Annotated in this window: 52 protein-coding genes and 4 pseudogenes (2 of these 56 cut by a window edge); 22 read left to right on the top strand and 34 right to left on the bottom strand. The window is 60.5% G+C overall.

The window, feature by feature from the left end:
- Positions 1-220: the 5' portion of a DMT family transporter gene (locus tag ACM5SV_RS12615; RefSeq protein WP_017997542.1), read on the bottom strand. It extends 827 nt beyond the left edge of the window; the window shows 220 of its 1047 coding nt (coding positions 1-220); its start codon is at positions 218-220; the stop codon falls past the left edge of the window.
- A 91-nt stretch (positions 221-311) separates the two neighbouring features.
- Between ACM5SV_RS12615 and ACM5SV_RS12610 the strand changes: the two genes are divergently transcribed.
- Positions 312-926 carry a CGNR zinc finger domain-containing protein gene (locus ACM5SV_RS12610; RefSeq protein WP_017997541.1) on the top strand — a complete coding sequence of 205 codons (615 nt, stop codon included), beginning with the start codon at positions 312-314 and terminating at the stop codon, positions 924-926.
- A gap of 205 nt (positions 927-1131) precedes the next feature.
- Here ACM5SV_RS12610 and ACM5SV_RS12605 read toward each other — a convergent pair whose 3' ends face one another.
- Positions 1132-1629, bottom strand: a complete 498-nt coding sequence (locus ACM5SV_RS12605; protein WP_003554738.1) for a DUF4142 domain-containing protein — start codon at positions 1627-1629, stop codon at positions 1132-1134.
- Positions 1630-1788: 159 nt separating this feature from the next.
- On the opposite strand from ACM5SV_RS12605, the gene ACM5SV_RS12600 reads away from it, so the two are divergent.
- The 3 genes and pseudogenes from ACM5SV_RS12600 to ACM5SV_RS12590 all read left to right on the top strand — a co-directional run bounded on the left by ACM5SV_RS12600 (position 1789) and on the right by ACM5SV_RS12590 (position 3421).
- Entirely contained in the window at positions 1789-2157 is a 369-nt protein-coding gene (locus ACM5SV_RS12600) for a hypothetical protein (protein ID WP_003554736.1), read from the top strand.
- Positions 2158-2445: 288 nt separating this feature from the next.
- Positions 2446-2697, top strand: a pseudogene (locus ACM5SV_RS12595) (DUF892 family protein); the annotation flags it as partial.
- A gap of 217 nt (positions 2698-2914) precedes the next feature.
- Entirely contained in the window at positions 2915-3421 is a 507-nt protein-coding gene (locus tag ACM5SV_RS12590) for a ferritin-like domain-containing protein (protein WP_003554734.1), read from the top strand.
- 66 nt (positions 3422-3487) lie between these two features.
- Here ACM5SV_RS12590 and ACM5SV_RS12585 read toward each other — a convergent pair whose 3' ends face one another.
- From ACM5SV_RS12585 to ACM5SV_RS12555, 7 genes are all read right to left on the bottom strand, one after another.
- Positions 3488-4354: an SDR family oxidoreductase gene (locus ACM5SV_RS12585; protein ID WP_026157748.1), complete on the bottom strand. Its 867-nt coding sequence runs from the start codon at positions 4352-4354 to the stop codon at positions 3488-3490.
- 156 nt (positions 4355-4510) lie between these two features.
- Complete coding sequence (locus ACM5SV_RS12580; RefSeq protein ID WP_017997538.1) at positions 4511-6802, bottom strand: glycosyltransferase family 4 protein; 2292 nt, start codon at positions 6800-6802, stop codon at positions 4511-4513.
- Complete coding sequence (locus tag ACM5SV_RS12575) at positions 6799-10038, bottom strand: glycosyltransferase (RefSeq protein ID WP_026157747.1); 3240 nt, start codon at positions 10036-10038, stop codon at positions 6799-6801. Before ACM5SV_RS12575 ends, ACM5SV_RS12580 begins: the two co-directional genes overlap by 4 nt.
- Entirely contained in the window at positions 10031-12382 is a 2352-nt protein-coding gene (gene glf / locus ACM5SV_RS12570; protein ID WP_222052211.1) for a UDP-galactopyranose mutase, read from the bottom strand. The genes ACM5SV_RS12575 and glf overlap by 8 nt, the downstream gene beginning before the upstream one ends.
- Before the next feature lie 65 nt (positions 12383-12447).
- On the bottom strand, positions 12448-13614 hold the full coding sequence (locus ACM5SV_RS12565; protein ID WP_222052210.1) for a glycosyltransferase: 1167 nt from the start codon (positions 13612-13614) through the stop codon (positions 12448-12450).
- Positions 13615-13844: 230 nt separating this feature from the next.
- Positions 13845-15422 carry a PQQ-dependent sugar dehydrogenase gene (locus ACM5SV_RS12560; protein ID WP_222005583.1) on the bottom strand — a complete coding sequence of 526 codons (1578 nt, stop codon included), beginning with the start codon at positions 15420-15422 and terminating at the stop codon, positions 13845-13847.
- Positions 15422-15859, bottom strand: a complete 438-nt coding sequence (locus ACM5SV_RS12555) for a DUF2231 domain-containing protein (RefSeq protein WP_003554719.1) — start codon at positions 15857-15859, stop codon at positions 15422-15424. Before ACM5SV_RS12555 ends, ACM5SV_RS12560 begins: the two co-directional genes overlap by 1 nt.
- A 517-nt stretch (positions 15860-16376) precedes the next feature.
- On the opposite strand from ACM5SV_RS12555, the gene ACM5SV_RS12550 reads away from it, so the two are divergent.
- The 4 genes from ACM5SV_RS12550 (at position 16377) to ACM5SV_RS12535 (ending at position 22484) form a co-directional block, all read left to right on the top strand.
- A complete protein-coding gene (locus tag ACM5SV_RS12550) occupies positions 16377-17135 on the top strand; it encodes an ImuA family protein (RefSeq protein ID WP_003554717.1) in 759 nt (252 codons plus the stop codon).
- Positions 17056-18567, top strand: coding sequence for a Y-family DNA polymerase (locus ACM5SV_RS12545; protein ID WP_012760336.1), 1512 nt, complete (start codon positions 17056-17058; stop codon positions 18565-18567). Before ACM5SV_RS12550 ends, ACM5SV_RS12545 begins: the two co-directional genes overlap by 80 nt.
- On the top strand, positions 18564-21863 hold the full coding sequence (locus tag ACM5SV_RS12540; protein ID WP_003554713.1) for an error-prone DNA polymerase: 3300 nt from the start codon (positions 18564-18566) through the stop codon (positions 21861-21863). The genes ACM5SV_RS12545 and ACM5SV_RS12540 overlap by 4 nt, the downstream gene beginning before the upstream one ends.
- Before the next feature lie 69 nt (positions 21864-21932).
- Positions 21933-22484, top strand: coding sequence for an NAD(P)/FAD-dependent oxidoreductase (locus ACM5SV_RS12535; RefSeq protein WP_244432312.1), 552 nt, complete (start codon positions 21933-21935; stop codon positions 22482-22484).
- Between the two features lie 927 nt (positions 22485-23411).
- Here the strand turns inward: ACM5SV_RS12535 and ACM5SV_RS12530 are convergent.
- A complete protein-coding gene (locus ACM5SV_RS12530; protein ID WP_222005582.1) occupies positions 23412-24377 on the bottom strand; it encodes a TIGR03885 family FMN-dependent LLM class oxidoreductase in 966 nt (321 codons plus the stop codon).
- Between the two features lie 135 nt (positions 24378-24512).
- On the opposite strand from ACM5SV_RS12530, the pseudogene ACM5SV_RS12525 reads away from it, so the two are divergent.
- The 3 genes and pseudogenes from ACM5SV_RS12525 to ACM5SV_RS12515 all read left to right on the top strand — a co-directional run.
- A pseudogene (locus ACM5SV_RS12525) lies at positions 24513-24752 on the top strand (restriction endonuclease); the annotation flags it as partial.
- Positions 24753-25324: 572 nt separating this feature from the next.
- Positions 25325-25489, top strand: a complete 165-nt coding sequence (locus tag ACM5SV_RS12520; protein ID WP_003554706.1) for a hypothetical protein — start codon at positions 25325-25327, stop codon at positions 25487-25489.
- 293 nt (positions 25490-25782) lie between these two features.
- Complete coding sequence (locus ACM5SV_RS12515; protein ID WP_017993235.1) at positions 25783-26502, top strand: Crp/Fnr family transcriptional regulator; 720 nt, start codon at positions 25783-25785, stop codon at positions 26500-26502.
- A 1-nt stretch (position 26503) separates the two neighbouring features.
- On the opposite strand, the gene ACM5SV_RS12510 is transcribed toward ACM5SV_RS12515, so the two are convergent.
- A complete protein-coding gene (locus ACM5SV_RS12510) occupies positions 26504-26743 on the bottom strand; it encodes a DUF6894 family protein (RefSeq protein ID WP_003554701.1) in 240 nt (79 codons plus the stop codon).
- 495 nt (positions 26744-27238) lie between these two features.
- Here ACM5SV_RS12510 and ACM5SV_RS12505 point away from each other — a divergent pair, with 495 nt between their 5' ends.
- Positions 27239-27565: a hypothetical protein gene (locus tag ACM5SV_RS12505; protein WP_244432311.1), complete on the top strand. Its 327-nt coding sequence runs from the start codon at positions 27239-27241 to the stop codon at positions 27563-27565.
- Positions 27566-27933: 368 nt separating this feature from the next.
- Here the strand turns inward: ACM5SV_RS12505 and ACM5SV_RS12500 are convergent, their stop codons facing one another.
- The 4 genes from ACM5SV_RS12500 to ACM5SV_RS12485 form a co-directional block, all read right to left on the bottom strand.
- Positions 27934-29028, bottom strand: a complete 1095-nt coding sequence (locus ACM5SV_RS12500) for a sialidase family protein (protein ID WP_222005531.1) — start codon at positions 29026-29028, stop codon at positions 27934-27936.
- A 15-nt stretch (positions 29029-29043) separates the two neighbouring features.
- Entirely contained in the window at positions 29044-29346 is a 303-nt protein-coding gene (locus ACM5SV_RS12495; RefSeq protein WP_003554697.1) for a hypothetical protein, read from the bottom strand.
- A 610-nt stretch (positions 29347-29956) separates the two neighbouring features.
- Positions 29957-30274, bottom strand: a complete 318-nt coding sequence (locus tag ACM5SV_RS12490; RefSeq protein WP_244432310.1) for a hypothetical protein — start codon at positions 30272-30274, stop codon at positions 29957-29959.
- Positions 30275-30302: 28 nt separating this feature from the next.
- On the bottom strand, positions 30303-30803 hold the full coding sequence (locus ACM5SV_RS12485; RefSeq protein ID WP_222005530.1) for a ferritin-like domain-containing protein: 501 nt from the start codon (positions 30801-30803) through the stop codon (positions 30303-30305).
- Positions 30804-31263: 460 nt separating this feature from the next.
- On the opposite strand from ACM5SV_RS12485, the gene ACM5SV_RS12480 reads away from it, so the two are divergent.
- Positions 31264-31785, top strand: coding sequence for a sigma-70 family RNA polymerase sigma factor (locus tag ACM5SV_RS12480; protein ID WP_003554691.1), 522 nt, complete (start codon positions 31264-31266; stop codon positions 31783-31785).
- 207 nt (positions 31786-31992) lie between these two features.
- Positions 31993-32793, top strand: coding sequence for an SDR family NAD(P)-dependent oxidoreductase (locus ACM5SV_RS12475; protein WP_221971854.1), 801 nt, complete (start codon positions 31993-31995; stop codon positions 32791-32793).
- 30 nt (positions 32794-32823) lie between these two features.
- Here the strand turns inward: ACM5SV_RS12475 and ACM5SV_RS12470 are convergent, their stop codons facing one another.
- Together ACM5SV_RS12470 and ACM5SV_RS12465 are read right to left on the bottom strand one after the other, a co-directional pair.
- Positions 32824-32946: a hypothetical protein gene (locus ACM5SV_RS12470; RefSeq protein ID WP_017997519.1), complete on the bottom strand. Its 123-nt coding sequence runs from the start codon at positions 32944-32946 to the stop codon at positions 32824-32826.
- A gap of 123 nt (positions 32947-33069) precedes the next feature.
- Positions 33070-34170, bottom strand: a complete 1101-nt coding sequence (locus ACM5SV_RS12465; RefSeq protein ID WP_222005529.1) for a flavodoxin family protein — start codon at positions 34168-34170, stop codon at positions 33070-33072.
- Positions 34171-34343: 173 nt separating this feature from the next.
- Between ACM5SV_RS12465 and ACM5SV_RS12460 the strand changes: the two genes are divergently transcribed.
- Positions 34344-35741 carry a cytochrome P450 gene (locus tag ACM5SV_RS12460; RefSeq protein WP_222005528.1) on the top strand — a complete coding sequence of 466 codons (1398 nt, stop codon included), beginning with the start codon at positions 34344-34346 and terminating at the stop codon, positions 35739-35741.
- A 42-nt stretch (positions 35742-35783) separates the two neighbouring features.
- Here ACM5SV_RS12460 and ACM5SV_RS12455 read toward each other — a convergent pair whose 3' ends face one another.
- From ACM5SV_RS12455 to ACM5SV_RS12420, 8 genes are read right to left on the bottom strand one after another with little or no spacing between them, the layout of a single operon-like run.
- Complete coding sequence (locus tag ACM5SV_RS12455; RefSeq protein WP_003554680.1) at positions 35784-36545, bottom strand: TIGR04290 family methyltransferase; 762 nt, start codon at positions 36543-36545, stop codon at positions 35784-35786.
- Between the two features lie 33 nt (positions 36546-36578).
- The gene (locus ACM5SV_RS12450; protein ID WP_222005527.1) at positions 36579-37634 is read right to left on the bottom strand and encodes a UDP-glucuronic acid decarboxylase family protein; all 1056 of its coding nucleotides are present in this window, start codon (positions 37632-37634) and stop codon (positions 36579-36581) included.
- A complete protein-coding gene (locus ACM5SV_RS12445; protein WP_222005526.1) occupies positions 37634-38764 on the bottom strand; it encodes a CgeB family protein in 1131 nt (376 codons plus the stop codon). The genes ACM5SV_RS12450 and ACM5SV_RS12445 overlap by 1 nt, the downstream gene beginning before the upstream one ends.
- Complete coding sequence (locus tag ACM5SV_RS12440) at positions 38761-39849, bottom strand: CgeB family protein (protein WP_222005525.1); 1089 nt, start codon at positions 39847-39849, stop codon at positions 38761-38763. The genes ACM5SV_RS12445 and ACM5SV_RS12440 overlap by 4 nt, the downstream gene beginning before the upstream one ends.
- On the bottom strand, positions 39846-40976 hold the full coding sequence (locus ACM5SV_RS12435) for a CgeB family protein (RefSeq protein WP_419425261.1): 1131 nt from the start codon (positions 40974-40976) through the stop codon (positions 39846-39848). Before ACM5SV_RS12435 ends, ACM5SV_RS12440 begins: the two co-directional genes overlap by 4 nt.
- Positions 40973-42052 (bottom strand): glycosyltransferase family 4 protein, encoded by a 1080-nt coding sequence (locus ACM5SV_RS12430; RefSeq protein ID WP_222005523.1) that lies wholly within the window; start codon positions 42050-42052, stop codon positions 40973-40975. Before ACM5SV_RS12430 ends, ACM5SV_RS12435 begins: the two co-directional genes overlap by 4 nt.
- Before the next feature lie 23 nt (positions 42053-42075).
- The gene (locus ACM5SV_RS12425) at positions 42076-44118 is read right to left on the bottom strand and encodes an NAD-dependent epimerase/dehydratase family protein (RefSeq protein WP_128406514.1); all 2043 of its coding nucleotides are present in this window, start codon (positions 44116-44118) and stop codon (positions 42076-42078) included.
- Positions 44115-45221, bottom strand: a complete 1107-nt coding sequence (locus ACM5SV_RS12420; protein WP_128406515.1) for an NAD-dependent epimerase/dehydratase family protein — start codon at positions 45219-45221, stop codon at positions 44115-44117. Before ACM5SV_RS12420 ends, ACM5SV_RS12425 begins: the two co-directional genes overlap by 4 nt.
- A 232-nt stretch (positions 45222-45453) precedes the next feature.
- Here ACM5SV_RS12420 and ACM5SV_RS12415 point away from each other — a divergent pair, with 232 nt between their 5' ends.
- From ACM5SV_RS12415 to ACM5SV_RS12400, 4 genes and pseudogenes are all read left to right on the top strand, one after another.
- On the top strand, positions 45454-46440 hold the full coding sequence (locus tag ACM5SV_RS12415; RefSeq protein WP_128406517.1) for an MDR/zinc-dependent alcohol dehydrogenase-like family protein: 987 nt from the start codon (positions 45454-45456) through the stop codon (positions 46438-46440).
- Positions 46434-47462 (top strand): Gfo/Idh/MocA family protein, encoded by a 1029-nt coding sequence (locus ACM5SV_RS12410; protein WP_003554661.1) that lies wholly within the window; start codon positions 46434-46436, stop codon positions 47460-47462. The genes ACM5SV_RS12415 and ACM5SV_RS12410 overlap by 7 nt, the downstream gene beginning before the upstream one ends.
- A 449-nt stretch (positions 47463-47911) precedes the next feature.
- Positions 47912-48466, top strand: coding sequence for a DUF1003 domain-containing protein (locus ACM5SV_RS12405; protein ID WP_003554657.1), 555 nt, complete (start codon positions 47912-47914; stop codon positions 48464-48466).
- Between the two features lie 263 nt (positions 48467-48729).
- Positions 48730-49099: pseudogene (locus ACM5SV_RS12400) on the top strand (formate dehydrogenase); the annotation flags it as partial.
- Positions 49100-49116: 17 nt separating this feature from the next.
- Here ACM5SV_RS12400 and ACM5SV_RS12395 read toward each other — a convergent pair.
- The 5 genes and pseudogenes from ACM5SV_RS12395 to ACM5SV_RS12375 all read right to left on the bottom strand — a co-directional run.
- A pseudogene (locus ACM5SV_RS12395) lies at positions 49117-49349 on the bottom strand (alkylated DNA repair protein); the annotation flags it as partial.
- 140 nt (positions 49350-49489) lie between these two features.
- Positions 49490-51292, bottom strand: a complete 1803-nt coding sequence (locus tag ACM5SV_RS12390; protein ID WP_222005521.1) for a thiamine pyrophosphate-binding protein — start codon at positions 51290-51292, stop codon at positions 49490-49492.
- Between the two features lie 123 nt (positions 51293-51415).
- Entirely contained in the window at positions 51416-51586 is a 171-nt protein-coding gene (locus tag ACM5SV_RS12385) for a hypothetical protein (protein ID WP_003554653.1), read from the bottom strand.
- Complete coding sequence (locus tag ACM5SV_RS12380; RefSeq protein ID WP_003554651.1) at positions 51586-51738, bottom strand: hypothetical protein; 153 nt, start codon at positions 51736-51738, stop codon at positions 51586-51588. Before ACM5SV_RS12380 ends, ACM5SV_RS12385 begins: the two co-directional genes overlap by 1 nt.
- Before the next feature lie 59 nt (positions 51739-51797).
- Positions 51798-52217, bottom strand: a complete 420-nt coding sequence (locus tag ACM5SV_RS12375; RefSeq protein WP_003554649.1) for a response regulator — start codon at positions 52215-52217, stop codon at positions 51798-51800.
- 684 nt (positions 52218-52901) lie between these two features.
- Here ACM5SV_RS12375 and ACM5SV_RS12370 point away from each other — a divergent pair.
- Positions 52902-53621: a Crp/Fnr family transcriptional regulator gene (locus tag ACM5SV_RS12370; RefSeq protein WP_003554647.1), complete on the top strand. Its 720-nt coding sequence runs from the start codon at positions 52902-52904 to the stop codon at positions 53619-53621.
- A 33-nt stretch (positions 53622-53654) separates the two neighbouring features.
- Here ACM5SV_RS12370 and ACM5SV_RS12365 read toward each other — a convergent pair whose 3' ends face one another.
- Complete coding sequence (locus tag ACM5SV_RS12365; protein WP_003554645.1) at positions 53655-53882, bottom strand: hypothetical protein; 228 nt, start codon at positions 53880-53882, stop codon at positions 53655-53657.
- A 95-nt stretch (positions 53883-53977) separates the two neighbouring features.
- Positions 53978-54349 (bottom strand): hypothetical protein, encoded by a 372-nt coding sequence (locus ACM5SV_RS12360; RefSeq protein WP_017997499.1) that lies wholly within the window; start codon positions 54347-54349, stop codon positions 53978-53980.
- Positions 54350-54602: 253 nt separating this feature from the next.
- On the opposite strand from ACM5SV_RS12360, the gene ACM5SV_RS12355 reads away from it, so the two are divergent.
- Together ACM5SV_RS12355 and ACM5SV_RS12350 are read left to right on the top strand one after the other, a co-directional pair.
- A complete protein-coding gene (locus ACM5SV_RS12355; protein ID WP_222005520.1) occupies positions 54603-54902 on the top strand; it encodes a hypothetical protein in 300 nt (99 codons plus the stop codon).
- 26 nt (positions 54903-54928) lie between these two features.
- A complete protein-coding gene (locus tag ACM5SV_RS12350) occupies positions 54929-55204 on the top strand; it encodes a hypothetical protein (protein WP_419425260.1) in 276 nt (91 codons plus the stop codon).
- Between the two features lie 79 nt (positions 55205-55283).
- Here the strand turns inward: ACM5SV_RS12350 and ACM5SV_RS12345 are convergent, their stop codons facing one another.
- Positions 55284-55544, bottom strand: coding sequence for a hypothetical protein (locus ACM5SV_RS12345; protein WP_003554637.1), 261 nt, complete (start codon positions 55542-55544; stop codon positions 55284-55286).
- Between the two features lie 127 nt (positions 55545-55671).
- Positions 55672-55984, bottom strand: partial view of a DUF4142 domain-containing protein gene (locus ACM5SV_RS12340; protein WP_012760316.1) — the 3' portion only. Its footprint extends 215 nt past the window's final position; 313 of the gene's 528 nt are visible here — the last part of the coding sequence; its start codon lies beyond the right edge, outside the window; it ends in the stop codon at positions 55672-55674.

Below are 55984 nucleotides of genomic sequence, written 5' to 3'. Positions count from 1 at the left end.
CGACGGCGAAGCGAAAGCCGTCTTGCACCTTGAAGCTAGCAGCCTCGCCTTTGGCCAGCGTATAGAGAAGAAGCAAAATGCCGGCCGCGGTGAAACGGGTGCCGGCGAACAGGAGCGGCGGAACGGCCTCGATGCCCGCCTTCGTTCCGATCCAGGTGCTCCCCCAGATTATGCACAGCATGAGAAAACGCAGGTGATTTTTGTTGACGTCGGCGAGCATGAGGGGCTCCGATCATTGTAACGAGTAAAATTAATTTATCTCGTTACAACCCGCTCTTGTTCAAATCGTTCCGCGGAACGATATTCACGTCATGGACACGCAAAAGACGATCGATGACATCAGCCTTCTTGGCGGTCATCCGGCACTCGACTTCGTCAACACGGTCGATAGTCGCGGTGGACGTTGGGGGCCGGATTTCCTGAATAGCTACGACGACCTCGTGGCGTGGGCCCATCGTCTCGATGTGATCGACGACAAGGAACGCGACGCCTTGCTGGTCACGGCTAACAGATCCGGGTCGGACGCCGAAAAAGAACTCGGCCAAGCAAAGGCCCTGCGTGAGGCCCTATGCCGACTGTTCCTGTCCGAGTTTGATGAAAGCCAAATTAGTTCGAATGATCTCAAGCTTGTCGCCGACATGGCCAGACGTGGCCTGTCGCAACAAACATTGGGCCAGGTTGGAGGCACCATAGAATGGCGTCGCTCGGACGCCAAGGACTTGGATGCGATCAGCAATCGTATCGCCCTGTTGGCTGCCGGGTTGCTGACGTCGCGAGACGAACGCCGTCCTGTGCGCGCGTGCCAAGGTCGAAATTGCGGCTGGCTTTTCCTGGACCAGTCTCGCGGCGGTCACAGGCGATGGTGCTCGGATAAAACCTGCGGATCAAATGCAAGAGTGCGAAAGTTCCGGCTGAGGTCTACTTAACGAGGATAGCACAACGCACGCCGCGCACATGGGCGTGTCCAAAGGAAGCCCGCGTCGTTGCTAACCACGCGCTATGTCGCAGCGTTCCCGGCCCCTCCAAAGCGGGCCGGGCGTGGCTTCAGCCTTCGCAATGGTCGCGGCAGTGGCGTTGTTCTGACAATGGCAGGACGGGACTGAACAACCGGCGGCCAGATCGCTCCCGCCGTCATTTCGAGGTGAGGCCGCGGATCCGCGTCAAATGCATTCGAAGGTCCGGCAGGATCTTTGCAGCCGTCCGCTTGAGTTGCCCGTCCGGCCCCTGCTTTGAATAGCTGTCGAAGAGGCTCACGGCTTCTTCGTGGGCGGTCACTTGAGTGGAAAGATAGGCCTGATCGAGATTGGCGGCGTCGCTTTGCCGGAGGGCATCCAGTTTCGCAGTGTACTCTGCGTTGAGATCGGCGGGCAGTTCGATGCCGTCGTGTTTCGCGGCATCATTCAGAACAGGCCCGGCCTTGCCGTGATCCCTGATCATGTCATGCGCGAACTGTTTGGCGTCATCAGCCTTTCCGCTCGCGATCTCGATCTTCGCGGCCTCGATCTCGAACATGTTGGACATGGCGGCCTTCGCCGCGAAGTCGGTTGCGTGCTGCTTGGCAGCGTCGTCTGCTGCCGTGGCGGAAAATCCAGTCAAGTAGACCAGAAGAGAGGCGAGAACGATTCTCATCGATGACTCCATTACAGGAATTGCCGTCTCAACCTCAGCGCACGGCAAATGTTCCGGAGATGTTTGCCGAGCCGCGATCAGCGCTGCCCTTCGGCGAAAAGTTTTGGAACTTCCGCATCGGGCCGCGGTTTGGTGCGGTTCACCCTAGGGAGTTTTATGATGACGAATTCGAACCACCAGTCGCAGCGCCAGCCCGAGCAGGTGACCGAGAGCGCGACAGACGCGAGACAGGGGCGATACGGCAAGCCTGTGCTTACGGTACTCGTCAGTGGTCTCGTGCTGGCGATGGCTGCCTGGGGGGCGGCCGAGATCTGGGGAGAAAGCATCGACACCGACACGAAATCCACGGCATCGACGGCCCCCGATCCAATCAACGCCCAGCCTCACGGCGCCGGAACGTTCGACAACAACCCGGCTGGCGGCGGTAGCCGGCCGCCCGAAGCTACCGATCGCGATCCTACGCCTCAAGGCAACGGCGGTGGTCCGACCATGGTGACGACACCCAGTGGCACTGAGAAGATTCGCTAGTGCAAAGGCCCTTTGACGCATGCCGGCGGAGTAGAGCTATCCTCCGGTGACCCGACCCGACTAGGAAGAAATGCGATGGCACGAATGATGACGAACCGCGAGCGCACGACTGAGCGCAGCTTTGTAGCCACATCCTGTCTGGCGCGAGGACGAGCGGGTGGGTCGACCTGGTAGGCGCTCCGATCGAGACCGACACGAAGGATACCGGCACGAAGGCTAAAGACGCGCCGATGATAGACAGCCCGCGCATGCTCAAAAGGTGGGGCCGGTGTCGATATGAGGTGCGGCTCGATGGGCCATACAATAGCCGTCGGCGAAATCCTGAAGACCTCTTTCGCGAACTTCGCTGCGAGAATTTCGAAGTGGCGGCTTACAAGTCGCTGTTGACTGTCGCCGAAGCCGGCGGCCACGGCGCAGCAACTGGCGCCCTTGAGGCGAACCTTGCTGAAGAGAAGGCGACGGCACGGTGGCTTGATGAAAATATTGTCTCCGTGACAACCAAGTTCCTTTCGTCGCGAAGCTGGCGAGAAAGCCAAGGTCTGTGGGAACAACGATCTTCCCGCGTGGTTAACTATCAGCGGATCGGCCCGGCGTCTCTTGGAGTCGGACTGTCTAGCAGTATCGCTGATCGGCCTCTCTTCCTTGGCCGGAAAGAGACGGCGCTCCGGCAACGGAGCGCCGATGCATCTCGGAGAGGAACGATCATAACCACGCGGCGTTTACCCCCGCGCAAGCCCATGCCACAGGAGGTTTAAACATGGCGACCAACACCACCAAAACCCTTGATGACCTTTTCCTTGATACACTCAAGGACATCTATTTCGCGGAAAAGCAGATCCTGAAGGCGCTGCCGAAAATGGCCCGCGCCGCCCAGTCCGAGGAAGGCAAGGCAGGTTTCCTGCAGCACCGCGACGAAACTCAGGCGCAGATCGAACGCCTGGATCAGGTATTCGAGCTTCTCGGCAAGCCGGCACGTGGCAAGACCTGTGAAGCAATCCAGGGCATCATCGCCGAGGGTGAAGAGATCATGGAAGAGTTCAAGGGGTCGCCGGCTCTTGATGCCGGTCTCATCTCTTCGGCTCAGGCCGTCGAACACTACGAGATCGCCCGTTATGGCACCCTCATCGCTTGGGCAAACCAGCTCGGCCTCAAGGATGCCGTTCCGCTGCTTCAGGCAAACCTTGCCGAGGAAGTAGCGACCGACAAGAAGTTGACCCAGCTCGCACAGGCCTCTGCAAACGCCAAGGGCAAGAGGGCGGCCTAGGCAGCTCGACGATGATGCAAAAAGGCCGTCATCGCTGGCGGCCTTTTCCTATCTCTGCCGCCGTGATCAGATCATGATTTCCCCGCCGGTCACCGGGATGACGGCTCCGGTCATGTAGCTGCCGAGATCCGAAGCGAGAAGTACGTAGGCGCCGGCAAGTTCCGCGGGCTGTCCAGCCCGCCCGATAAGGGTATTTTCTCCAAATTTCGCAGCTTTTTTGGCCGGCATCGTCGACGGAATGAGCGGCGTCCAGATGGGGCCGGGCGCGACCGCGTTGACGCGAATGCCTCGTTCACCGAGCATCTCGGCAAGTCCCGCCGTGAAGTTGGAAATAGCCCCTTTCGTTGAGGCGTAAGCTAGCAGCTGGGGTGACGGCTGGCGCGACTGGATGGACGTGGTGTTGATGATGGCACTGCCGCGCGCCATGTGTGGGATTGCCGCCTTCGCGAGAAAGAACGGTGCATAGATGTTTGTGCGAAAGGTCTCGTCCCACTCTTCGGCATCGATATCGGCGATGTCGGCATAGGTGCGCTGAAAGGCGGCATTGTTCACCAAGATGTCGATACCGCCCAACTCATCGACGGTCCGCTGCACGAGCATCTTGCAGTGATCCTCGGACTTGATGTCGCCGGGGATTACAACAGCTTTGCGGCCTGCGTGCTTCACCCATTTCGCGGTATCATTGGCGTCCTCGTCCTCGCTTAAATACGAGATGACCACATCGGCGCCCTCCCGAGCAAAGGCGATCGCCACGGCTTTGCCAATGCCCGAATCCGCACCCGTAATAAGAGCAGTTTTGCCTTCGAGCTTTCCGTTTCCCCTGTAGGATTTCTCACCATGGTCTGGCACAGGCCGCATGGCCGCTGTCTGGCCCGGTGGCTCCTGTTGTTGCGCAGGATAGGGCGGCGTCGGGCGGCGCGTGTCGTCGGTCATCGTCATGATCTCCTTGATGGTTGCGAGAGGCAAACATCCCGAAGCGGTAAGGGTTCCCGGCAACTTTTCTTTGAGCCGCGATCGAGGAGTGTCGTGTTCACAGAAATGATGGCGGCCTGGCGCGCTTCGATCTTGCATGCCGGCCGCTAGACGCGTTCAGGTGTCACTAGCTTTCGCGCCGCCAATAGGATGCTGCGCAAAGCTTGCGAACTCATTTGCTCGTTTGCGTATCGCAGCAACCAAGGGAGCAAATGGCGCCCGTCCTCCCGGGGCGACATCGGCGGAGAGGAGGCCGTTCGCGCAAGGCCGATTGTCATCCCAGCCAGGATGATTGACGATCGGATAAAGGCACAAACCTTCCAACGGCACGCCCGAGCGGATCGCGTCCAGAGCTTGGTCGGCAACATAGTCAAACCAGGATGCGCGACGGTCATCCTCGATGCCGGTTTCGGCAATAAGCATCGGCTTGCCGTAGCGCGCGAACGTTTCGACCAGAATTCGGCTGAGGGGCTTATAAAGCGGATGACCAACGTCGATCGGTCGACCGCCGTGAATCCACTGGTTATTGGAATAATAATTCACACCGAGGATATCAAGATAGCGTTCGCCGCCTCCGATCTGTGGCCACATCCTTCCGCCAATCAAGTCCCAGGCCTGGAACTGCGATTGGCGATGTCCTTCGGCGGTATGCGCATCGTGGGGACGCGACGGGTCCGCGACGACATTGATCACCGGCTCGCAGTGGACGAAGCGGGCCCGGGCATCCACGGAGATGATGGCATCCATCGCCGCGATGGCGGCGCGTGCCATCTGCACCTTGAGTTCGAATCCACGCCCATTGGCAAATGGGTTCAAATAGCCGACGTCACCACCGCCCCATGAGAAAAACGAGATCTCGTTGACAGGGCAATAAAACGGAATGCCGTCGCTCTCCTCGCGGACCAACTCGGCGCAAGCACGTGCGAACCGCGCGAAGCGATCGACGAAGCGCGGCGACCAGATGTCGAGATCGTCGGGCCAGCCATAATGCAGGAGATCCCAGACAACTTGGGTCTTCGTTAGCTTGGCCGCCTGGAGCATCGGACGGATGCTCGACCAGTCGTATCGGCCATTTTTTTCAATCAGGTGCCATCGGAAGCCATCGCGAACAGTGGTGAGTCCGAAGCCTTGAAGTTGGCGATAGTCCGTCTCGGCATGGCGATCATGACCAGTCGCGGCAATCAAGTCGAGTCGATTGCCCTGCGTCTGACCGTTTCTTGGCCGGAGCCGATGGCTCGAACATTCGAAACCGCCTTGCAGGAATGATTGGAACAGACCTGTAGGACGCGCTGCCTTTCGCTCTCGATGGACATCCGCCAGAAGTCGCTCCCACCGCGGCAGCACTGCCTCGACGGAGTAGTCCATCTCGACCTTCCGTCGCAGGGCGGTGCCGAGTGCGTGACGGCGCGCGGGAGACTCGATAAGCGCGATGATATTGTTCGCGACTATGCCTGGACTGCGATGGGGCACGAAGACACCGGACAGCCCGTCATCGATCTGCTGCATGGCACCGTTGTCAGGCGTCGCAATCACCGGGAGGGAGGCTGCCCCGGCCTCGGCGATAACATGCGGCATGCCTTCGCCGGATGACAGCCAAACGAATATATCGAATGCGGCAAGCAGGGGCGGGATATCACTCCGGTCGCCTAGAAACTGAAGCGTACCATCGAGCCCGTGCCGGGTGGTCAGGGCTTTGAGCTGCACGGCATATTCCGGCTGGAAGGCATCCGGCCCTCCGACAATAACGAACCGTGCACTTTTCGTGGTGGCATGAACCAGCGCGGCGGCCTCGATAAAATCCTCGACGTTCTTTTTGGGATCAAGCCGGCCGACCCAACCGATGAGGACCTCATCTGTCGCGATCCCGAGACCCGCTCGTGCCCGCTCGCGATGTGCCGGATCGAAGGCCGAGAGATCGATCATCGAGGGGATTTCCAGGGCATGACGGTCGCGCCCGGGCATTCGTGACGCGGCCGCATCACGGATCGTGCGGCACACGCCCACATAACGCGCCGTCAGATGTTTGGGGCCGGCCAAGGCCTCTGAGACCAGCCCGCCATGTTCAATGAGGGGCGGGCGAAGATGCAGTCGCTCCAATGCCGGATAGATGTCCGCTACGTTCTGACAGGAAACGACAATGTCGTAACCCGAGATTTTACCGGCGAGATATTTTACCGTATCCTCGAAGGACAATTCGTAGGGCGTCGTATCGACATCGATCCCCAGCCCTCGAAGCTGCCGGTGTGTTTGCTCTGGCATGCCGGGTTTCCGGAAGCAGGCCACGACGTCGAGGCGATAGCGACGGCGGTCGAGATTCTTGGCAAGCAGCCGGACTTCCGTCTCCTCGCCCCCGACGACCAGCCAGGCGAAAACGAAAAGGATCCGCAGAGGCGATGGTTCAACCGTCATTCGCCGACCTTGAATATAACCTGGAGGAATTCCGGCCGGTTCTCGATCAGATCGACGAGGAAAGCAGGCGCTTCGTCGATGGGCACGATGTGAGTGATCATGTGCTCGCGGATCGCCGCACCTTCCGTCTTCAAGAGGTCGAGCGTTACGCCTGCAAGCCTTCGACGGTCCCACCGTGGGGCGAGCCCGCGGGGGACGCGGTTGATTTGCGCGCAGCGGATGTTCAGGCCGTTGTGATGGAATTCTTCCCCCAGCCGCAATGAGCTGGCCCCGTTCTGGTAAAAGGCAAGATCGATCACGGTGCCCTGTGGGCGCAAGGCCTTGAGCGCCGTGTGCAGGCTACCCGCATGAGCGCGCGTCTGGAACGCTACATCCGCGCCGCGTCCCATGGTGCCGTCGTGCCAGCGCGCCTTGGCATGCTGCCACGCTTGATCCTCGGCCATCGCCATCAATCCCATCGCCTCCGCCTTGCCGCGGCGAAATTCGGAGGGATCTGTGATCACGATGTCCGATGCGCCGAGCGAACGGGCAAAAAGCGCCGTCATCAAACCCACGGTACCCGCGCCGAGGACGATTACCGTTCGCCCGCAAACGCCCGCGCCGAGTGCGGGCACGGTTGCGCCAAATGCTTCCGCGTCGGCATGGAGGATGCCGTTGGCAGCGATCGGTCCCATCTGCGCGACAAAGACGCCGAGCAGCGGATCGAGGTCCGGCGGCAGCATGACAAGAAGATCGTGTGAGGGGTCGGCAGTGTGCCCAGTCTTGTGCGCGTAGCTTGCCGCGAGCAACTCGCCATCGGCAAAGCCGCGCGCGCGCGTTTGCGAAACGCGTGCGACCTCCATGTACCCGAGGAAAGGCACTGGATAGTTAAGGTCCGGCTCGTTTTCGATGAAGACGCCGCGTTCGCCATCAAAGCGCGCGCGGAAATAGGGGTTGGTGTTCTTCAAGAACGTCAGCTCCGTCCCGGCGGAAAGACCGGTATAGAGTGTGTCGAGCCGCACATGTCCATCGGCGGGCGGGCCTTCCTCGTATTCCAAGAAATAGGCTCGGCCCGGCGCCTCGATGCCGAGCGAGCGGATTTTGCGGTGCCCAGGCCGCGGTTCTTGAGACATCTCGGCACGTGGTTGCGCCAGCAAGGGCGATAGCTCGCTCCGCTTTAGAGCCGGGGCGTCGAGGTGTATCGGCTCCCCGCTGCGTGCCGAAGATACGACGGCCACCGCAAGCCGGTGGGTGGCTAGAGCATCACCATACGGGCAGCGAATGCGGTTTTCACCACCCCGGACGGCGTCGATGAAATCGCGGTCTTCGCGCCATACCGGATCGCCATCGGCGCTTCGCACTGGGCGTCCTCTTCCAACATCCACCATGATGTCGCGATCGGTCAATTCGATCGCCAGTCGGTCGGCGAAGATGTGCAAGCCGACGCGGTGGCTCCAGCCGAGAAGGCAGCTCGCGGCGATATTGGCGACCACGCCCGTTTCGAAGGTCAGGCTAGCTGTCGTGACCGTCGGCACATCGAGGCCGGGAAACTCCACCCTTTCCTTGTATCCCGCCCGGCCGTATACGTCGGTGACCTCGCCCACGAGGAAGCGCGCGAGATCAAGGAGATGCGTCGCCTGCTCAACCATCTGGCCGCCGGATTGATCCTTCTTCCACCACCACTGCGGGGGAGGCGTGGAATCCAGCCAGTATCCCGACAGCAGTTGCGCTGGGTTATCCGCCAGCAGGCTTCGGGCTTCATCGACGATATCGAGATAACGCCAGTGATAGCCAACGCCAGTAATCAAGCTGGCCTTCGACACGCCGGCTGCGATCTCTTCCGCCAGCGCCAGATCGAGCGTGACTGGCTTTTCGACAAAGAATGGAATGTTGCGGTCAATGAGGTCCTGTTCCGGCTCGCCATGGGCGAAAGGCGGAATGCAGATGTAGACCGCGTCGAGCCGTTGCGTGTCGAGCATTTCACGGTGATGGCTGAAAGAGCGGGCGCCGAAGCGCATTGCCGCCGCATCCGCACGGGGAAGGTCCAGGTCGGCAAAGGCGACGAGTTCGACATCGTCGAAGCCGGTTAGGATATCCAGGTGCCGATGGGCGATGCCGCCCACGCCGATGAAGCCCAGCCGCGTTTTTCGCATCTCGGTATCCTTTTGTTTTTGATCCGCATGTGGGGTGAGGAACCGCTCGTAGACGGCGCCGGTCTCATCAGCCATTCGGCGGGCGGAAAAGTTGCGCTCGAAACGCGCGTGGCCGACTCTGCCGGTGGCCTTTAGATGGGGATCGCTCAATGCCTGATTGACGACAGCGGTGATCGACGCTGGGTTGCCGGGCTCCGCGAAATAGGGATGATCACCGCCCAGTGCCTCGACGGTTCCGCCGATCCTCGTCGCGACCACGGGGACGGCAAGCGACATCGCCTCGAGAACCGCGAGTGGAAGGCCTTCGAAGCGCGAGGGAAGCACGAAGAGATCGGCGATCGCCATGATCTCCGCAACATCCGCCCGGTGCCCCAGAAAGCGAACGTGACCAAAGGCTTTTAAATCTTCCGCCAGGGTTTGGACACGATCTTCTTCTGGACCCGATCCGACAAAAAGCAACACCGCTTTGGGGTGAGTTCCAAGTATGTTCGGCAAGGCGCGGACAAGCGACGCGTGATCCTTCTGCTCGGTGAAGCGGGCGACCGTCAGCAGCACGGTTTTATCCACCAGGTCGAGCACCCGCCTTAGTTCAGCCGCTGCTCGCGCAGGCGAAAGTGGAAAGATGCCGTTGCGCACGACTGTCAAACGCGACGGCGCGACGTTTGCCTCGCAAAAGCTTTCACGCGAGGCTTCGGAAACGACGATGTGATGCGACAGCCTCCCGGTCTCGCGCCGGTAGAGCTCGATCTGATCAGGATCGGTGAGCAGATATGGCAAATGGTCGGTGCGGATGATCGGGATTGCCAGTGCCTCCGCGGCGGCGGCTAGGCCGTGTCCCTCCCATCCGATTCCCGCATGAACGTGCAGAAGATCAATACTGGATCGCGCCAACCACTCCTGGAATACGCCCGCATCTTCGCTCAGCTTGATGCCAATTCCGTGGCGCGCAGCCCGCGGCAACAAACCGGTCCTGTCCTCGGTCAACAGGGCTATTGTGATATCCCACCGTTCGCTTAAAGCCCGCCCGAGAGCAAGCATGTGTTCGCCCATCCCGGACGGTTCTGCACTGTCGGTCGCCAGTAGGATGTGCGGCCTCCTACTCATGCCGCGCGCCGGCAAACGCCTTGCCGGCCTCATCCCGGAGCTTCAGGCGTCGGTAGGTCGCCAGTGCTTGGCCGACGACTTGATCCATATTGTAATATTTGTAGGCTCCCAGCCGCCCGACGAATGTCACTTTGGTCAGCGCGCGGGCGAGAAGCTCGTATCGTCTATAAAGTGCCTGGTTCTCAGGGCAGGGGATCGGATAATAGGGATCGCCGTCGGCACGGGCATATTCATAGCTGATGCTCGTCTTTGGGTGAACCTGGCCGGTCAGATGCTTGTATTCAGTCACGCGCGTGTAATGCACCTCCTCGGATGGATAGTTGATAACGGCTACCGGCAGTAGCCGTCTTACGTCGTGCGTTTCATGGTGGAATTCCAGACTGCGATATGGCAGCCGACCCAAACAATGGCCGAAATACTCGTCGATGGGCCCAGTAAAGATCGTGTGGCTGGCCGGCCCATCCTGCTTCAGATCGGCGAAATCCGTGCCGACCATGACCGTTATGTTTTCATGGTCGAGCATGCGTTCGAACATGCGCGTGTATCCATCACGCGGCATGGCCTGGAAGCGGTCGAGGAAATAGCGATCGTCGGTATCGGTGCGGGTCGGCACTCGTGCGGTGACGGACTTGTCGAGCTTCGAGGCATCAAGGCCCCATTGCTTGCGCGTGTAGCCTTCGAAGAAAGTGCGATAAAGCCCAGAGCCGATTTGAGATGTGACGACGTCTCGTGATGTTATCACGGGGTCGCAGGGTTCCGCCCGGTCGGCCAGGAAGCGTGCGGCCGCGAATTCGTCCGTCAGGTCGAGGCCATAGAGCGCGTTCAGCGTTGTGCGGTTGATGGGGATGGGAAGCCGCAGGGCGCCGACCTGTGCAAGCACGCGATGCTCGTAGGGACGCCATGCCGTGAAGCGCGAGAGATAGGCAACCACATCCTCGCTATTGGTGTGGAAAATGTGCGGGCCATATTTATGGACGAGGATCCCGGCTTCATCGTAGTGATCGTAGGCGTTTCCGCCGATATGAGGCCGCTTGTCGCAAACAAGCACCTTCCTCCCACCATCTGAAGCAAGGCGTTCCGCCAGCACCGAGCCGGCAAATCCTGCACCGACGATCAGATAGTCATAGCTTCCCGGCGCGGGCCGTTGGGTGCGAACGGAAAATCTTTGGGGCAGGCCAGGGGACAGAACTTTCTGCGCTGCGGCCTCTTCGACAAGCGCCGACATCCTACGGAAGGTTGTCTCCCAGGATGATCGGGCTAAAATTTCATCGACGGCTTGCAGCCATGTCTGATCATTGCGGGAAATGTGAAGAGCAGCATCGCAGGCCTCCGCAAAGGCTTGTGGGTCATTGGCCAGGAAGACGCCTGGCACATCGCCATACCCGCGGACCACGTCGACAATCTTGGTTCCGACGATCGGCCGGCCCGCGGCGAGGTATTCAGGAGTTTTCGTCGGACTGATAAATCGGGTGGCATCGTTCAGCGCAAATGGCATAAGCGTCGCCTCCCAACCCGAAAGGTAGGCCGGCAGATCGCCATAGGCTTTCTGACCGAGATAGTGGATGTTGGCTGCTCGCGGTAAATCATCCGGTGAAATCTTCACGATCGGCCCGAGGAAGATGAAGGAATAGCCGGGCCGCGCCGCAGCCGCGCTTTCGATCAGATCCAGATCGAGCCGCTCGTCGATGACGCCGTAGTAGCCAAGGCGTGGATGAGGAATATCGACTTGGTCCCAGGGTTCCGGCAAGGCGTTCCGCGCCGTGCGGAAGTGATGGCTATCGACGCCGGATGGAAATGGGTGGATGTTGTCGTGCTGGTCACGTTTCGCTTCATACAGGCTTATGCCGCCAGTGAAGACGACGTCGGCGGCGGCAATCAACGTCTGTTCGGAGGCCTTGAGGTTGGCGGGCGCGAACTTGAAGTTCGCCAATTCGTCCATGCAGTCGTAGACCACCGCCACCGCATCGACATGCCGGGCGAAAGCAAACATCAACGGGGTGTAGAACCAAAGGATCGGGCGCTTTCCGCCATACAGCGTGATGAGTTCGTCAAGCAGTTTGCCAAGAGCGGCTTCACGCTCGGCCTCGCTCCACCCATTTGGAATGCGCGGACGGACCGCCTTGACGCTTGTCCCCTCGAACGGATGGATCTCCAGATAGGCAAGAGGATGGTCGGTCGGGATGAATTCCTCAAAGAAGAACACTGGGCGCTCCCGCGAGAATCGCTGCATCAGATGCTGGGGCCTCTGGAGCACAAAATCCCATCGAAGATGCGAGAAGCAAATGAGCGGAGCGTCTTGCGGCAAACCGCAGCCGGACAACGGCACAGAACTCAGCAGGTTCATCAAACACCTCGCAACCACGATGGCCCCCGAACCTGCGATTGCGGCGAATGTTCCAATCAATTTGGCTAAGTTATCTCGATAAGGCTCTTGAGCGTCCGGAGGCTATGCGGCCATGTCCAGTTATCCAAGACGACCTGACGTGGATCGAAGCTTTGCAGCCCTCCAAGCATGTCGCGGATACCCGCGTGAAATTCATCGGCCGAGGCAGCGCGCCCCGTCTTCGGCGTGATGTATTGCAGTCCGCAGCTCAGCTCACTGTTTGCAAGAACGGGTATTCCAGCCAGCATATACTCCGTCAAAATGGCCGGCGCGCCATCATCGACGCCGCAAACGACGCCGATCCGGGCCTGGTTCATAAGCCTGTTCACTTCGGCAAATGGTACACCGGGCGGATCGATGAAAGCGACGTCGATGCCGAGTGCTCCTGCGTGCCGGCGTAGCGCTTCCATCATCTCGCCATAGCCGCAGACGCACAATGCACGCAGCGAACGGGGCAGTTGGCTCAGCGCGTTGAACAGAATGTCATGCCGCTTGTAAGCCTGAGCAGCAGCGACGTAGATCACGTCATAGATCTTTTCCAGACCCAGAGGCCTGAACGTTACCTCAGAAGCAAACTCCGGTCCAATCGGCATAACGGCGATGGGCTTGTCGGGATATAAATCGCGCACTGCTTCCGACTGCCACGCGGCGCCGGTGAGAATAAGGTCGAAATGGCGGCTCACCTCAGATGGCACGCGCAACGCCGGTGCGTCGATCGAATTGTAAATTTTGAAACTGTCGGGGCAGGCCAGCAATATGTCTTCGCTGACGCCAAGGCCCCATACGCACAAGATCGACGGTGGTCCGAAAGCCTCGATATGGCCCAGCATATCATTTGATGCGAATGGCGCTTCAGGCCCATTCATCTGAAACGACCGGCGCGTCAAGAACGGGCTGCCATCGGGCCGATGCATCTTTGGCGATGCACCACGGCTGTGGGTCCAAATTTCGGCGCGGTCGGCAAGGCCTCCTTTGAGAGCTGCAAGAGGGAGCCGCTCGATGTAGCCCCCCACGACCTCGACGTTCTGTTTCGGGGTGACGGTCATCTCTGGGAGAGGCCCGCGATTTCCCGACAACCATTGGTGCCGAAACCAGGCTATCGTCTCGAATTGGGCGTCGCGCCAATCGCCGTCCTGGAAGTCGCTGATGACAACTATTCGGCGTGGTATGTTTGGTGCTTGCATCGCAACCATTTTCGTTGAAGTCCCGCGTTGGAAGCCGATCTAAGTTTGCATCTCATTTGCCGTGAACCCCTCACTTAAATGCGCCTTCGCCCCATGTTGAACATGCGGCGGCTAACGATCGCCGATAGAAAAGCGCGCGGAAATGGCCACTGCGCGATGGTGACCTCAGGAAATTTCTTGATGTCGGCCAGTCACCACGAAAACATGGCGAGAAGTGATTTAAACCCGACAAAATCTCTTCATGGACCACCTGCAGGGGCGATCTGCATTTGCGCAGGCTGGGATTTATCCGCTTGTCCGGGAAGGGGTTTCTGGTCGGTCGGGCGTTCATCTGCCGGGGCTGCCGGCATCTGTGATTGAGGGGTCGAACCCGTCCTTTCGGTTCCGATGCCAGGATTCATATCGGCGGTCCCGCCCGCCGTCGCATCAGTCGAGACTTGCCGATTTGCCGAAACCTGGTCCGTGCCGATGGGCTGCGGCGTAATCTTGCCGTCGGACGAAGCAACGCGCCAGACGGTGTTGCCGGCGTCATCTGCGACGAGCAGAGCTCCCGTCCCGTCGATCCCGACTCCGACCGGCCGTCCCTTCGCTTGGTCGTCCTGGATAAAGCCCGTGACGACGTCCTGCGCCTTGCCGGATGGCTTCCCGGCCTCGAATGGTACGTACACCACCTTGTAGCCATTGAAGCTGTCCCGGTTCCAGCTGCCGTGCTCTCCGATGAAGGCGCCATTGGCGTAGGCGGCCGGCAGCGCTGAATTCATCGAGAAGGCCAATCCAAGGGCCGCGACATGGCTCGACAGGGCATAATCCGGTGGCGTCGCCCTTTCGACCATGTCCGGACGCGGCGGATGCACGCGCGCATCGACATGGTTGCCGTAATAGCTCCAGGGCCAGCCGTAGAAGCCGCCTTCCTTAACCGAGGTCATGTAATCGGGAACGAGGTTCGGACCGAGTTCGTCGCGCTCATTGACGACCGTCCAGAGCGAACCTGTCTCAGGGTTGAAGGCGAGGCCGTTCGGATTGCGCAGACCTGAGGCGAAGACGCGCGCCGCGCCGGTGCGCCGGTCGACCTGCCAGATCGCTGCACGGCCCTTTTCTGCTTCAAGCCCATTCTCGACGACATTGGAATTCGAGCCGACCGAAACGTAGAGCATCTGCCCATCGGGGCTGAGCGCCAGATCCTTGGTCCAATGATGATTGATCGGACCACCGGGCAGGGGCGTGATGGTTTTCGGTTGGGCGGTGATTTCATTCTGCCCAAGTTCATAGGGGTAGGCGAGAATGGCGGACGTCGAGGCGACATAGAGCGTGTTGTCGACCCAGGCGACGCCGAACGGCGAATCGAGTTTCTTCAGCAGATCGTGCCTCTCATCCACCTTGCCGTCGCGGTTGGCGTCACGCAGCAGTGTGATGATGTTGCTTTCCTTCTGCTCGCCGCCGTCGCCATGAGCGATGGACATGATCCAGCCTCTGATCAAATCCTTCGGCCGGGAGGCCGGTTCGCCTGACGGGCCACGCGCCTGAACTACCAGTACGTCGCCGTTCGGCAAGGTGTGGACTGTCCTTGGATTGGCGAGGTCCTTGGCATAAGCAGTGACCGTCAAACCGTTCGGTGCGGCCGGCGTCTCACCATCCTTCCAGCCAACGACCTCCGCTACCTTCAGATCAGGCAGCAGGGAAGGGGCTGGATCTGGGAGCACGGGGTTCGGTCCGATCTGCTGAGAGATGTCAAAATCTCCGCTCTGGGCGTAAGCCGCAAGACCGACGCCGACAGATATCGACAGAACCGAAGCGCCGAGAATCTGGGACTTCTTCATCATATCCTCCAGGCCAGTCTGGCATATTTGCGGGCGGAAATTGCCGCGGCCACCAGGCACAAGACAAAGGTGACGGCCGAAAGCATCAGTCCGTATGGGACGACGGCCGTCCATCCATCGCCGGCATGGATAAGGTTGTTGGCAAAGGCGAGGCTCAGTATGATTAGATAGAGGAGGGCGGACAGGAACGGCGGCCGTAAAGGGCGCGTGCGGCGACGCATCAGATCCATCAATCCGGCCAGAATCGCAAGCGAGCCCAACATAAGCCCAGCGAACAGCAACCATGCAGAGAAATTCTGCCACATCAGATTGCCGGTCTGCCAGAAAGCGATATCGGTCGCAAGCGCGAGCGTGAAGCAGACGAAGGGAAACGGGACAAAGAGCGACTGAAGCGGATAGGCGGCCGAGTCTCGATTGCTTGTAGAAGATATAGCCATGGATGCTCCGTGAAACTGAGAGCTGGGAGATGCCTATCCAACCCGCGGCGAGAGCATATGGTTCCGTTACGGTGCGTGCTGCACGAACTGCCCGCCTGAAAGAGCATGGTCGGCCCCAGCAGAGAGCGAAGAAGAAAGTGCTCCTTAGCCAGCCGGGTTGCAGCTCAGCCGACTTGTTCGATGGAGAGCGGGCCGGGCGGCAGGGCTCGATCAGCGACTTGGCCGAGAAGGCCGGATCGAGCCAATCGGCCCAGGCGTCCCGTTCGAGAATAACAGTTTGCCGGTCGTGATATGGCGCAATGTCTGGCCTGAACTCCATCGTCCACAAGCGGCGTTCGGCGCCTCCGAAAATATTCCTTCCTCATCATCCGATTGAATCCGCTGTCGATTTTTCTGCGTCGCACTCGTGCTCAACTTCAGCGCGTCATATGCGCGTTGACTCATTTACGTCTTGAGAACAGATACAGAACATATTGCTGTTACTCAAGCTGAAAACGGGTTGCCGTTAAAGGAGATCATGAACTCAGCCGTCGCCCCAATCGCTATCCTCGACGGTCTGCGCGAGCAGATAGCGCACCTGGAAAGCGCCAGTCGGCGCAGGCGAGGCGTTTTGCCTTTCGGCGTGGCCCAGATCGACGGGCGGCTTCCGGGCGGCGGATTGGCCCATGGGGCGCTGCACGAATGCGCTGGCGGCGGGGCCGGCACCGTCGATGGCGCGGCCGCCGCCCTGTTCGTGGCCGGCATTGCCGCGCGTACGAAAGGCAAGATCGTCTGGTGCCTGACACGTCCCGATCTGTTCTTCCCGGCCCTGGCGCAGGCGGGGCTGCATCCGAACCGGGTGGTCTTCGTCGAGTCCGACAAGGAAGAGGACGTCCTTGCCAACATGGAGGCGGGCCTCTCGTACGGCGGGCTCGGCGCGGTGATTGGCGAGATCGTCCGCCTGCCGATGGCGGCGTCGCGCCGGCTGCAACTTGCCGCCGAGAAGACCGGCACGATGGCGCTCGCGGTGCGGCGGTGGCGACGGCAGACCGAGGCCAGCGACTTCGGGCAGCCGACGGCCGCGACCACGCGCTGGAGGGTGAGCGTCATTCCGAGTGAGGAGCTGCCGGTTCCAGGCGTCGGGCGGGCGAGGTGGTTTTTGGAACTGATGAGGGTGAAAGCGGGTGAGTGTGCCGAGTTCGAAGTAGGAGCCTGCGATGCCAAGGGTCGTATCGATATTTTTTCCCGATCTGTCGACCGACAGGATCAGGCGGGCCGATCCCGCCATTCCCGTTGAGCAGCCGATCGCCGTCATTTCGAAGAGCGGATCCAAGCGCTGGGTCTCGGCCGCCGACGCCGCGGCCAGGAAGGCCGGACTCCACGTCGGCATGCCGGCCGCCAGGGCGCAGGCGATCCTCCAGGGCCTGCGGATGATCGACGCCGATCCGGCCGCCGATGCCGTGGCGCTCGAGCGCGTCACCATGTGGGCGCTGACGCAGTATTCGCCGATCGTCGCCGTCGACGCGCTGGACGGCATGGTCATCGATACGGAGGGCGCCGACCATCTGCAGGGCGGCGAGGAGCGCATGTTGACGAGCATCGCCAATCGGTTTCGCGCCAAGGGCCTGACGGCACGGGTCGCCATTGCAGACACATGGGGCGCGGCTCACGCATGTGCCCGCGCCATCAATCGCGAAACTGTCATCGTCCCGAGTGGAGAGACCATCCGGGCGGTCGAGCGACTTCCGATCTCTCTGCTGCGGCTACCCGAGAAGATCGTGGGCGATCTGCGCATGCTCGGCTTCCGGACTATCGGCGAGCTCTCGGCGACGCCGCGCGCTCCCTTGGCGCTTCGCTTCGGCCCGGAGATTGGACGGCGTCTCGACCAGATGTTCGGTCGCGTCCGCGAACCAATAGATCCGATCCGTAGCCCAGAACTCGTCGAGGTCGTTCGATCGTTCGCCGAACCGATCGGTGCAGCGGAAACGATCGACAAGTATGTCGGCCGGCTGATTGTTCAGCTCGTCGCTGAACTCCAACGGAAGGGTCTTGGCGTCCGCCGGACCGATCTTATCGTCGACAAGGTCGATGGGACCAGGCAGGCGATCAGAGCGGGAACCGCCAAGCCGGTGCGAGACATCGCCTGGTTGACGAAACTGTTCCGCGACCGGACGCAGACGATCGAGCCGGGTTTCGGGATCGAAAGGCTGACCCTCGTCGCCGTGATGTCGGAACCGCTTGAAGAGAAGCAGAAGGCGTCCTCGCTTGTCGACGACGAGGATGCCGACATCACACCGCTGATCGACGTCCTCGGCAACCGAGGCCAGCGCGTCTACCGGGTCGCGCCGGTCGCCTCCGACGTCCCGGAGCGCAGCGTCCAGCGTATCGCCGCGGTCGGCGAGGACGCGACGGAAGATTGGGTCCACCATTGGCGACGGCCGGTGCGGCTGTTTGCGCGTCCGGATCGGATCGAGGCGATAGCCCTGCTGCCGGATCATCCGCCGGCCAGCATCACCTGGCGCGGTAAGCGTCATCGCGTCAAGCGTGCGGACGGTCCGGAACGGGTCTTCGGCGAATGGTGGAAGCGCGACAGCGAATTCGAGGCTGTGCGCGACTACTTCGTCATCGAAAACGAGAGCGGGGAACGATACTGGATCTTTCGCTCCGGCGACGGCATCGATCCCGAAACAGGTTCCCACAAGTGGTTCATACACGGGATATTCGGATGAGATACGCCGAGCTCCAGGTCACGACGCATTTCAGCTTCCTTCGTGGCGCGTCCTCCGCCGACGAGCTCTTTTCTACCGCCAGGGAACTGGCCATCGAGGCTCTCGGCGTTGTCGATCGCAACAGCCTGGCAGGGGTCGTCCGGGCGCTCGAGGCGTCGCGCGCGACAGGCGTCCGTCTCGTTGTTGGGTGTCGGCTGGATCTGCAGGAGGGCATGTCGATTCTCCTTTATCCCACGGACCGCGGCGCCTATTCGCGGCTCACCCGGCTCCTCACGCTTGGCAAGGGCAGGGGCGGCAAGGCGAACTGCATCTTGAACCTCGACGATGTCGCTCTCTACTCCGAGGGGCTGCTTGCAATCCTTGTGCCCGACCTAGCTGACGAGACCTGCGCCGTCCAACTTCGCAAGATGGCCGAGATATTCGAGGACCGAGCATATGTCTCGCTTTGCCTCCGGCGGCGTCCGAACGACCAGTTGAGGCTGCACGAATTGTCGAACATGGCGATGAGGCACCGCGTGCGAACAGTCGTCACCAACGACGTCCTCTTCCACGATCCTTCCAGGCGGCAGCTTCAGGACGTCGTCACCTGCATTCGAAACAATACCACCATCGACGACGTCGGCTTCAAGCGCGAGCGCCACGCGGACAGATATCTAAAGCCGCCGGAGGAGATGGAGCGCCTGTTCCCGCGCTACCCCGAGGCGCTGGCCCGGACGATGGAGATCGTCGACCGCTGCAGGTTCTCGCTGGAGGAACTGACCTACCAGTATCCCGAGGAGGCGATCCTCCCGGACAAGACCCCGCAGGAATCCCTCGAGCACTATGTCTGGGAGTGCGTGCCCAACCGCTATCCGGAAGGGCTGCCGCCGGAGGTTCTCAAGATCGTCCGTCACGAACTCGATCTCATCCGGACGATGAAATACGCCCCATACTTCCTGACCGTCTTCTCGATCGTCCGCTTCGCCCGGTCGCAAGGCATCCTTTGCCAGGGGCGGGGCTCGGCGGCGAACTCGGCCGTCTGTTACATCCTTGGTATCACCAGCATCGACCCCTCGACCAACGATCTCCTGTTCGAGCGCTTCGTCTCCCAGGAGCGCGACGAGCCGCCGGACATCGACGTCGACTTCGAACACGAAAGAAGGGAGGAGGTCATCCAATGGATCTACAAGACCTACGGGAAGGATAAGGCCGCTCTCTGTTCGACGGTGACCCGTTACAGGGCGAAGGGTGCCATCCGCGACGTCGGCAAGGCGCTCGGCTTGCCTGAGGACCTCATCAAGGCCCTGTCAACGGGCATGTGGGCGTGGTCGGAAGAGCTGGTCAGTGATCGCAGTCTTCGTGATCAGGGCTTGAACCCGCAAGACCGCCGCCTCGCCCTGACGCTTAGGCTTGCGCAGCAGCTCATGGGCGCTCCTCGGCATCTGGGACAGCATCCAGGCGGCTTCGTCCTGACCCACGACCGCCTCGACGATCTCGTTCCGATCGAACCCGCGGCAATGGTTGACCGGCAAGTGATCGAGTGGGACAAGGACGACGTCGAGGCGCTCAAATTCATGAAGGTCGACATCCTGGCGCTCGGTATGCTGACCTGCATGGCGAAGGCCTTCGCGCTCATCGAAGAACACAAGGACGAGCACCTTGATCTCGCCACCATCCCTCAGGAGGACCAGGCGACATACGCGATGATCAGGAAAGCCGACACCCTCGGCACGTTCCAGATCGAGTCGAGGGCGCAAATGGCGATGTTGCCGCGCCTGAAGCCGCGGACCTTCTATGACCTCGTGATCCAGGTCGCGATCGTCCGGCCTGGTCCGATTCAGGGCGATATGGTGCACCCCTATCTCCGCCGCCGGGAGGGCAAGGAGCGGGTCGTCTACCCGACGCCGGAACTCGAAGCCGTTCTCGGCAAGACACTCGGCGTCCCGCTCTTCCAGGAGTCGGCCATGAAGGTGGCGATGGTTTGCGCCGGATTTACCGGCGGCGAGGCAGACCAGCTTCGCAAGTCGATGGCCACCTTCAAGTTCACCGGCGGCGTCTCGCGCTTCAAGGACAAGCTCGTCTCCGGCATGATCAGGAACGGCTACACGGCCGAGTTTGCCGAGAAGACCTTCAGCCAGCTCGAGGGATTCGGCAGTTATGGCTTCCCGGAATCCCATGCGGCGTCGTTCGCCTTGATCGCCTATGCCTCCAACTATGTGAAATGCCACTGTCCGGACGTCTTTTGCGCGGCGCTGCTGAACTCGCAGCCGATGGGATTTTACGCGGCGGCCCAGATCGTCGGTTGCGCTCGGAACCATGGCGTCGAGATCCGACCGATCTGCATCAACAATTCCCGGTGGGACTGTACGCTTGAGCGTATCGGAGATACCGACCATCACGCGGTCCGCCTGGGAATGCGCATGGTGCGCGGCCTTGCCGCCGCCGATGCCGCGCGTGTCGCGGCTGCTCGCATGGACCAACCGTTCGAAAGCGTTGACGATATGTGGCGACGGTCTGGGGTCCCGGCGGCTTCTCTGGTCGAACTCGCCGAGGCCGACGCCTTCCTGCCATCTCTGGGACTTCAGCGGCGCGACGCATTGTGGGCGATTAAGGCTCTGCGTGACGAACCTCTTCCGCTCTTTGCAGCCGCCTCGGAACGCGAGGCGAGGGCGATCGCCGAGCAGCAGGAACCCGAAGTCGCTCTGCGCCAGATGACGGATGGACACAACGTTGTCCAGGATTACAGTCACATCGGGTTGACGCTCCGCCAACATCCCGTCGCATTCCTTCGAAAAGCTTTGGCAGAGCGCCAGATCGTCACCTGCGCGCAAGCCATGAACGCGCGGGATGGTCGCTGGTTGATGACAGCTGGCCTGGTCCTCGTCCGGCAGAGACCCGGCAGCGCCAAGGGCGTCATCTTCATGACGATCGAGGACGAGACCGGTCCGGCCAACGTCGTCGTCTGGCCCAAGCTCTTCGAGCAGCGCCGCCGTATCATCCTCGGGGCATCGATGATCGCGATCAATGGGAGAATTCAGCGTGAAGGCGACGTCGTTCATCTCGTGGCCCAGCAAGCCTTCGATCTGTCGGGCGATCTCTCCGGGCTGGCTGAGCGCGACGCAGGGTTCCGGCTCCCGACGGGCAGGGGAGACGAGTTCGCGCATGGATCGCCCGGAAGTCCGGATTCGCGCGACAGGGTGGCGGGCGCGAGGCCGAGGGACATTTTCATTCCGTTATGCCGAACTCCGCATAAGGGAACTTATCCCGAGCCGGAGACTATGCCGAGCCCGTTTCCCAAAGCCCGAGATTTCCGGTGAAGCCGCGTGGCAAGCTCGGCATATTTTCAAAGCACTGGAAGGCGATTTTCGCCCTTACGGACATCTACCTTGAACGATTATTGCCTACGAGCTAGGGATCAGCGGAAGCCAATCAAGAAAAGATTCCAATGTTTCCCTTCTCCGAAGCCGATCCCGTTCAGCATTCCGATCCCTAATGCCTCCGAGGTGGTGATCATCGGAGGCGGAATTGTCGGAGTGTGCACCGCCATCTTCCTTGCTAATCGAGATGTGCAAGTGACATTGCTTGAGAAAGGACGCATTGCCGCCGAAGAGTCCTCGCGCAACTGGGGCTGGATACGAAAGCAAGGGCGAGACGCTGACGAGCTGCCAATAGTGATCGAAGCCTGCCGCCTCTGGCAACAGTTGGCGGACGAATGTCTTGAAGACATCGGCCTCCGACAAACTGGCGTTACCTATGTGGCCCGGACGGCCAAGGACATGGCTGCGTTCGAAGACTTCATGAAGATCGCCGCTGCCCACGATCTCGACACGCGCCTTGTAGACGGCAACGATGTGTCATCCGTGGCCTCAGGTATGAGTCGGAGGTTCAGCGGGGCAATGACTACCCCGGGGGTCATGCTCGTCTCCGCTAAATTGTAACAGCGGAGCCTGAATATTATGCCGAGCTTGCCACGCGGCTTTACCGGAAATCTCGAGCTTTAGGAAACGGGCTCGGCATAGTCTCCGCCTCGGGATAAATTCCGGATCTGCACATCGACACCCTGAAGGTGAGAGCGCGGAATTTCCAGGCGGCTGCTTGTCCTCCCGCGGAATCCGCAAGCTGTGTAAAATCCTCGCTGCAAGACACGCTTCTGGGAGAGCGAGGGCCATTTGAATACATGTGCAGGTTTCGGTCAGCGCGCGGGCCCGAAGTGGGTCACCCTCTGACGCTTGCCTCCCATCGCCATTCCGACCAGCGTCCTTGTCTCATTCGAGCAAGACGACCGCGGATGCCACAGGTCAACTCGGTCGTCCCGCTGTGGGTCGCGTATCTGTCTTGGTGCGTGCAATCGATACTTACGCTTCAGATAATTGGGAACAGAAGAGTGATCTTGATGTTCGAGGGCCGCAACGTAAACCACGAAGGAAACGAAAAAGATGAATATCAAGCTCATCTGCGCCTCAATGCTGGCGGCCGGTATGGCCACGAGCGCTTTTGCTCAGTCCAGCACCGGAGCTGGAACCACGACGGAACCCAATGCCATTGGTACCGATGGTCGTGCCAATGTTCAGACAATGCAGCCGATGACATCCGATCCAACCTCCACGGGCAGCACGACGAATGGATCAATGGGCGCGACCATGCCAGGCGGTTGCAGCGGCGGCAGTGATCCTGCGAGCTCCACCGCTTCGGGCTCCGTCCAGACCCAAGGTGGTCTAAGCGACGCGACCCCCCAGGGTCAGGCTTGCGCTCAGTAAGCAGCCAAACTTTTCGAACAGGAGAAGAGGTGGCGCTATGGTGATGCCTGTGGGTATCACCCGCCACTTCAGGAGATTGCTTGATCGCCTCCTGGCGGATGACGTGGCCTAGCGGATATGCGGCAAGACTTCCTGCGCCATGAACCGCATGAAGCCATGTTGATCCAAGGAAACATTGTGCAAATAGACTTCCTCGAATCCGCATGATGCCAATTCGCTGATGATTTCAAGCAGCTCGGATCCTTCTGTAATTAGTGGGACGAACTCTTCTATGTCCTCGGGCCTGAGGGTGTTGGTCACCTCGTCGAAGTCCTTGGGGCGCTTCAGGTCAGCTAAGACAGTCGATGGCACGGCCGCATTGCGCCACCGCTCCCAGGCCGCCAGACGCGCTTCCTCCCTCGACATTGCCCACGAAACCTGAAGCTGCAAGACGAGCGGCTTGCCGTGGCCGCCATTATCTTCGAAGCGGCCGACAAGCTCTTGCATGCTCTCTTTGGATTTCCGCACTGTTATCAAGCCGTCGACCCAGTCGCCCATCCACCCTGCCGTCTTGGCGCTCAAGGCGGCGCCAAATATCGCTGGCGGCCGCTCAGGCAGGGACCAGAGCTTGGCTTCCTCCACCGCGAACCAGGGATAACGAACGGTGACCGTTTCTCCGCGAAGGAGATCCCGGACAATCCCGGCACCGGCACGAAGCCGCGCGTCGCGTTCTGCTTTTTCGGGCCAGCCGCTGCCCACGACGCTTTCGTTCAGGGCTTCACCGCTACCGACTGCAATCCATCGAAAACGGTTCGGGTACATCTCGGCGAGGGTGCCGGCCAAATGCGCAAGTAGGGCTGGGTGGTAGCGCCAGCCACCGGGGATCGCGAGACTACCGAACGGCAGCGATGTCGTTGCAAGTGCTGCGCCGAGCCAGGCCCAGTTGTTACCCGAATTTCCCTGCTCCTCGCTCCATGGCGCGATATGGTCGGACGTCATGATGGCACCGAAACCAGCGCGCTCTGCAGCCTGAACAAAGCATAAGAGTTCGCTGGGCGAGAATTGCTCATGCGACGCATGATAACCTATCAGCATTAGGGCTCCTCGTGATCAAGGCAATGCTTTGGCAATCCAGAAATACCTTGCAGCCTATGACATGCATCATGAACCGCCGAAAAAACCCTTTGTTCCGCTGCCGTTAGCGGGGTCGAGTTATGCAGCTGTCCCTGAATAGTTCGTGACCGCCTGTTGCGGCGTATCGTTCCACAAACCTACGACAAGAGATTGCGATCATGGGTTTGAAGCTAATCATTGGTGGAGGCCGCGCCGAGGCAGATGCGGCTCATCTCCGCCAGGTGGAAACAAACTCTGCTATTCTTCCAACGGGATTGCGCTGGCCGGGACCGCTCATTGGATGTTGGCCCCGTTGACCTGTCGAATGATCTCGAAATCCTCATGGCGCGGCACGCAAAATGAAGAAGCTTTTCGAGCGTTGACAGCGGCGAGTACACCCCGATCGTCAAGGTCAGGTAGCTGAAGATTCTCGATCAACGCGTCCGCCTTCGGGAGCACGTCCCTCACACGGTCACGCGTGAACTCTAGGATTCCATGGACGGGCTCAGCGGTATCGGAGAATTCCGGATCATAGAAATGGATCCGAGCGGCGCGACCTGGCAATGCGCTTTTCGTGCCGCTGCCCGTTAATGCGATGAACGCCGGTCCGCTTTCGCCTTGCAAAAAGAAGCCCGCCGACGCGGGGGAGGTTGGGAACGAACGGATCGCACAGGAAGGAAGGGTTGGCGTACGGCCCCGCTAAAAGAGGGGGACCTGTGCGATCCTTGTGGCCCAACGACAGATAGTCAGAAAAGTTCCTGTGCGTTTCTGCACCAGTCGGTAGATGGACCGCCAGTGACACCAGTCGTTTCGCCGCTTCGGTCCAAGGCCGCGAAAAGCTCTCGCGCCTGAAGAATCGCCGTGTCGGCACCTTGTTTCATTCGAAAAAAGAGCACATCTCGATGGGGTAAGCGCCGTCAGGAAAGCAAATGGCCTACGAGCGGGATATGGCTATCGTCTTCGATAGCGTGACAAAGGCGGTGATCGTCAGTTTCCGCGGAGTCACGGTCTATCTGCCAGGTCCCTATGCCGACCGAAAGGAGGCCGTCCTGATCGCCGAAGCGCATTGCCGCCGACTTGGCTGGCGAGATTGATTGCGACTTCTTTTCAACGATCGACGAGGGGCAGATATTTATATTGTGAATCGCTCGTCCTTTCGCAATGAGCGCGCATGCCGAGGCAAGATGTGCTAAGCTCTCTTGGTCGGCACCGAACGTCGGTGCCGGTCTATCGTCGCTGATCATCAACAATGTCAGTGGCTTATGTGCGGTTTTGTCATAAACGCACACTTTCGCGGGACCTATAGCCAAATCTTTGGGCGTCCCGTAGCTTTCACCACACCCACAGGCGTTTGGCTTGACATCCAAGCTCCCCACGCGGAGCTGCTATGCCCCACCAATCGACCGTCGAGAACACTCTACTGAAATTGTTGAGCGTAGACGGTTTCGCACGCCTCTCGGGAGCGATGGAGCGCATCGACCTTCCATTGCGGCACGTTCTTGTCGCCAGCGACGTGCCGACCACGCATGTTTGTTTCCTGGAAAGGGGCCTGGCATCCATGGTTGTCAGCAGCATCGACGAAGAAGTTGTGGAAATTGGCCACATCGGGCGCGAGGGCGCATCCGGCATGCACGTCGTCCTGGCGGTAGAGACCACCCCCACGCGCACGTTCATGCAGGTCGCGGGGTCGGGAATTATGGTGCCGATGGAGACATTTCAGCGCGCGCTCGCCGATGATCCCGAGATGAAGGATTTCTTCCTTCGCTATGTTCACACAACCGTGCTGCAGCTCGCCCATTCGGCGCTCGCCAACGCCCGCTACAATATGCATGAGCGGCTGGCTCGATGGATCCTGATGTGTCACGACCGCCTCGAAGGCAATGACCTGGCCATTACCCATGAATTTCTGGCATTGATGCTCGGTGTCCGGCGTTCGGGCGTCACCAATGAGCTACACGTGCTTGAGGGCGTCCACGCCATCCGATCGACCCGCGGAAACGTGCGAATAGTGGACAGGGAAAAATTGATCGAAATCGCCGGTGGCTGTTATGGAGTGCCGGAGCGCGAATATGAGAGGTTGCTGGGTCTTCCGCTCGGCGCCAGGTAGATCAGCCCATTGGCTTCACCGCTTCCGCAAAGGGCAACACGAGCAGGATATCGCCTGTTTCGTTTCTGATCTCGACGCTTCTTGACGAAATGTCATATCCAAGCAGCACGGCACTGCTCATCAATGCCCGCGCATCACGCACCGCTTCAACGCGAGCGGCATCCAAATCGGCAAGCTCGGTTCCTTCCCAGTCGTCGAGCGATCCTGCTTCAGACAGAATGTTGAAGTAGAAGCGTGGCATTCGAAATCCCAAAGCCCGGAAGGACAAGTCGCCTATCTTGCCGTTCCGCGGCGTTCAGATCAACAGCATTGGGCATGCTTTCGTCATCGCCGATCTGAACGCGGCAGCCTTGCGGAAACGCACCGGTGGTTGGCGTTGAGAACTTGGTGGGTTACGTGTTCATTTTTGCGGGGCAGTGGAAGTCGATCCCGGCACGCCCAGGGGGGATATGTTCTTCAACGGCCCAGGCTTTCTGCTGGTTCTAGAGCGGAGCTGCTGACAGACTTTCCGTCCAGCTCGATCTGCTTACGACGGAAGAGTTCCTCAGTTCGCTCTGCACGCGGCTGCGGACCGGAAGCCTGCTGCCGCGCTCTGCCACCGGAGAAATGTATGAGGAGTGCCCTGAGCGTTGGCCCATATTGCGACGAGCACGGCGGTACACCGAGACGACGTGATTCCGACAGATTGCAACCACCACCATCGCATCGCGGCGACTTTTCCAAGTGGTGATCATCGTTGACGCCCTTCGACCATTTATCCCAGGCGGACAGGACGCTTTTCCTAATTTGGCATTTACCAGCTTTCAAACGGGGGGCTGACCCATCTTGGAAATGGCGGCTGTTTTTCGTACGATCGAACAACCAACAAGGATTGCGCTGGGTGCTGTTCATTGCGATTGGCTTTGTCGTTGCTCACATTGCCCTGGCCACGGCGATCTTCGCGCTTCGTGGCGGCGACCAACTATGGGTCCTGGGGTTGGTTTTCGGCTGGTATTGTTTCGCCATGTTCGGTCTCATCGTCTATTTATGGGTTCGCCATAGAAAATCGACCCGGCGAGGATAGTTCACTCGAGGCGATTGCTGTCACGCTCGGCGACGGAACATCTAGGCAGATTCGCTGATCTTCGGCGCTGTCGCGTCTGATCTACGACGACCTCGCGACCCTAGTCCTAGCTAGGCCTAGGCAGCCTGGAAATATACGGCAGTCGATCAAAGGAGCGAGACGTTCTCACATGGACGAACCCCGGCGCGATTCCATTTGCTCGCCCCTATCGAAGCAATGCCGAAGTAGGAATATGACAAATCTCTTAGAAAATCCGGTGGATTGGATGGAACGAGGCTTGCCAGGCATTTGGTCCGCTGGAACGCGCCTTCAGGGCCCCGACAGGTACAGGGTGCCGATTGGGATGCGCGCACACTCGCACTCCCTTCTCAATCTCCGATCGACGCGACAATGGAGGCTGCGATGTAGCGCTCCTCCCCCTCACCGTCGTTGAAGTAGTAGACGGCCAGTATGGAAGCTTGATCGCGCTTGACGACGCGAGGATAACCGAGATCGGCCGTGCCGCCATCGCTTCGGATGATCTTCTCGGCGCCCCATGTCTGGCCGTCGTCGCAGCTCACGCGCATCCTGATGCCAAATGGCGGGTCACGGTAACCGTAGACGAGCAGAAGCATGCCGTCGACCCGCCCGAGCGCGGGCGGATTGCCGTTGCTGCCTGTATTGTCGACGACGCGGCCTTTCCGCGTCCAAGTCTTCCCTTGGTCATCGGAAGTGAAGGCTTCTATCCAACCCTTGTCGCCGCCTGTCCCCATGCAGCGCGTCAGCGTCAGAATGGCGCCACCGGAAAGTGGCGTCGATGCCGGCATGATCGAATAGCCCTCGGGTTCTGGGCCGACAAAGCCTTGAAGGACGAAGCTGCGCCCGCCGTCCGCCGTGCGGGCGCAGAACACTCTGCCTTCCGCGCCATCCTCTTTGGAGGTGCTTAGCATGAAGAGCGCATCGTTCCTCCCAATAGGAACGATATCGGTTCGCGCGGAAATCGGAATGTCCAGACCGGTGAAAGGATATGGACCCCGCCATGTCCGTGCCCGATCCCGGCTGACATAGAACCAACTCACAGCATCGCCCTGCACATCGGTTCTAGCGCACATGACGATCGTCTCTGGATCGAGAAAGTCTATGGGTTGTTCCAGGCAGCGCAGTTCATCATCAGCCGACAGACGGAAACCAACCTTGAGATCGGCGTTCAAGTGCTCATCGGCCGAAAGTGACATCCCACCTGGCACGCGACCGGAGAACCGCTCGCTCATCCAGGTCAGACCGCCGTCCAGGCTCCGTGCCTGCCAAGGCACGAATGGGTAATCACGGTCCAGTTCGTGAAGCTCCCCCTTCGCTCCGAGTTTGCCGCGCGCGAAAACGACGACCACCTCGTCACCCCACGACCAGAGACCATAATTCGCCGGCCAGCCTGCGAACTCGTCGCCTTTGCGGTGGACCTCGAGCTTGCGGAATTGCGTCTCCATCGGGGCACCAAGTTGTCAGAGCGCCTCGACAGGAATCGCCCGCACCAGCAATTCATCCTGTCTGAGCAGTTGTTCGAGGTTGCGACGATATCGACGCCACCAGGCCCTATCGAGAGTGTCCACCATGACTTCAACTACGATGACGTCTTCTTCTTCCGCCCCCTCGCCGTTGGACCAAAGCCCCTTTGCTGGCGAGTTGAGGTATGCCGTCGCTCCGCCATGGCGCTCCGTCATCTCGCGTTGAACTTTCGCGATGACGTCTTCTATCTTGATCGTCGATTGCGGCGCTGCCGGTATAAATAGCTGTATCAAGTGCATGTCTAGTTCTCCTTGTCGCCAGACATCGACATAAGACGGCGTTGGATTGGGGTCGGCTTGCGGAGCCGCTGGTGCTCTTTACGATCGCAAGCAGGTCGACGTGAGTGCCAGCGCTGAAAGGGCCCCTCCACCGCGGATCCATGACGACCGCGCGAGCAAGTTTCGTCACTTAAAGATGACGAGGGAGCCACGCCTATAATTGGCCCCGGTCGCTCCTGCTTGCGCCTCTTTACGTCCCCCCAATCACGGTCGAAATTTGCACAACTTCCCAGGCACTTTCCACTTCCCGGCGTCTGGCCCAGTAGAAAAGCTCTGGTTCAAGGCTGGATGACTCAAGCATCGCGAACTCCCAAATCGCCTAACGCGCATGCGACGATGAACCGCTCCTCGGAGCGGAGTCCAAATCAGACAGCCAATCCGACCATCGCACATCGCGGGAATCCCCCAAGCGATCGCGGAGCCGTCCATGCCGGTATATCGCCACGAAAAGCGTTCGCAGGAATGCCTTTTTGTCTTAGGACATGGTGAACTGGCGCCAACCTTGAAAGCATCGGTCGCTAGGATGAGTCACACCTAGCTGTCCACCGTCGATCGATTGCGTTTCACTAGGCTAAGCGCCTATCGACGCATGCATCTGACCGCAGACCGCAAGGCTCTCACGCATTGCCTTCACCCGCATTTCGGCATCTTCGAATGAATACGCCCAGATCTTGGCGGACCAAGTCGATGGCCCCATCTCATATTCCAGTGCGAAGAGATACATTGTCTGCCCGTGTTCGTCTTTTCGGACGAATTGAGCGTCAGGCCGTTCGCGGGTATCGCGCAGTTTATCGAAACTAATTACGCTCATATCCAACTCATCTAGCATTGCGGCGCTTGCCCGATCGCCGAGGCGGGGCACAAGAGCCAAACGATGAACGGCCGCCATGCGGCGGCCGTGAAGGCGCGTCGCCGTATTAGGCCGCGCGCTTTCCCTTTACGTTTGCCGAGGTCTCGGCGATTTGCGTAAGTTTCTTGTCGGTCGCTTCTTCTTCCGCAAGCGTTGCCTGCAGTAGCGGGACGGCCTCCTTGAAGCCAAGCTGCTTGGCCCATGCGATCAACGTGCCATAACGGGCTATCTCGTAGTGCTCCACGGCCTGCGCCGAAGAGATCAGTCCGGCATCCAGGGCGACCGTGCCCTTGAACTCGTCCATGATCTCATCAGCTTCGGCGATGATGCCCTGAATGGCTTCGCAAGTCTTGCCACGTGCGGGCTTGCCTATCATTTCAAAAACCTGTTCCAGACGTTCGACGTGTGCCTGGGTCTCGTCCCGATGCTGCAGGAAACCGGCCTTGCCTTCCTCCGACTGGGCGGCACGGGCCAATTTCGGCAGCGCCTTCAGGATCTGTTTTTCGGCGTAGTAAATATCCTTGAGCGTGTCGAGGAACAGATCGTTCAGCGTCTTCTCAGTTGCCATTTGCGTCCTCCTATGGCGTGTTGATGGGCTCTCGCTCGGTCGAACATTAGCGCGGAGATGACGCCCCCGTAATGGCGGCGCCATCTCTGTCCGGCCAAGGACGAGACCGACTCGGGTTGCGGTCGGCGATTGATCAAACCATTGCCGACGTTTGTTGTTCCTGCGGCGCCTATCTTTTCAGGGAATTTGGCAGTTATGCACGGAGCTCGCCGGATACGTGAATGTTATCAAAGCTGTGCGGCATCGCGTGGGAACGATTTTCGCCGGATCGTCGTTTCAAGTCCGGATCGTGGCGCCTTCTAGCGATGCCTTTGGGTGATCCGCAACAGCATTCCGGCGTCTTCATGCGTTCAGTTGACTTGGAGGCGGTCCGCCGATGAGCGAAAACGAGATTTTCGTCCGATATCGTACAGCAACGATTCAGATGCTTGGAACTTTCCTTTCATCCCAGGAGAGAAAAATGACGGCTCTATCTTCACAACGTCCCGCGTCGCAAGAAACATCCTCGGTCGAGCTGGAGATTGTCGAACTGACACCGGCGTTGCACGCATTTGCCCGAAGATTCCTGCGTAGTGAGGACGACATCGATGATCTCGTGCAAGAAACGCTGCTGAAGGCGTTGAATTCGATCCAGCTGTACCATCCAGGCACTTCTCTCAAGTCCTGGCTCTTCACCATCCTTCGAAATACGTTCTGCAGTAATTATCGTCGGCGGAAGCGCGAGCCGGTCGGAATGGATGTGACCATGGAACAGGTCTCTGTCGCCCCGAGCCAGGAGTGGGCGCTTCGCGAGCGTGAGCTGCGACAAGCAATGACGCGCCTCTCCGACGACCGACGCCGCGCGTTGACGCTGGTGGCCGCCGGAACGAGCTATGAAGATGCCGCCAGGATCTGCGGCTGCCGCATCGGCACCTTGAAAAGCCGCGTCAGCCGGGCCCGCGAAACCTTGCATTCGCTGCTTGGGAACCAGCTGATCGACTGAGCGCTCCTGCTTCCGATACTCGTCATGTCGGGATGGGAAGAATGGCGACGGCGGGTTCGCATAGCCGTCTCTTTATCGCGGTTGAACATGGCGCGCGCCATGTACAGGATCTGTTGCGGCCTCTGCGTCTCGCACCCTCGCCGGAACATATCTTCGCTTTTCAGGTTCGGTGGCTTCACCTTTTTCCCGAAGTCTAGGAGAAGAAACATGGATAAGCATGAACTTGGCAAGGGTCTCGCGGTGGTCACCGGCGCCTCGACCGGCATTGGCTATGAGCTGGCCAAATGCGCGGCGCGGGAAGGCTATGATCTGATCATCGCCGCCGACGAGACACGCATCCAGCAGGCAGCGTCGAGCCTGAAGGAGTTTGGCACGTCGGTCCAGGCAATCGAAACCGACCTTTCCACCGAGGACGGCGTCGACCGGCTGATGGAAGCCATCGAAGCTTCCGGGCGTTCGGTCGATCTGCTAATGGCCAATGCCGGGCGCGGCCTCGGCAAGGGTTTCCTCGATCAGGATTTCGCGGAGGCCCGGAAAGTCGTCGATACGAATATCGTCGGCACCATCTTTCTCGTCCAGCAGGTGGGCAACCTGATGCGCAGCCGCGGCGAGGGTCGCATTCTGCTCACCGGCTCCATCGCCGGCTTCATGCCCGGTTCCTATCAAGCCGTCTACAATGGCACGAAGGCGTTCATCAACAGCTTCTCCTTCGCGTTGCGAGAGGAATTGAAGGAAACGGGCGTGACCGTCAGTTGCCTGATGCCCGGCGCGACCGACACGGAATTTTTCAGACGCGCCGACCTCATGGATACCTCGGTCGGACAGGCAAAGAAAGACGATCCGGCCGAAGTCGCCAAGATCGGCTTCGACGCCATGATGGACGGCGAAGGAGATGTCGTCAGCGGCTGGAAGAACAAGCTCCAGGCGGCCGTCGCCAACGTGACACCCGCGAGCATCCTTGCGCATCAGCACGCCAAGATGGCTGAGCCAGGTTCGGGCAAGGAATAACCACGTTGCGGGCATGCCTGACCGGACCTCTCAATCGATCGACAGGAACGGCGCCGCGAGCGCACGATTGCCGTTCTCATCGTCGATCTCGTTATCTTTCCCTGAATGGGCTGTCCCCGCATCCAATTCTGCGACCATTTCCCGGGCGGCCATCAACGTTTCCTGCTCGGCAGCCTCAACGTTGCAATTCGATTCCTTCGAGATCCCGTTCCACTTGGTCGCCGTCCCGAATATGAAAATAGAACCCTGTCATCGTCGTTTCGCCAATCCAGTCGCTCACTTCTCACGCGGTTGCTTCAACCGTCTTCCCGCCGCGACCATCTTGCCATTGCGTCGTGAGGTAATTCCCTCCAACAGGGTTCTGGCGGCATTGCGCACCTCTTGCTGAAAAGCGGTGTCCTTTTCGAAGGCGTCGTGGCTGGTGGCGTAGGGCTCCCAATAACCGATGTAACGGTCGACCTCGGCCAAGGCTCCGGCCGGGACGAGGTCCATCGACGTCAGCCAATCCGAGACGCTGCGGCGGACATTTTCGACGCCTTCGGTATCGCCATGGACGACGACAGAAAATAAGCGGCCGGAAAGATGGCGGGGATAGTCCCATCCTTGCATCTCAAGCTCCTTGGCCTCCTTGGCGTGTTTGCCATGCGTGCTCGTCGGATCTGGATTGCCGCCGTCGGCGCAGACAAGCCGGTCGATCATCAGTTTCAGCGGCGAGGGTGTCTGGTACCAGTTCACCGGACTGACGATCATGATGCCGTGCGCCTCGACCCACATTGGATAGATTTCGTTCATCCAATCGTGGATCTGTCCGAGGGAGTAGTTCGGGTAGCAGGAGCACGGCCAGTGACAGAGCACGGCCGATGTCGAGAAGCACGCCTTGCACGGATGGATCTGTCGGCCATATTCGGAAGCGATGCGGCTGAGGTCGAGGACGTTCACGGTTAGGCCGGCTTCGGCAAACACTTCCTTGGCGATCTCGACCATTCGGAAGCTTTTCGAAATCTCGCCCGGACAGGTATGTTCGCTTCGCGACGAGCCGTTGACGAGGAGGACGCGCGATGGCGCGTTTTCGTCCTCGAAGCGCGCTTGCGCAGCGCGGATTTGATCTCTCGCCTCGAGCCAATCGACGCCAAGATCATAGTCGGGATCGGCAAATCCTGGTCCAGCCTTTTTGGTTATCGGGCTCTTTCGCGAATGGGCGTATGCATTCCATGCGGGCGCGGCCACCTTGCCGAGTTCGTTATCCAGTGTGTCGTAAACCCGATCCTTGAACTGGCTTAGGAAACGCCTCTTGAATTCTCGCTCGTCGAGGCGAGGGCTCGGGCTGCCTTTTCGCGGTTCGAGGTCAGATGCGTTCGCGGCTGGTTCGTCGGGCATGGGGCCTCCACGCATTCATGCGCTCGAAACAACGCGGTGAGCCGGCTTCTGTTCCGGTGCCTCCCAGTTGCATCGTCTATCGAGGATCGGTGATCAGCCCGGAACAATCGGCCGTTGTCCCGGTTCGGAAATAAGGCCGATCGGCTACTCCATGCAGCAAGGGCTTCGGGATCATGAATTCTCGCAATCGAGCCATCTTTTCCAGGGAAAGACCCGCCGGCTTCGTCCGGATAAATCGTGCCAGCTGGATCGACACTTTGCGTGTGGTTGCGGCTGTCATGGTTCCGACGGCTGCCAAAGGTGTCATCATTCGCCGCCCGATCATGGAACGCCTGGCACAGCGGCAGGATCTGGACACGGGTGCTGTCAGTCAGATGCAGCGGCTGGTGAAGAAATATGGCAGGGAGCCTCTGCTTTTGCCTATCCCGTTCCGGCCGCAGCTGCTGGTGTTCGACCCCTCCGACGTCTCCACGGTGCTCGAGTGTTCAGCCCAGCCATTTGCCACGGCAACCTGGGTCAAGCGCTCCGCTCTTGCGCATTTCGAACCGAAAAACGTGCTGATCTCAGATGCCGCGCGGCGGGCCGAGCTTCGGCCGATCCATGAACATGCTTTGGCAAGCGCGGACCGGCTGCATCCATCTTCGGCCGGCTTCAAGACAATCGTCGATTCCGAACTCCTGGAGATTTTGGACGGTATCGGTTCCGACCGGCCGAACGAACTCGATTGGTCTGCGTTCTCGCGAGCCTGGTTCCGGATTGTTCGCCGCACCGTACTCGGCGATCGCGCGCGCAACGACGTCACTTTGACGAAGACCTTGAACGACCTTCGAAGTCGGGCGAATTGGGCTTTTGCAGCTTCCATCGATCGGCGCAAGCGTCGGCAGTTTCAGCAGCAGCTCGGCCAATATCTGCGCGAACCGGAGGAGGGCAGCCTGATTGCTCGGCTGCCGAAAGGCAGCGATTTTGATTTAGAAAGTCAGGTGGCCCAATGGCTGTTTGCCTTCGACGCTGCTGGAGTGGCCGTTTTCCGGACGCTTGCGCTGCTTGCCTGCCATCCGAGCTACTGGGCCAACGCCGTTGACGAAGTTAAAGATCCCGACCTTGATCGTCCCTTCACGCGCAATTGCCTGCTCGAGGCTCTGCGTCTCTGGCCGACGACACCCGTCATTCTCAGAGAGCTGACCGAGGATGTCAAATCCGGCGACAGGACCGTGGTGCGCGGCACGGGCGTCATCATTTTCGCGCCCTTCTTTCACCGTGATCCCGAACTGGCTTATGCAAACCGGATGGAACCAAGTATCTGGGGGCGCAACGACACCTTGCCGACAGTCGGATTCGTACCTTTCAGCGCTGGTGCTGCCATTTGTCCAGCCCACAATCTCCTACCAGCGATTGCAAGCTTCGCCATCGGCGCGCTGTTGTCGGAGGCGGATATCACGCTGCTTCAGCCGTCTCTGACAGTCGACGACCTGCCCGGCACCCTCAACCATTTCGATATTCGGCTGCGGCTGAGCAAGCGGCCGGTGAAAGCCCGTGCACCGCATGCTGCGGCAGGCTTTCCGCCTCATTGAAATCCGTGCTTGGCGCAGCTGTGGTCCGACGAAACGAGTCTTTCAAGGTGCGGCCACCGGAGGCGGCTCAACCGCATAATGGCGTTGGCCTCGTCGACACAGATAGACCTCGCGTTCCGGATGGTCGTTGATTCGAAAGCCGGCGCTGCGCAGCATCGCCTCGACCGCCGCCTGGTTGGGGATGAACCAGTTTGTCGGATCCGACGCGTAGCGTTCCTCGACAAAGAAGAGCTTCGGATATTCAGGCTGGTCGAAGATGCTCCATTCGGAAAAGTCGTAATCTTCCCTAAGGTCGGGAACGCGCTCGTCGCCCCGCTGGAGGCATTGGAACAGCATCATGTCGCCGACGGCGTGTTCATAGAGAAGATCCAGCGCCAGCAGGGGGTGGCGCAGGTGGTAGAGCACGCCCATGAAGATCACCAGGTCGAATGTTTCACCCAGTCGGGCGACGTCGTAGACGGACATCTGCCGGAACTCGATCTCCGCTCCCGCTTGTTCCGCCGCGAAGCGGGCCTGCGCGAGGTAGCGTGGGTCGGAATCGATGCCGACGACACGGGCGGCGTTGCGCCGTTTCATCTCGAGGGCATAGAAACCCGCGTTGCAGCCGACGTCGAGCACGCTGAGGCCACTAAGATCGGCCGGCAGGACATGCTGGAACCCTTTCCATTTGAAGGTGGGATAATCTCCGAGGAAATGATCGGCCGCTGTCATGTGGCCGCCGATGTTCAAATTCTGAAACCACGGCCCGAGTTGCTGGATCCGCTTTTGCAGGTTCGGATCTCTCGTCGGCTGTGCTGCATCCATCTCGGCTCTCCTTTGTCTGTTATCGCTCTCGAGTCAGATGCCAATCGCGGCGCGTCCAGCTTTTGCGCGCCGTCGCCAAGTCGAGCGCCGCGTGACTTGCGCGTCATCGAAGTCGCCGTCTGGACGGGCCGCGGCGATGAACCAATCGGCCGTCAGGCGTAGACCTTCGGCAAGCGGAATCGTCGGCTGCCAGCCGAGAAGGTCTTTTGCGCGTGAGATATCGGGCCGTCTGCGCTGTGGGTCGTCTTGCGGCAGCGGCTTGTGGACGACGACGGATGTCGACGGCACCATGGCCAGCACCATGTCCACCAGCCGGTTGATCGTGAACTCGCCGGGATTGCCGAGATTAACCGGGACGCCCGGATTTGGATCGACATCCATCAGCGCCATCAGGCCCGCAACGAGGTCGCTGACGAAGCAGAAGGAACGCGTCTGGTCGCCGCTTCCATAAATCGTCAGCGGCGCGCCTGATATGGCTTGCACCAGCAGATTGGAGATGATCCGCCCGTCACTCGGCTGCATGCGAGGCCCATAGGTGTTGAAGATGCGGGCAACACGTGCGTCCACCTTGCCGGCCCGCAGCATATCGAAGCAAAGCGCTTCCGCCGCCCGCTTGCCTTCGTCGTAGCAGGCGCGCGGGCCTGTGCAGCTGACATTGCCGCGGTAATCCTCTGTCTGCGGATGCTCGACGGGGTCGCCGTAGACCTCGCTCGTCGACGCCTGCAGGAGCGAGGCATGATGCTGTTCGGCCAGCGAAAGCAAATTGCCGGTGCCGGCAACGCAGGTCATCATCGTATGCACCGGGTCCGCCTGATATTGTGGGGGCGATGCCGCGCACGCGAGGTTGTAGATCTGGTCCAAATGCTCGTCGACACCATAGAGATGGCAGATGTCCTTTTCGATCAGATGGAACTTCGGATGGTTGATCAACGGCCGGACATTGTCCTCCGATCCGGTGATATAGCTGTCGACACAGATCACCCGGTCGCCGCGGGCCAGCAGCGCATCGCATAAATGAGAACCGACAAAACCGGCTCCTCCGGCGACAAGCACGGTCTTTACTCTTCCGTTTCGCGTCCTTTGCAGCATCATGCGTCTCCTAAGCTGAAATGGATTGAGGCTGGGGACGATTGTCGTTCTCCCCCTTCTTCTGGCAGTTCTCGCAAGGCGGCGGCGAGTTCACGAGCGCGCACCTCGCCGGTATGGCGTTCAAGCACCGTCGCCCTGGCGGCCGATGCGAGCGCACGGCGCCCCGCGGCGGCGATGGTTGTCAGGGCGTCGACGACATCCCCCGATCCTTTGGCGATGATGATCGCCTGACCGTCGGCGAAGAACTCGTTCAAGCCGCGCCACTCGTCACTGATGATCGGCGTGCCGCACGCAGCGGCCTCGAATAGCCGCACGCTCGGCGACCAGCCCGCTGCGATCATGTCGGTTCGCGTGACGTTGAGCGTGAAACGCTGCCGGCTGTAGAAGCTCGGATGATCGGCAGGCGGCAGGTGTTCGATCCGCTCCACATTCGCCGGCCAGTCAATATTGTCAGGATATTGAGGACCGGCGACCACGAAGCTCAGATGCGGCAGTTGCCTGGCAGGCTCAATCAGCAGCCGCTCCAGCGTTGGCTGTCGGTCGGGGCTATAGGTGCCGAGATAGCCGAAATCCCAGCGGAAGGCTTCGTCCGTTGGCCGATATCGGCTCGCATCGACGGAGCAGTAGAGAGGGATCGCCTTGCGCGCGCCGTATCCGCGCTCGAGACCCGCCAACACGTCACCGCCCGAAAACGAGAAGTAGGCGTCGAAGGTCGCAAGCTGTCGGCGCGCCAGATATTCCTCGTCGCCGCGGTCGAGCTTCGCCAGCGTCACCGGCGTGTCGATGTCATAAAAGCACAGCCGTCGGGGCTTCAGGGCGGCGATCCTGTCGATAACCGCCACGCCGGATGGAACGTAGGACCCGATGATGACCGCGTCCGCCGCCTTGATCCGATCGGCATGGTTTTCGATCATCTCTTCGATGTCGCTGTAATGGACGAGCTGGCAAAAGTCGGGATCGGGAAGATCTCGGTGCGCCGCATACCAGGGCACGTCGCGCTCCAGGAACAACACTCGATGCCCCCCGGCGTGCAAGCCGCCGATGAGGGCGCGATAGGTCGTCGCGTGACCGTTGCCCCACGACGACGACAAGGAGAGGCCGAGGATGAGGATATCGAGCGGATTGGTCATTCGGCCGCCTCCGCTCGCGCGGCATGAGCGCGGAAGATGGCATCGGCGGTCTCGGCGCGATTGCTATAGGTATGTTCGGCAAGCACACGTCTTAGCGCCCGCTGTCCGATCGCCCTGGCCTGCTGCCATGTCAGGCCGGTCAAAAGATCGGCGACATCCTGGCCGTCGCGCGCCACCAGGATTTCTTCGCCGGGCTTCAGAAACAGGTCAATGCCTTGCCAGTAGTCGGTGATCAGGCAGGCGCCGGCGCCTGCGGCTTCGAAAACGCGGGTTGCCGGCGAAAAACCGTTTTCGGCCATGCTGGTACGGGAAATATTGAGCACCGCCTTCGGCGTCGCGTTGAACGCGTTGTGGTCGCGGGTCGGGACATGCCCGATGTGAACGATGTTCGACGACAAGGCTTTGTCGCTCCAGCCGGACCCGCCGAGCAGAAAGCTTTGCCGCGGCAGGCGGGCCGCGGGTTCGAGAAAAAACTGCTCGACCCGCGCTTCACGGTCGGGCAGACGGTTGCCGAGAAAGGCAAGATCCGCGGTGAACCGCGCCTCCTCCTGCACCGGATGATGGGTTTGAGGATCGAGCGCGTTGTAGATCGGCACGCAGTCGGCTGCCCCGAGGCCGCGATAGGCGTCGATCACGGGGTCGCCGCCACCATAGGTGAGGATGAGGTCGATCCGGCTCAAGGACTTGCGAAGCGGGTGCTCGGGGGTCTGCCGCAGCTCGGAAAGCGTTGCCGGCGCATCCACGTCCCAGAAGATCTTCAAAGCCCCTTGCCTGGCATGGCGAAGGACTTCCTGCAGCAGGAGATCGTCCTCGAAGCCGACGCCGCTGGCTTTGACGACGATATCGGCCTCGGCCGCGGCCGCCGTCACCTGCTTCATCGCCTCGATGGTGCCTTGATAGATGACGACCTTGCACCATTCCGGCGGATCGATGTCGCGGTTTTTCTGCCGGTCGTAAACGTCGGGCTCGTAGAAGGTGATGTCGTAGCCCTTCCGCGCCAAAGCGCGCAGCAGGCCGCGATAGTAGGTGGCGGCGCCGTTCCAGTAGGCGGAAACCAGGCTCGATCCGTAAAAGGCGATCTTCATTCGGCGGCCTCCTTGGCTTGCAACCGCCCGACGACGCCCGCCGTGCCGCATTGCTCCAGAATGGCGAAAAGTTCATCGACGCGATGCCGGCAGGTGTGCCGCGCCCGGATCGTCTCCAGACCGGATGCGATCAGCGAGGCCGCGAGAGCATCATCCGCCGTCACCTCGCGCAGCAGGCGGGTCATCTCGGTCCCATTCTTGGCGGCAAGGTAATCTCTACCCGGCCTGAAAAGCGCCTCGGCATCGTGCCAGGGCGCGCAGATCAGCGGGATGCCGCAGGCGAGCGCTTCGAAGACACGGATCGTCGGAATGCCGGGGAGGTTTTCGACATAGGGGCGTCGCGGTACATGCACGGTCACCTTGTGGTCGGCGAAAGCGAGTGGCGCCTCCGCATTGGCGATCCAGCCGCCATAGGCGATGCCTGCGTCCTCGAGAGCGTCGAGCGCCTGCTTGGGGTAGCGCACACCGCGAACGGTCGCCCTCAGCCCTAGCGCATGCGCGGGACGGACGAGGAATTCCATCAGCTCGGCGGAGCGCTCGTCATCGCCCCAATTGCCGATCCAAATGAGATCGCCTGTCTTTTCGATCTCCGGTCTCGGATAAAACAGCGCGTCGTCGGCCGCCTCATGCCAGGTAAAGACCGATCTGCCCCAACCGGCCCGCAGATAGCGCTGCCGCAGCGTCTCGCCGAAGGCGAGCACGGCGTCATAATCCTCAAGCGTCAGTCCGGCGATGTCGCCCTTCGCCGACACGGCCCGGTGATGCGTGTCGTGGAACAACAGGGTGAAATCGGCACCGTTGCGCCTGGCTCGCCCGATCCGTTCCACCAGTGCTGGCTCCGTCCACTCGTGGACCACGACGACGTCGGCCTCGGCGATCGCCGCCTCGTGATCGAAATGCGCTCCGTAGATTTGCGAACGCAGCTGCGGGAACATGTCGTGAAACTTCTCGACCGCCGTCGGCCCTTGATCGCTGAGCAGGTTGCCGCGGCTCCAGGATTGCTCGGGTTCGAGCGCGAGCGCCTCGTGATGGCGGCGGGTCAGCTCCCGCATGATGCCGCGCAAGAAGTGGGCGTTGCCATGGTTCCAGTCGGAAACCAGCGAATGGGTGTAAAACAGAAATTTCATGATTGCTCCGCCGCTATCGGGGTAAAGTTGTCGTTTATCAGTCGTGCATAGGTTTCGAGGACCGCTGCCGTCTGCAGTTCCAAACTGAAGACTCGCGAGCGCTCCAGCGATCGCACGACGAGTGCGGCGCGCAATTGCTCGTCTTCGCTGAGGCGCATGCACGCGGCTGCCAAGGCCTTCGGATCATGCGGATCGAAGAACAGCGCGCATCCATCCCATAGCTCGCGATAGGTCGGGATATCGGATAGCGCCAGGGCCGCGCCGCATCGCGCCGCCTCCAGGACGGTCAGGCCGAAAGGCTCGTAGATGGATGGCGATACGACGATTTGCGCGCGCCGCATCAAGGCGATGGTCTTCGAATAAGGCAGCGGCCCGCGATCGTCGGCGTCGTCGAGCTGCAGTCGCTGTCCGTTGGGACCCGAGCAGGAACCTACCATGACGACGGGAAGGGGCATCACCGCTGCCGACCTGTCGAGCACCGCGCCATTCTTGCCCTCGTCCCACCAGCGCCCGGCCGCGAAGACGAAAATCTTCTTTGGACGCGGGTCGGACCCGACGCGACTGGCGTTGTGGACCACCTTCAGCCGGGAGAGAGGACCGTAGGCGGCTCGCAGGGCATCCGCATGGCTCCTGCTTGGCGCAAGCACGGCATCGGCGCGGTCGAAACCTTCACGGTTCGCGTCGCGCTGCCAGGCCCAGTCTGGGGGCGCCGGCGTCCCGCGCACCGCGGCAAACCACGTGACGACGCAGGAATGGGAAACCACGACAACGGGCAGCGGCGTATCGATCCCGGCGGCCTGGGACGGCAGGTTGAGATGCAGCAGATCGGCGCCATAGGCTCTGGCGATCCGAGAGATTTCGGCGGGCGCGGCAGATATTTCGGCCCTGCTCGCCGCCATCCAGTCGAGAGGGGCATCGAGCCACACCAGTTGCCCAAGCGCAGTCGCTTCGCTGGTCTGTGTTGCCGACGGTGCGGGTCCGAGGCCCGCGAAGACGATTTCCGTCCCCTCGCGCCGAAGCCCGGCACCGAGATCCATCGCATAGCGCCAGACACCGCCAACCGCGTCGAGGGTCATCAATATTCGGTTTCGTCGACGGATCATGCCGAGACCTTTCGATCGCGGCGCAGGATCGGTCGGCCGCCGAAACGGTGTTCGATGAGCCACTCCGCCAGGTGCCGCAGTCCGCTTTCCCATCCCACACGCGCGCTCCAGCCAAGGGTGTGCTGGAGCTTACGTGTGTCCGCGACGAAGAAATACTGATCGCCGGGTCGCCAGTCGTCGAAGGAGGTTTCGACCGGGCGCCCAATCAGCTTGCCGATCTCGCGCAGGACCGCGAGCACGCTAACGGCGTTCGTCGGACCGCCCCCCAGGTTGAAGACGCGGCCCTTGACCCCGTCAATGCCATCGAGGACGCCGCGATAGGCGGCAACCGCATCCGCGACGTGAAGAATATCGCGGACCTGCTTGCCATCGCCGTAGATCGAGACGGGCTCGCCGGCGAGCGCCCGGATCAGGAAATGCGCCACCCAGCCCTGGTCCTCGGTGCCGAACTGGCGTGGGCCGTAGATGCAGCTCATGCGCAGCACGGCCGTCGGTATGGAAAAGGATTTCGCATAGTCCAGCACATACTGGTCCGCCACGCCTTTCGAGCAGCCATAGGGGGTGCAGAAATCGAGCGGTCTGTCTTCGCCGATGCCATATGACCGGACGGTCGCGTCGACCGGCAGGTAGCGATCCTCGGCCTCGCGCATGGCGAGGTCGTCGAGCCCGCCATAGACTTTGTTGGTGCTGGCAAAGATCACCGGCGCACGTCGGCCCGCCTTGCGAACCGATTCCAGCACGTTGATCGTGCCGCGCGCATTGGCCTCGAAGTCGTCAATCGGATGGATGAGACTGGTGGTGACCGCGGTCTGGGCGGCGAAGTGAAAGACCGCCTTGGCATCGGCGAAGGCTGCCTCGATGCTTCTGGCGTCGCGCACGTCGGCAAGCACCGGATGTACGTTTGAGCCATGCCTCTCGGTCAGCCAGCCGAGGTTCTGATCGACGCCTGGCCTCCCGAGATTGTCCAGCACGACGACGTCTTCACCGTCCTGGAGGTAGCTGTCGGCGAGGTTGGAGCCAATGAAGCCGCAGCCTCCGGTGATGACGATCGGGGCGGCTCCCTTGGCGACGTTGGGGGTGGCGAGCCGGGCGACCTGCTCGAGCCGTTCGACGCCGCCTTCAATCAGCAGGCGCGCGAGCAGCTTCGGCTGGTTCTCGTGGGTGACGGCACCGAGATGGTAATGCCGCGGGTCGAACCATAGGCCCTCCTGCACCGGCACGTCCGGCGGCACATCCCGCCAGGAATACCAATACATCCGGTCGGCCGGCACGCTCAGAGCCTTCACGAAACGCCGCGCCTGCTCCATCTCGTCGTTGCGCCAGGTCGAATAACCGGTTTCGGTGATCCAGATCTCGGCCTTGTCGTTGAAGCGTCCGATAATGTTTCGCATCTCGCCGAGATGCATGTCCCAGCCGCTCCAGGTGCCTTCCTCGCTGTCCCATGTGCCGGGAAAACCGTGAAAGCCGACGGCATCGACGACGCCAAGCACGCCGCGTTCGCCCATCAGGTTGAGCCAATAGGGATCGAAAGGGCACGGGCCCCCGAGCACCGGCTTCCAGCCGCGATGCTTGGCCCAATAGGCCGCGGCGCCGACCATCTCGCAAAACAGCAGGAAGTCCTTGTCCTCGCGCCAGTCCCAGTCGAGCAAGTTGTTTGGCTCGTTCCACAATTCGACATGGCTGAAATACCGACCATATCTGGTGAGCACGTGATCGACGAAGTCGGCATAGGATTTTAGATCGGCCGGTGCGCCGGAAGACCGTCCTGTCCGGGACAAGGACGGCGGCGTGTAGTGAATGCAGGGGAGGAGATCGATCTCGCGCCCAAGCTTCGGGATCAGCCAATCAAACCATGCCTCGCCTCCCGGAGCCAGATATTCAGCCCATGACAGATGCGTGCGCAAGTAGCTGGCGCCGCTTGTTCCGACGTCGGCGATCGTCTGCGACGTCCGCTCGTATTCGCCAGGGCGAAACCACTCGACGAAGCCATAGGGTCTCGAGCACGTGCCGGTGCCGGCGGAGAACGCGGATATAGTCATGATACCAGTCCTCTTTCCTCCAACTGTCGTTTCATCTCCGCGCCGCGATCGATCGCTCCGGCATTTCTCACCCAATCGGCGAAAGGTCCGAGCGTGTTTTCCAGCTTGAAGCGCGGCTCGAAGCCGAGCAGTTCGCGCGCCTTCGCGATGTCGGCAAAGCAGTTGCGGATATCGCCGGAGCGCGCCTTGTTCATGATCTCGGGCCGTATCTCCGGCACGCCCATCGCGTCGGCGAGAAGCGTCGCGACTTCGGTGATCGTATAGGCCTGGCCGCTGCCGATATTGATCACATGTCCCGGCGCGTTGGGTTTTTCGAGCGCCAGGCGGAAGGCGCGCGCCACGTCGCGCACATGCACGAAATCCCGTCGCTGCTCGCCGTCCTCGAAGATCATAGGCGGCTGGCCATTGGCGAGCCTCGAGGCGAAGTTCGCCAACACGCCGGTATAGGGATTGGACAGGGCCTGGCCGGCGCCGAATACGTTGAAGAGACGGAGCGCCACTGCCTCCACGCCATAGGCTTCGCCAAAGATCAGGACCTGTTTTTCCTGCGCGTATTTCGTTAGCGCGTAGATCGAGGCGAGATCGACGGGCTTTTCCTCATCCGTCGCGACCGGCCTCAGGTCATTGCCGTCAGCGCCACGCGGATCCCATTGGGCGGCCCTGATCTGGTCGCTGCGTCGCCTGACCAGATCGAGTTGCGCGCCTTCGGCGGTCTCATATCGGCCCTCGCCATAGACGCTCATGGACGAGGCGACGACAACGCGTTTGGGCCGGCGACCGATCATCGCCTCCAGAAGGACCGCCGTGCCAAGATCATTGCCGCCGACATATCGGGCGATCTCGTACATCGACTGTCCGACGCCGACCTCAGCGGCGAGATGGATGACGCCATCGGCACCCAACAAAGCCCGTTCGACCGCGGTTTTGTCCCTAACGTCGCCGCGCATGATTTCGGCGGCCTCGGGCGGCGCCGTTTCGGCATCGCCGTGAACCTGATCGATCAACGCATCGAGGACCCGCACCTCATAGCCGTTGTCGAGAAGTTCCTCGACAACATGTCTTCCAATAAAGCCGCAGCCGCCGGTTACAAGGATCATCGCCATCTGATTTCCGTTCGCTCAAGTTGAAGATGACCCGCCGAACCAAGCGCGGCGAAGATTGTTCCGGCTTCAATGTCATCTTCTTTGACATGTTCTTTGACATCATCCGGAACATCCGGCGGCGTCGCTGGTTCGGCGGCCAATCCGTGAGCGAAATATTTTCTCGAGGATTGAGAAGCGGCCACCGGCGTCTGTCAGCTAGCAGGCCGGCCCGTGCCAAACGAAGGAGCAATTCATGAACATGTTGGCAAGAGCGGCCGAGGGTGCGACCCGGGCGGCGATCATCACCGGTCCCGGAGACGTGTCCGTCGAAGAGAGACCTCTTCCTCAGCCGAGGCCGGGGCAGGTCAGGATCAGGCTCGAAGGGTCGGGCGTGTGCGCTTCCAATCTTGGCCCTTGGGCCGGCCCGGAATGGATGAGTTTTCCGACGGAGCCGGGCGGTCTCGGGCACGAGGGCTGGGGCAGGATCGATGCGCTCGGGGACGGGGTTTCTGGCCTCAACCTGGGAGACCGCGTCGCCGCGCTCACCTATCACGCCTACGCCACCCACGACATCGCCGATGAAGACATGGTCGTGTCGCTGCCGCGGGCGTTCGATGGCCAACCCTTTCCGGGCGAGCCGCTCGGCTGCGCGATGAACATATTCCGGCGCAGCCGCGTCGAGGCGGGTCAGACCGTCGCCATCATCGGGATCGGATTTCTCGGCGCCTTGCTAACGCAGCTTGTCAGCGGCGCCGGCGCGCGCGTCATTGCCATCTCGCGCCGTCCGTTTTCACTTGAAATCGCCAAGCGCATGGGCGCCGCCGAGACCGTGTCGATGGACGACCACTGGCGGATCATCGAAGCTGTGAGAGAATTAACCAACGGTGCTTTCTGCCACCGCGTCATAGAGGCGGTCGGCAAGCAGTGGCCGCTCGATCTCGCCGGCGAACTGACCGCCGAGCGCGGCCGGCTGGTGGTTGCTGGATACCATCAAGACGGGCCGAGGCAAGTCAACATGCAGCTCTGGAACTGGCGTGGCATCGACGTCATCAATGCTCACGAACGCGATCCCAGGATTTATGTCAGTGGCATGCGCGAGGCGATCGAAGCAATGGTCTCCGGCAGGCTCGATCCGTCATCGCTCTATACGCACGTCTATCCGCTCGAAGGCCTTGGCGAGGCGCTCGACGCCACCCGCGATAGGCCCGATGGTTTCCTCAAGGCGATGGTGACATGCTGATGAATGGGATGATTGAGCGCTCCCCGCGGACGCGGGTCAAGTCCGTTAGGCTCGGTTTTCTCGGTGTCGGCTGGATCGGCAGAAGCCGAATGGAGGCGATCCTCCGCACGCAAATGGCCGAGGCCGCTGCCGTCGCCGATCCCTCGGAGGACATGCTGAATGAAGCCCTGCGTCTTGCGCCGGACGCGGAAATCGTCGGCGGTCTCGATGCGCTGCTGTCACGCGACCTCGACGGCGTCGTCATCGCCACGCCGAGCGCGCTGCACGCCGAGCAGTCGATCCGAGCGCTGCGGGCCGGGGTCGCAGTGTTTTGCCAGAAACCGCTCGGCCGATCCGGCGCGGAAGCGGCAGCCGTCGTGGCCGCCGCCAGATCAGCCGACAGGCTGTTGGGCGTCGATCTCTCCTATCGTCATACGCAAGGCATGCAGCGCATCCGCGATCTGATCAGAAATGGCGAACTCGGCACCGTCTTCGCCGCCGATCTGGTCTTCCACAATGCCTATGGCCCCGACAAGTCCTGGTTCTACGACAAGTCGCTATCGGGCGGAGGATGCGTCATCGACCTCGGCGTCCACCTCATCGACATGGCGCTCTGGTGCCTCGACTTTCCCCAGGTGGTTGACGTCACGAGTACGCTGATGAAAGGCGGCCAGCCAATCAGCGCAGCGGGGGATGTCGAGGATTTCGCCATCGCCACCCTGACGTTGGCAAGTGGGGCGGTCATCCGCCTTGCCTGCTCCTGGCGGCTGCAGGCAGGATGCGACGCGGTCATCGGCGCCGACTTCTTCGGAACATCCGGGGGTGCATCCTTCAGGAACGTCGGCGGGTCGTTCTATGACCTTGCGGCCTATCGCTTCCGCGGCACGTCCGCCGAAGATCTTGCCCTGCCTCCGGACGACTGGGGCGGCCGGGCGGCGGCCGACTGGGCGGTCCGGCTCGCCAGTGGTGAGGCTTATGATCCGTCCTGCGAACGACTTGTCGAAGTTGCCGACATCATCGATGACATCTATCGGCACGCATGAAGCAGCGCCCTCGGCCCGGCCGGATGAAATTGTTTGCAGTCAGTGGTGAATCGGCTGGAACCGCCGCGCCCTTTCTCGGTTTTGGCGGTCGCAAATCATCTGCGGGATAGACATGGCCTCTCGACCAGCACGGAAGACGTCGAAGCCGCGGACAGCCTCGAGCGATATGCTCGTCCGCAGCAAAATTCCTGTCTGGATCGTCAAGGCGCTTCTTTCCAGCGGCATCAAGCGCGTCAGTAAATTGTCTTCAATGACCGACGATGAACTGCTGGCGCTTCCCGGCATCGGCAAGCGCGCGATCGAACTGATCCGATCGTCTCGGAAGGCCCGCGAAAGCGGCGGGAGCCAGGCTCGGGGATCGCCTCTTCGTCGATGAAGTGAGGGGCGCTGGTCACACGGAACTCTCCGCCTTCGCGGGGGTTTGGATTTGCTTAACATGGAAGCATGCTATGTCGATGCCGAAATCCGAGCAGCAGCAGACCACGATATCGAGACGTCTCGACCGCAACATCGAGGCTCTGTTGAAACGGCGGGAGCAGGAAGCGCGGCAATCGAGCCGGCAGGAGCGGGCAGCCGATGCTATTACCCGTTTCGCGGGATCCTTGATGTTCGTCTACCTGCACCTGCTGGTCGTCACGCTCTGGATCGTCGTCAATATCGGCCTTGTTCCGCTCGTGCCGGCCTTCGACCCCTCTTTGGTCATTTTGGCGATGGTCGCATCCGTCGAAGCCATTTTCATCTCGACATTCGTGCTGATCAGTCAAAACCGGATGGCGGAAGCCGACGACAAGCGCGCCGATCTCAATTTGCAGATTTGCCTTCTGGCGGAGCATGAGGCGACTGAGTTGCTGACCCTGGTCTCGGCCATCGCCGAGAAGCTCGGCGTCGAAATCGAGACGAGCGAGGAGCTTGAGGAACTGAAAGAGCACGTGAGGCCGGAAGAAGTGCTGGACGAAATCGAAGAGAAGATGCAGCGGCGGGGGACCAGAGAGCCGCCGGCGTAAACCGCCATCGCCGGCGTGTCGCCCGCTTCACGACGGTTTGGTCGGAAAGAATTTCGGCGGGCTTGGAACCGCGTCGATTCCGCGCGGAACATCCTTTCCGGAGTTTGGCAGCAGAACCGCGTGACGGTACCGGAGGGCGAAGCGTATCACGGCAGATACCAGCCGCTGATCCGACCACTCGGTGTCAGGGACGGATGCGCCGACGTCAGCCGACGCGACACGGCGTCGGTAAATGCAAGGTAAACTTCAAGACATTCCAGACCATGACGGCAAAACCCAGAAAAACACCGAGAATCGGTTTCCACAGCGCCGGCGGGTGGATGGGGCTCGGCGAGATCGGTGGGAGAAAGTCTTCTCCGAGAACATATCCCGGTCTCCAGCTCGGGGCTCTTGGCGCATCAAAACAAGCCGGCCGGATATATGTGCGTCAGTTGCGCCTGGGCCAAACCCGCCAAGACGCATCCACTGGAATTCCGTGAAAATGGCGCCAAGGCGACGGCCTGCGAGACGACGAACCAACGCGCCGACCGGTCTTTCTTTGAAGCACATACCCTGACCGAACTCGAAGACTGGCGCGACCACGACCTGGAGGAACAGGGACGCCTCACCCATCCGATGCGGCTCGAGCATGCTTGTTGCCGCCCTGCTGGCCTGAACCTGCCGAACGGCGAAGCGAGAGCGAGACCACCGCCCAATTTCAATCGGTCCGGCTGAGCCGGGCGGCGTGACAGGAGGCGCAGTCGGCGGCAAGAAAAACCAGTTTCCCCTTCGTCGCGTCGCCTGCCGTCAATGCAGCATTTTCCGCATCGAGGCGCGGATCAGCCTCGGTCACATGGCGGAACAGAAAAACCACGATCAGGATGCAGATGACAACACCGGCCATCGGGCCTACCGGCGCGCGGACGACAAGGTCTGGCGCAGGCGATGGGCTGCGGCGCGAAAGTCGCCACCGGCTGTAGACAAGCTGTTCATAATACTCTTTCCACTCAGTCAAGCGCGGGTCGGCGCCCCTCCTTCGACGGCTCAAGGTATGCCCGGCAAATCGGTCGTGTTTTCGGACAGTTCCTTTTCCTGCTCTCCGGCGTCCATCATCTCGCGAAGCGGCGAGCGCGACACATTCGCCTCGATCGCCCGATGACCCGGCGTCTCCGGAAGAGCCTGGCGAAAGCTCTTGGCATAGTCTTTGGGCATCTTCGGAGGCATCATCGGCTCGTATTGGTCAACCATCGCTTGAATGACCACCGGACCGGCGACGGAGAAAGCCTCCGTCAAAGTCGGCTCTATCTGATCGAAACGCCGAATTGTGAAGCCGCGGCCTCCCATTGCCTCCGCCGCCTTGGCGAAGTCGATGGGCGCCAGTTCGCAGGCAAATTGCGGGTTGCCAAGGAACATCATCTGCTCCCAGGCGATCTGGTTGAGCATGCCGTTGCAGATCACCAGCAATTTCAGCGGGAGAGCCATGCGAACGGCGGTCGAGAACTCGCCGAGCTGCATGCCGAATCCGCCATCGCCAATGACCGCGTAGATTGGCCGCTTCGGATCGGCGGCGCCCGCCGCTATCGCATAAGGCAGGCCGGAAGCCATCGAGGCGAGCGCGCCGGAGACTGCGAACTGGTTTGTCGTGCGGAGGTCGATGTGGCGCGCCGCCAGCTCGGTGTTCTGGCCGGAATCGGCCACCAGCACGCCATCGGCCGCGATGCGCCTGCCGAAAGCTCGAACCACCGCCTGTGGCTTTAACGGAGCGCTCCGCTCCGTCTCCATCGTCTCCATCTTTCGGCGCCATTCGGACATCGCCGTTTGCGCCTTTTCCAGGAACGACCGATCTGTTTTCCTGGTCAGCCTGGGCCTAAGGAGCCGTAGCGTTTCCCGCGCGTCCCCCACCAGACCGGCATCGACGGGAAATCGTAGGCCAATTCGCTGAGGATCGCTGTCGATCTGCACGCCGCGAGCGGCTTCGGGCCGCGGGTAATATTCGATGTAGGGAAAGGAGGAACCGACAATCAGCACCGCGTCGCACTGTTCCATGATCTCCTGCGAGGGAGCGGTGCCGAGAATTCCAATCCCGCCGGTCGTCAAGGGATCGTCGTCGGCGAGAGCCGTCTTGCCGAGCAGGGCTTTGGCCACCGGCGCGGCGAGCAGGTCGGCGATCTCGCGCAATTCCTCCGCCGCGCCGACAACACCCCGGCCGGCGAGGATGGCGACCTTGCGGGCATCGTTCACTATCCGGGCCGCACGATCGAGCTCGATCTCCTCTGGCACTTGGCGGCCGTGGAAATAGCGGTTCGGTACGTGTTTCGGGCGGTTCCGTTTCGATCGCGATTTCCCGTCCATCTCCTGGACGTCGTTGGCGATGGAGAGATGTGCGACGCCCCGGCGCGAGAGCGCCGAGCGGCAGGCGAGGCTGGCGACGTTCTCCATGTGCGACGCGTCACTGACATGCGCATTGTAGAGCGCGACATTGTCGAACACGCGGGTCAAGTCGACGTCCTGCTGGGTAAAGGTTTCGATCAGGTCGTGATACTGCGTCCCGGTGATGGCAAGCACCGGCATCTGATCGAGCTTGGCATCATAAAGTCCCGTCAGCAGATTCGTGCCGCCTGGTCCGGACGTTGCAAGGCAAACGCCGAGATTTCCGGTGAATTTAGCGTAGGCACTCGCCATGAAAGCGGCCGATTCCTCATGCCGGACCTGGATGAAGCGGATCTGGTCCTGGCGCTTGCGCAACGCCTCCATGACCCCGTTAATACCGTCTCCAGGAAGGCCGAAGATGACCTTCACGTCCCATTCAATCAGTGTGTCTATCAATATGTCAGCGGCATTGGGCATCGAAATCGTCCTCTGCTTGTCAAAGGCCGCAAACCTGCGTCATTGGGAAAGGTTCCAAAGCCACGCCCCGGAAGAGCTGCGCGGCAGCGAAGCGATGTGGCAGGCAAGTATGCCCGAGCGCGTTCACATCCTATGCGCCAAGCCATAGACGAGGATCGTGACGTAAAGCAGGAAGGCGACGACGGCCACGGTCGCGATCAAGGTGACGGCAATCCGCCCGCCTTTCAGGCTGTTTCGCTGCTGTTCAGTGCTGGGCCGGGTCACCTGGATAGGATCGTGCTCGGGCGCGTCCATCAGGGCTTCGCTTTCGTCGAGATTTTTGCAGGCTCGTCATTTCCGCCGCTTGCGTTAAATGAGACCATCGAGCCGAAAACGATCAAAAGCCCAACTAACGTGATGGCGCCGATGTAGATGAAGGAAGCCCGACCGTCCGATTGCTGGTTCATCTGCCTCTCCCTTGGTTTGCCAAACCAAAGAACAGCGGCAATGTTCCCGCCAGCTGGCCTTATCGCGTCTTTTTGCTTTCCCCGCGGCCATCGACCACGATCGACGTCGGCCCCTGACCTATGCAGCGCATCACTTCCGTCAGCAATATGGAGGGCTCGCATGGTTTTTCCAACCACACGCCCTCGGAAAATGACAAAGCATCCGGGTGCACCTTCCGCTGAGCACCGGTGTAAACAATGAATGGTATATGGCGGCCGCGCAAAGATCTCGCAATCGCTCCAGCGACGCCATCTGTCAATTCGATGTCCATCACCACGAGATCGGGATCGTTCGCTGTCAGCCATTCTTCGGCTGCTCGACAAGACGACACTGTCTCTATCCGATCGAAGCCGGCGCCATGAAGGATGTCTTCCACGTCCATCGCGATGATAATCTCATCCTCCATCAGAAGGATGGACGTCGTTCCTGCAACGCTCATGGCCAAACTCCTAAAATACTGGATTACACAATAGACCTTTCGGGTCAAAATACAGGTTTCGTGCGCTATCGCACAGTTATCCTACCTCGCATGTTTCTCGCGAGGAATACTGGCAAGAGAGACGGGACCACGCAAGTTTTCAAATGGAGCCAAGGCGCGCCGCTGACGCGCCAGATCGTGTCGCCGACGATCTACGGCCTCGTCTTGTGGACGGCAAGTCCGACCGGTCGGCCGTCTGTTTCGTCCTGCATAGTCCGGAACAATCGCTTTGACGAGGAGGTCGGCCGGTTGAGGATTGACCCGGGGATCGACATTCTGGGTCCGGTCGGTTCATGCGTCGCCTGACGAACGAGAATTGCCAGATTGTCGAGGGTGGTGCCATCTCGGCGCGCTCCACGCTGAGACTGTGACTGGCTGCTCAGGCTCGCGATCTCCGTCTGCAAATAGCGGCCCGCGTCGCCCAGCCACTTCCACGCGAAGGAACTGCCGGCCGAGGAAGAGCCGGCTGGCCGTCATTCGAGCGGTTTCGGCGATCGATACCATCGGGCCTCTTTGTTCATAGGGGACAGGGACGCGCGAACACCGGACCGTCTGTACGCTATGGCACAGTGCATTGCTCAACGATTCGAGATGGTTAGGTTCGCCGCAGCAACGGGCGAAGGACTGCGACATGTGGACGAAACCATGGATGACGAGCAATTGAATTTTAGAAATGAGCTGTTGCGGGCCATGGGCCCACAAGAGCGCGATCTGATCGTGCCTCATATGGAGCCAATAACTCTCGATGTCCCCTTAATCCTTGAGATGGAGGATACGCTGGTCGGCGACATCTATATCCTCGAATCTGGACTTGCTTCGATCGTGGCGAGATTTCCGGGTGGGCGCGATATCGAGGTTGGCATCGTCGGCCGGGAGGGAATGACAGGTGCCGCCGTGATGCTCGGCGGAGACCAGTCCGCCAATCGGACGTTCATGCAGGTCTCAGGCCACGGCTTCAAATTACCAGCCCCGATCCTTTCCGCGGCCATGGAAGAAAGCCGGACCTTGCGCGGCCTGCTTCTCGCGTATGTCCAGGCGCTGCTCGCGCAAACGACTTCGACGGTGCTAGCCAATGGTCACGCCAAGCTAGAGGAGCGGCTCGCACGTTGGTTGCTGATGGTCCATGACCGAACGGACGGCATGATGATATCCCTGACCCACGAATTTCTCGCCGTGATGCTGGGGGTCCGCCGCGCCGGAGTGACGGTCGCGTTGCATCTGCTGGAGGGCAAAGGTCTGATCCGGTCCACCCGAAGGCAAATCGTCATTCTCAACAGGCGCGGATTGATCGAAGAGGCGCATGGCTGCTACGGTGCGGCGGAGGAGGAATATCGGCGACTGATCGGCAGCCCTCTCGCGCGTTGAGCGAACTTTTGATCAAACCTGGTCGTGCCGCGGTCAGAGGCGGCGCTTGCGGGCCGATGCCAGGCGACCCACCGAAAGCAATTTGTCCTGGTCTGCCACTCCATGTCGGTAGAGGCTGATCAGCAATGCCGCGATCTCCTGCGTTTCAGGCGCTCGCAGAGGCTTGCCCGTCTCGCAACAGATGGTATTCAAAATGGCCCGCAGATGACTGAGGTCATCTGAATCGAGGGCCTTCAAATGAGCAGACTGAGAATCGAGCATAGCGCCGTTCCCGACATAAAGGCTTCGGATCATGCGGCCCCCATCATGAGGTCCGCAAACGCCTAGCGCAACGCTTGGTGCGTAAACGCACGGATCTAATGATAATAGCCGGCACCAAATCCGAACAATGCCTCTACGATGGCGTTGATGTCGGCGGCACGATCGCTGAGGACGAAGCCGGCTGAGAGCGCTTCGGCCGGATGCCCTTGAGCGAAGACGAAGGGTATGCGCCGGATCTCCAGCCATTCATTCATTGCGAGCATCGCCTCGTCCGGGATCGTGACGTCGATGATCGCCGCGTCACATGCAAAGGTTTCCTTTGGACCATGCATCGCGAACATATCGACGCTGCTGGTGACGACCACGGCTTGACGCGCGGCCCATGCCTTCTTGACGCTGTCTGAGAGAAAGCCGGATTCACCAATGATGACGATCGTCTTGCCAGCGACCGGACTAAGCGATTTCATAGCGGACGCCTGCAAGAGTGGTTGGACCGTCATCATGCTGCCAACCGGCGATTCACCGGCGCTGACAGGCTATCCGTACCATATTCAAGTTTGCGATGCGACGTTCCTCTAATCCGTCCCGAACCCGACCGCGCTGTGTTGGTTCCCCAGCCGATGGCGAGGTGAGGGGGAGGATTTCGTACGATTCCGCACTAGCGGTTGAAATCGAAAATCCGGAATTTTAGGATCGCCTTAAATAACGAGGAGGAAGACGATGACCCAGCACTCGGGAATTACGAAGCCGGCTCTGCAGCCTGGTGACATCGCCATGTTGCAGGCTGTGTTGCAGGGTTGGTGCCAAGAAAAATCATGCGTCATGGCCAGCCCCGCGGCGCAGCATGTGGCGAGAGAACTTGTCTCCTGGTTCGAGTGCGGCATTCGAGACCAGGGTAAACTCAGCGGTCTGATGCGCTATATGCAAGTGGATTTCAACAGCTTATCGATCCCGACGAAGCCGCGGCGTCCTGAGCCCCTGCGGTCCGCTGTCAATATTGGCGAAACCAGCGTGCTGTAATGGACAGACTTGTCTATTTCAAAAGGATGGCCTCCGATCCGGCCGCGCTCGATAACGTCGTTCGGGGGATTATTGTGCGAAAGATCGTCGATGAACTTCAGGAAATCTGCGATAGCGAGGCGAGCTGCGGTGCTGACCGGTACCCGGCGGTCGATGGTCTGCTTCGGACGATCCGAGCTTCGATCATATCGATCAGCAAAGCCGACGACCGTTGTTGGCAGAAGATCGTTGACGAGCTCCTACAGCTTCGCGCGACGATGGTTGATCTGAAGGCCGGCCATGGTGGCAAGACCTCCCATTGATAGGGAACTACACACGTCCCGCCGATGCGCTCTCATGGCCTTTGGCCAGGACGCATACTGATCGGCGATTGTTTGGGCGTCACTTGCCCGGCAGGTCCTTCTCCGTCGTCGCGGCAGCCGGAAGCCTTTGCTGCGACTGCTCTCTGTCAGAGGCGCGCACCGGGGCCGTCGGCGCCTTGGCGACATACACGCCCAGTCCCAGCGCGCCGATGGCAACGATGAAAGCGCCGGCTATGGCGAAGACAGACCGTCGTCCGTCCTGCTTGATCATTCCAAAAGCGAGGGCGATCCCGAGAAGGGCTGCTCCTCCTGCCACGGCGAACAGCCAGAGATAATTCATCAGCGTAAGCTCCCAATGTCCGGCCGCCTAACCCCGAAGAACAAGGAAGGTTCCTGGAGCATCCGTTTTTTCCAAATCTCGGATGTTCCACCTCGTTCTCTTGAATTCGGCGCAACAGCGGCGAAGGCTATTTGTTCAGGTCCTCCGCCATCTGCAGATGATGTTCAAGCGCAGGCCTCGTGCTTGCCGCCCAAGCTTTCAGCTCAGCATTGTCGCCGCCTTCGCCGTAGCGCTTGAAGAGGTCGACCGCGTCCTCGTGCGCGGATTCCTGGTCGGAATGATATTGCTTCATGAAATCATCGCCTTGAAGGCCCTTCAGCTTGTCGAGCATGTCCTGCTGCGCGCTGGTCATGGCGCTCGGCAACTGCGCCTTGACCTTGCCGGCGGAAATCAGCGCCTTGAGCTCGCTGCTCGTCTTCTCGTGATCCGTCACCATCTGC

It is taken from the genome of Rhizobium sp. CRRU65 (genome assembly GCF_048551595.1).
Classification (GTDB): Bacteria; Pseudomonadota; Alphaproteobacteria; order Rhizobiales; family Rhizobiaceae; genus Rhizobium; species Rhizobium leguminosarum_J.
The sequence above is the reverse complement of the archived record's forward strand: the minus strand, read 5'-3'. Positions and strand labels throughout refer to the sequence as shown.

Excerpts from the sequence above, each read along its gene's own strand:
- ACM5SV_RS12610 (WP_017997541.1), top strand. The coding sequence starts at position 312 with ATGGACACGCAAAAGACGATCGATGACATCAGCCTTCTTGGCGGTCAT.
- ACM5SV_RS12605 (WP_003554738.1), bottom strand. The coding sequence starts at position 1,629 with ATGAGAATCGTTCTCGCCTCTCTTCTGGTCTACTTGACTGGATTTTCC.
- ACM5SV_RS12600 (WP_003554736.1), top strand. The coding sequence starts at position 1,789 with ATGACGAATTCGAACCACCAGTCGCAGCGCCAGCCCGAGCAGGTGACC.
- ACM5SV_RS12590 (WP_003554734.1), top strand. The coding sequence starts at position 2,915 with ATGGCGACCAACACCACCAAAACCCTTGATGACCTTTTCCTTGATACA.
- ACM5SV_RS12585 (WP_026157748.1), bottom strand. The coding sequence starts at position 4,354 with ATGACCGACGACACGCGCCGCCCGACGCCGCCCTATCCTGCGCAACAA.
- ACM5SV_RS12580 (WP_017997538.1), bottom strand. The coding sequence starts at position 6,802 with ATGACGGTTGAACCATCGCCTCTGCGGATCCTTTTCGTTTTCGCCTGG.
- ACM5SV_RS12575 (WP_026157747.1), bottom strand. The coding sequence starts at position 10,038 with ATGAGTAGGAGGCCGCACATCCTACTGGCGACCGACAGTGCAGAACCG.
- glf (WP_222052211.1), bottom strand. The coding sequence starts at position 12,382 with ATGAACCTGCTGAGTTCTGTGCCGTTGTCCGGCTGCGGTTTGCCGCAA.
- ACM5SV_RS12565 (WP_222052210.1), bottom strand. The coding sequence starts at position 13,614 with ATGGTTGCGATGCAAGCACCAAACATACCACGCCGAATAGTTGTCATC.
- ACM5SV_RS12560 (WP_222005583.1), bottom strand. The coding sequence starts at position 15,422 with ATGAAGAAGTCCCAGATTCTCGGCGCTTCGGTTCTGTCGATATCTGTC.
- ACM5SV_RS12555 (WP_003554719.1), bottom strand. The coding sequence starts at position 15,859 with ATGGCTATATCTTCTACAAGCAATCGAGACTCGGCCGCCTATCCGCTT.
- ACM5SV_RS12550 (WP_003554717.1), top strand. The coding sequence starts at position 16,377 with ATGAACTCAGCCGTCGCCCCAATCGCTATCCTCGACGGTCTGCGCGAG.
- ACM5SV_RS12545 (WP_012760336.1), top strand. The coding sequence starts at position 17,056 with ATGCCAAGGGTCGTATCGATATTTTTTCCCGATCTGTCGACCGACAGG.
- ACM5SV_RS12540 (WP_003554713.1), top strand. The coding sequence starts at position 18,564 with ATGAGATACGCCGAGCTCCAGGTCACGACGCATTTCAGCTTCCTTCGT.
- ACM5SV_RS12530 (WP_222005582.1), bottom strand. The coding sequence starts at position 24,377 with ATGCTGATAGGTTATCATGCGTCGCATGAGCAATTCTCGCCCAGCGAA.
- ACM5SV_RS12520 (WP_003554706.1), top strand. The coding sequence starts at position 25,325 with ATGGCCTACGAGCGGGATATGGCTATCGTCTTCGATAGCGTGACAAAG.
- ACM5SV_RS12515 (WP_017993235.1), top strand. The coding sequence starts at position 25,783 with ATGCCCCACCAATCGACCGTCGAGAACACTCTACTGAAATTGTTGAGC.
- ACM5SV_RS12510 (WP_003554701.1), bottom strand. The coding sequence starts at position 26,743 with ATGCCACGCTTCTACTTCAACATTCTGTCTGAAGCAGGATCGCTCGAC.
- ACM5SV_RS12500 (WP_222005531.1), bottom strand. The coding sequence starts at position 29,028 with ATGGAGACGCAATTCCGCAAGCTCGAGGTCCACCGCAAAGGCGACGAG.
- ACM5SV_RS12495 (WP_003554697.1), bottom strand. The coding sequence starts at position 29,346 with ATGCACTTGATACAGCTATTTATACCGGCAGCGCCGCAATCGACGATC.
- ACM5SV_RS12490 (WP_244432310.1), bottom strand. The coding sequence starts at position 30,274 with ATGGCGGCCGTTCATCGTTTGGCTCTTGTGCCCCGCCTCGGCGATCGG.
- ACM5SV_RS12485 (WP_222005530.1), bottom strand. The coding sequence starts at position 30,803 with ATGGCAACTGAGAAGACGCTGAACGATCTGTTCCTCGACACGCTCAAG.
- ACM5SV_RS12480 (WP_003554691.1), top strand. The coding sequence starts at position 31,264 with ATGACGGCTCTATCTTCACAACGTCCCGCGTCGCAAGAAACATCCTCG.
- ACM5SV_RS12475 (WP_221971854.1), top strand. The coding sequence starts at position 31,993 with ATGGATAAGCATGAACTTGGCAAGGGTCTCGCGGTGGTCACCGGCGCC.
- ACM5SV_RS12470 (WP_017997519.1), bottom strand. The coding sequence starts at position 32,946 with ATGGCCGCCCGGGAAATGGTCGCAGAATTGGATGCGGGGACAGCCCAT.
- ACM5SV_RS12465 (WP_222005529.1), bottom strand. The coding sequence starts at position 34,170 with ATGCCCGACGAACCAGCCGCGAACGCATCTGACCTCGAACCGCGAAAA.
- ACM5SV_RS12460 (WP_222005528.1), top strand. The coding sequence starts at position 34,344 with ATGAATTCTCGCAATCGAGCCATCTTTTCCAGGGAAAGACCCGCCGGC.
- ACM5SV_RS12455 (WP_003554680.1), bottom strand. The coding sequence starts at position 36,545 with ATGGATGCAGCACAGCCGACGAGAGATCCGAACCTGCAAAAGCGGATC.
- ACM5SV_RS12450 (WP_222005527.1), bottom strand. The coding sequence starts at position 37,634 with ATGCTGCAAAGGACGCGAAACGGAAGAGTAAAGACCGTGCTTGTCGCC.
- ACM5SV_RS12445 (WP_222005526.1), bottom strand. The coding sequence starts at position 38,764 with ATGACCAATCCGCTCGATATCCTCATCCTCGGCCTCTCCTTGTCGTCG.
- ACM5SV_RS12440 (WP_222005525.1), bottom strand. The coding sequence starts at position 39,849 with ATGAAGATCGCCTTTTACGGATCGAGCCTGGTTTCCGCCTACTGGAAC.
- ACM5SV_RS12435 (WP_419425261.1), bottom strand. The coding sequence starts at position 40,976 with ATGAAATTTCTGTTTTACACCCATTCGCTGGTTTCCGACTGGAACCAT.
- ACM5SV_RS12430 (WP_222005523.1), bottom strand. The coding sequence starts at position 42,052 with ATGACCCTCGACGCGGTTGGCGGTGTCTGGCGCTATGCGATGGATCTC.
- ACM5SV_RS12425 (WP_128406514.1), bottom strand. The coding sequence starts at position 44,118 with ATGACTATATCCGCGTTCTCCGCCGGCACCGGCACGTGCTCGAGACCC.
- ACM5SV_RS12420 (WP_128406515.1), bottom strand. The coding sequence starts at position 45,221 with ATGGCGATGATCCTTGTAACCGGCGGCTGCGGCTTTATTGGAAGACAT.
- ACM5SV_RS12415 (WP_128406517.1), top strand. The coding sequence starts at position 45,454 with ATGAACATGTTGGCAAGAGCGGCCGAGGGTGCGACCCGGGCGGCGATC.
- ACM5SV_RS12410 (WP_003554661.1), top strand. The coding sequence starts at position 46,434 with ATGCTGATGAATGGGATGATTGAGCGCTCCCCGCGGACGCGGGTCAAG.
- ACM5SV_RS12405 (WP_003554657.1), top strand. The coding sequence starts at position 47,912 with ATGTCGATGCCGAAATCCGAGCAGCAGCAGACCACGATATCGAGACGT.
- ACM5SV_RS12390 (WP_222005521.1), bottom strand. The coding sequence starts at position 51,292 with ATGCCCAATGCCGCTGACATATTGATAGACACACTGATTGAATGGGAC.
- ACM5SV_RS12385 (WP_003554653.1), bottom strand. The coding sequence starts at position 51,586 with ATGGACGCGCCCGAGCACGATCCTATCCAGGTGACCCGGCCCAGCACT.
- ACM5SV_RS12380 (WP_003554651.1), bottom strand. The coding sequence starts at position 51,738 with ATGAACCAGCAATCGGACGGTCGGGCTTCCTTCATCTACATCGGCGCC.
- ACM5SV_RS12375 (WP_003554649.1), bottom strand. The coding sequence starts at position 52,217 with ATGAGCGTTGCAGGAACGACGTCCATCCTTCTGATGGAGGATGAGATT.
- ACM5SV_RS12370 (WP_003554647.1), top strand. The coding sequence starts at position 52,902 with ATGGATGACGAGCAATTGAATTTTAGAAATGAGCTGTTGCGGGCCATG.
- ACM5SV_RS12365 (WP_003554645.1), bottom strand. The coding sequence starts at position 53,882 with ATGCTCGATTCTCAGTCTGCTCATTTGAAGGCCCTCGATTCAGATGAC.
- ACM5SV_RS12360 (WP_017997499.1), bottom strand. The coding sequence starts at position 54,349 with ATGAAATCGCTTAGTCCGGTCGCTGGCAAGACGATCGTCATCATTGGT.
- ACM5SV_RS12355 (WP_222005520.1), top strand. The coding sequence starts at position 54,603 with ATGACCCAGCACTCGGGAATTACGAAGCCGGCTCTGCAGCCTGGTGAC.
- ACM5SV_RS12350 (WP_419425260.1), top strand. The coding sequence starts at position 54,929 with ATGGCCTCCGATCCGGCCGCGCTCGATAACGTCGTTCGGGGGATTATT.
- ACM5SV_RS12345 (WP_003554637.1), bottom strand. The coding sequence starts at position 55,544 with ATGAATTATCTCTGGCTGTTCGCCGTGGCAGGAGGAGCAGCCCTTCTC.